We start from the raw sequence: 57671 nt of genomic DNA, 5'->3' as shown, positions 1-57671 counted from the left end.
GGCGTGTGGAAAATGCTGTTTTTGTGGAAAACTTGCCGCCGCCATCGCGGCCGCTGCTATTTTCTTTATCGTATATTTACCCGTGTTAAAGGTTAACTTCTTAAAGCTACGCAACGTGCTTTAGGATCGAATGATTTTTTAATTGTTAATTGCAAAAGCCGCCACAATCGATTGTGGCGGCTTTTGTATTTGTACCGACAACCCGCTATATTTAAGCCATGAAGACAAAACGAGTCGTATCTTTGATATTCCTGCATCTTTTCATTGCTTTCTTTGCACCCGCCCAAACGCAGCTACCTCAGCACCCGGGTCAGATTAAGCAGGCAATAAAGAAGCTTAACACATTAGGGTCGGCACTCTACTTCGCTGCACACCCCGACGATGAAAACACCCGCCTCATTGCTTGGCTAGCCAAAGAAAAACACTTCCGCACGGGCTACCTATCATTGACACGGGGCGATGGGGGGCAAAACCTCATCGGTACGGAACAAGCAGAAGAACTTGGACTCATCCGCACCAACGAGCTGCTCGCCGCGCGGCTAGTAGACGGCGGAGAGCAATTCTTTTCGTCTGCGATCGACTTCGGCTTCTCGAAAACAGCCGAAGAAACATTCCACATCTGGGGACGCGAAAATATCCTCGCTGATGCTGTGTGGGTAATCCGCAAGTTCAAGCCGGATGTTATCATCACCCGCTTCCCACCCGATCAGCGTGCCGGCCACGGGCATCACCAGGCATCGGCTCAGCTAGCCATCGAAGCATTTGAAGCTGCAGCAGACCCCTCTCGTTTTCCGGAACAACTCACCGCAGTATCCCCCTGGCAGCCAAAGCGCTTACTCTGGAATACTTCCAGCTTCTTCCAGGGATCCCAGCCGTCATCAAGCCACCTGCTCATCAATATTGGCGACTATAACCCGCTCATCGGCGAGTCGTATGGAGAAATTGCTGCCGAAAGCCGCACCAATCACAAGAGCCAAGGCTTTGGGGCTGCTCGCCAGCGGGGAAACATCGTGGAGCGTTTTGAAGTCTTAGCGGGAGATGCCCCCGAAAAGGCGCTCTTCGAAGGTATCGAAACTTCTTGGTCACGTATTGCGGGGGGCGAGGACATTGCCCGTTTAATCACCGAAATCGACCAGCAATTTGACATGGCACACCCCGAAAGATCAATCAGTAGCTTATTGCATTTATTAGAATTGGTTTCCAAAATTAAAGACGACTATTGGAAAGATTTCAAAGCTGCCGAAATAAAGGACCTGATCCTCGCCTGCGGGGGTATCTGGTTTGAGAGTTACGCCCCAGTGCCGTTGCTTGCTGTCGGCGAGCAGACCACAATAAACACCACCTATATTGTAAGGCGTCCCAATGTAGAAGTGGCTGTTGGCAGTCACCTCCTGCCATTCAACGAACCGTATGAGCAGTCCACACCATTTATGGCGGCCGCCATCACACAACCTTATTGGTTACAGCAGCCGCCAGCTCTTGGCCGCTTTGCGGTGGCTAATAGGGGGGATGTAGGAAGGCCGGGTAATAGTGACGCTCCGACAACCTCAATTACATTGACCATCAACGGGAAAGAATTGGCTTTCGAGCGCCCTATTGTTTATAAGTATACGCACCCTGTACGGGGCGAAGTATACGAGCCCCTCGCTACCGCGCCCCGTATAACAGCCAATATTGGCCAACGGGCACTTGTTTTCACCGGCATGGCTCCCAAGCATATCGAATTGCGCTTTACATCCCATACACCGGATGAGATTTCCGCCACCGCACAGTTAAAGCTGCCTCAAGGCTGGCGGGCAGAGCCCAGTCGTATACCCTTGCGGTTTTCTGCCAAGGCCACGGAAATTGCCGCATCCATTACCATCTATCCGGCAGAAAGCCCCTCGCTGACCGACTCACTGGCCATCGTACTGGAGTATTCCGATGGGGTAGAAGCGGCCCGGGGCCTCCGATCGATCAGCTACGACCATATCCCCAAAATCACCTGGTTTCCCGCAGCCAAGGCCCGCCTCAGCAAGGTAGAAACGAATGTATCGGCCAAACACATCGGTTATCTGCCTGGGGCTGGCGACCTGATCCCCGATGCTCTGCGGGAGATTGGCCTGCGAGTTACCGTCTTGAACGAACAGGATGTATTATCGGGCACCCTTTCGCAGTATGACGCTATCGTCACCGGTGTACGCCTCTACAACGTGAATAAACGGATACAACACATGCAACCCCACCTGCTGGACTACGTCAGTGCGGGCGGAACGCTCGTCGTACAGTATAACGTGAGTAACGGCTTACAGACGTCAACCATCGGCCCCTATCCATTCGAGCTGAGCCGGTTCCGCGTTACCGATGAGACTGCCCCCATCGAGATACACCGCCCCGACAGTCGAATATTGAATTACCCGAACACCATCACCCAGGCTGATTTCGAAGGCTGGGTGCAGGAACGCGGCCTCTACTTCGTAGGGAATGCCGCCGAAAAATACGATAGACCACTGCTGATGGCCGACCCGGGCGAGACACCTGGTGATGGCTCGCTGATCGCCACCACCTATGGCAAAGGTAACTTTGTTTATACATCGCTCGCTTTTTTCAGGCAATTGCCTGCCGGTGTGCCCGGAGCATACAGATTATTCGTAAATTTGCTAGCAAAACCCACTGATTAAACGGACATTGATATGGAAAAACACATCGAAGAACAACCTACTGGAAAAAACATCGGCGGATATTTTTATTTGCTTGGTGCCGTATTTGGCGGTTTGACCGGCGTGCTAGCCCAAGAGGGCTTCCTCGGCGCCATCATCGGTGCCGTGTTAGGGCTGCTGTTTGCCGGCTTTTTCGTCGGCGCGCTGCTCAATGGCCGTGAGCATGACCGATAACCGGTTACCCCCTTTCGTCCGCAGCTGGAAGCGTTTCTATTGGATCGTAGTCGGCTGGTTATTGGTGTTAATTCTTCTGTTTTACTTATTTACCCAATACTTTGGATGAGTACAACGGATTGGATTGTCCTGTTCTGCACCCTGCTTCTCATCGTCTCCTACGGTATCTATAAAAGCAAGGGCATCCGTAATATCGACGGGTATTTGTTGGGCAATAAATCACTGCCGTGGTACCATGTAGGCCTGTCGGTAATGGCCACCCAGGCCAGTGCCATCACATTCCTTTCTGCCCCGGGGCTTGCATACTCCTCCGGCATGAGCTTCGTCCAGTTCTATTTCGGCCTACCGATAGCCATGATTGTGCTGAGCATCTCTTTCGTGCCCATTTTCCATCGATTACGGGTATTTACCGCCTATGAGTTCTTGGAGAAACGCTTTGATGTCCGTACACGCGCATTCACCGCATTCCTTTTCCTCATCCAGCGGGGCCTGTCAACGGGTATTACCATCTATGCGCCTTCCATCATCCTATCCAGTATATTGCAGATCAACGTTGTATATACCACGCTATTCATCGGTACACTTGTTGTCCTTTATACGGTTTATGGCGGCACGAAAGCCGTATCATATACCCAACTGCTACAGATGGCCATTATTTTCGGTGGATTGGTCACTGCAGGGGTTCTCGTAGTTTACATGCTACCCCAAGACATCGGCTTGGTAAAAGCGTTGCATATTGCGGGCAAATCAGGTAAGGCCAACGCTATCGACCTCTCATTTGACTGGAACAACCAATATACCCTTTGGAGCGGACTCATTGGTGGGTTTTTCCTGCAGCTATCATATTTTGGTACCGATCAGAGCCAGGTTGGCCGCTACCTCACCGGTTCATCCATCCGCGACAGCCGGATAGGCCTGTTGATGAACGGCTTGTTGAAGGTACCTATGCAGTTTTCCATTCTACTCATCGGCATACTTGTATTTGCTTTCTACCAATACAACAATCCGCCTATCTTCTTCAATAAGTATGAGCTCCACAAAATCGAACAGAGCAGCTACGCAGCACAAGTGGAGGAACTGAAAGCCGAACACCAGCAAGTCTTCAACAAGAAACAGGAGCAGATCCATCGGCTTACAGCGGCGCTGGACCGCGAGGATGAAGCCGTAATATCCGATGTGCGGATACAACTAAAGGATGCTGATGCACGTGCCAAGGAAATCCGCGGCGACCTGGTGGCGCTGATGCAAAAAAACGACGCCCTTGCCGATACCAACGACAATAATTATATCTTCCTGACTTTCGTCACAGAGAATTTTCCGCGGGGGCTCATCGGCCTGCTTGTTGCCATCGTATTCATGGCTTCCATGGGTGCAACGGCAAGTGCAATTAATTCGTTGGCCTCCACCACGGTTATCGATATCTACAAACGATTCGTAAGCAAGACAGGCACCGAGCGGGGATACCTCTCAGCATCCCGGGCGTTTACGCTAGTGTGGGGGGTGTTCTGCGTAGCCATCGCCCTTTATGCAAGCAAGTTGGGTAATTTGTTGGAAGCTGTGAATATATTAGGCTCACTGTTCTATGGCACCATTCTCGGTATATTCATTGTGGCTTTCTACATCAAACGTGCTGGGGGCCGGGCCGTACTAGCGGCTGCCATTGTCACGGAAATCATGGTTGTCTCGCTATGGTGGTTTGATGTCATGGCTTTTCTTTGGCTCAATTTAGTTGGTTGCCTCGGTGTAGTATTATTCGCCCTGCTATTCCAAGGACGACGTAGTAACCGGGCCGTGCAGCCGGGCTAACCCTCACCGACCGAGAGCTGAAGGTCGGCCCACACGGGGTAGTGGTCAGAAAGCTTGGTCTTGATAATTTGGTAGTGGTGCACTTGAAAGGCTTTGCTCGATAAAATATAGTCGATCTGGAAATTGGGAAAATCTCCGTTATACGTAATACCCCAGCCGCGTCCTTGCTCCCGAAATGCATTCCGCAACCCGGTTGATACCTCATTCACCGCATACGAAAGCGGGGTATCATTGAAATCGCCGGCGATTACATACGGTTGGCCACAAGCCCGGCTATGTTCACGGAGCGCTGCGGCCTGCGCACTGCGGGCTCTGAACGCATGCTTCAGCCGCCCCCCGATGCGCTTCGTGGACGCCGCATCCTTTTCCAGCGTCCTTGAAGGGTTGTTAATAAAGTCGTAATCTTCCTTCTGGAAACCAAACGAGCGCAGATGGACATTATAAACCCGGAAGACCTGCCCCCCTTTATCAATATCTACATAGATGATGCGGTTCACCCCATACTCGTGCTCGGGCAACACACCCGAATCAATAATTGGGTACTTCGAAAATATAGCCAGCCCATACGCCTCATAATCGTTTTCGGCCGTAGGCGAAATATAGTGGAAAGGCATCCCCATGTCCCGCTCAAATTCACCGGCCATCTGATATTTTCCTTTTTGTCGGGTATAATACTCCTGGATACAAATCACATCCGGCGATACCTCTCCCATCACCTGCATGACTTGTTTTCGGATGGTTAGCTTGGTATCCTCCTGCTCGAAAGCCCTAAAAAAATGTACGTTATAAGTCAATAGCCGGATGTATCCCGTGTCTGGCGATGCTACCACCGTTTCCGGAATTTTGGTGCCGAAACCGTAATGGTTACGAAACGTGTTCCACCCTATTAGGATAACCAACAGGGATATTGCTGCAAAACGGGCGCTCCGTACCAACCAATAAACAACAAACAAGAAATTGATGAGCAACAAGGGGAGGTAAGCGATACCGAAAAATGCGATAGGCCAGCATACCTGTGGGTTAATAAGTGGTGCTAAGTAACTCAACAGTAATCCCAGAGCCGCGAAAAGGTTAGCCAACAACATGGATTTACTGAAAAAACCCAGCCGTTTCATACGCCTGCGCTTATTTGCCATCAGCTAATATTCGTTTTGGCCCTGTTTACTGGCTTTAAATAACGCTTCCTTTTCCACCTTTGTAAGGCTATCATAGCCCGATTGGGATATCTTGTCCAAAATCCGATCGATTACCTCTTGGTTGGGAACCAACGGTTCTTCGTTTACGGGCCGCTCATTCCGTACCACCTTAAGCTTACGCCGGTTCCGCTCATTCCTCCCTAAAACACGGCTCCAGTCCTGCCCCCCCTGTAACCGCTTGATATAGACAAAGCCGAACAGTGCCCCGCCGATATGCGCTATGCTTCCCCCTGCGTTGAAGCCCGCAATCGCTAGCACATCGATTACAATAAATGCCAGTGCCAGGTACTTCAGCCTAACATTGCCGAAAAAAAGCATACGGATGGTATAATCGGGCAGAAGAGTAGCGGTAGCGAATACAACGGCGCTCACACTGGCCGAAGACCCGATCATAACAGTCACGTAAGATTCTGCCCTAAATACGGGAATCATACTGTATGCGAGCAGGTACAGCAATCCGCCGACGATACCCCCCGCCAAATACACAAAAACAAATTGCCTTTTCTTAAGAAAATCAAGGAAAATGATACCCAGCCAAAACAGCCAAAGCATATTGAACAGGATGTGAAACAGCCCCTGTTGGGTAAACATATAGGTAGCCAAGGTCCAAGGCTTGTACAGCCAAGCTGAAATCGATGCGGGCAACTGAAGCCACGGCATCACATAGCCCGTTAACGAAACATCCGTAAAACCAAGTGCCGAAACCAATGAGAGTAGGCCGAGTACCACGAAAACCGCGACGTTTATCCCTATAAACAGGAACAATGGATTCCCTGAACGGAAAGCCTTATGCCATAAACCGCCAATCCATGATTTTTTCATCGCGTGTTCCCTGTATACTCACTTGATAATATGGGCTAATATATGAAAATTTTTTTTTAATAGCTTTCACTACAAGCGTACCTACCAATAATCAGGCCGCCGTATCCCCCACAGTTTAATCAATAAAAAACCAAACAATGCACCCCCTAGATGGGCAAAGTGGGCGACAGAAGAGCCTGTGCGCGATACCCCGAGAACCAATTCAATAAGAATCATTACCGGTATGAAATATTTCGCTTTAATCGGAACTGGCAAAAAAATCAGCATCAACGGCGTATTTGGGAACAGGTAGCCGAACGCAATCAGCAGACCATAAATGGCTCCCGATGCACCCACCATCGGCGTGGTATATATCGACAGCAACGTCTGGCGGCCTTCGGCTGGTATACTACTTAATATCCGGGCGCTCCTATTGGCTATGTCTATTTCGGATAGAAATGCCCTGGCCGAAAATGAATCCACGATCATATACACCTCCAGTGCTTGGACTGCAAACTGCAACACCAGTGCACCCAACCCCGTAATCAGGTAAAAATTCAGAAAGCGTTTTGAACCGAATACCTGTTCCAATATCGGCCCAAACATAAAAAGGGCAAACATATTGAAAAAAATATGTGCAAAGCCCCCATGCATAAACATATAGGTGATCACCTGCCAGATATGGAAGCCCGGCGAATCAGGATAATAAACGCCGAACAAATCATTTGCCCGCGGAAAAATCAGCGCTCCACCGATGAAACAGATGATGTTGATAATAATCAGATTCTTGACTACCGGCGGCATACCGGAAAAAGGGGATGTGGTGTTGTTAAACATAAACTTTCATTCTGTGATTAGCGCTCAAACCGTTCCATCAGCTCTTGCAGGGTAAAAGTAAGAATTATGGGTTTGCCATTCAATGACACATTGGGCATTTCGCATGCAAACAACCGATCGATGAGATCAGCCATATCCTCTGCCGTCAACTGCACGCCGGCTTTAATGGCTGCATGCCGCGCCAGGCTCTTTGCCAGCTGCTCCCGCTTCGGAAGTTTCAATTGCGCCTGGTTATGCTTATAGTCTTCAAGGAGCCGGTCCAGCACCTCGCGCTCGTCAAGTCCGGAGGTCAAGTCTGCTGGGATACCCTCAATCACAAATGTGTTCTTCCCAAACTCCCGTATCTGGAACCCCAGTGCACGGATATCGGGCAGAAGGTCTGTGATCAGTTGGAAGTCTGAACCGGTAAACGTTACCGTTTGCGGGAAAAGGCTCTGTTGGCTGGCCCCTTGGTGGTTTTCCCGTTGCTGTCGGAATTGCTCAAACAAGATGCGCTCGTGTGCCGCTTGCTGATCGATCAGAATAAAGCCTGAGTGGATCTGCGACATAATATAGCGGTTGTGCAATTGAAACGGTTGCTTCCGTGTGTAGGACGCCGGCTCTATCACGTGGCCGTGTTCCACACCGTGCAGCGGCAGCTGGGTGTCCGCCACCTTTTCCGTAATCTGGTAAAGCGTTTCCCACTGGTCGGGGATAGGGGACGGCCTTCGTCCCTCACTCGGTTTACCGCTGTCGAAAGGGTTATAGTCCGGATTGAAGGTAATCGAGGGCGGCGTGATCTCTTCCAGCGACTTAGGGCTGATCATTTGACTGAAGCCCGTCTCCTGGTTGAAATCAAGTGTCGGCGTGATATTATAGCGCCCCAGCGACCGTTTAACGGCAGATTGGAGGATAGCGTATATCGCCCGTTCGTCCTCATACTTGATCTCCGTCTTTGTGGGGTGCACGTTGATATCTATTTTCGCGGGATCGATCTCTATAAACAGCACATACAACGGAAAACTGTCGGCTGGCAGGATACCCTCATACGCCTTTACCACTGCATGGTTCAGGTAAGGGTCCTTTACAAATCGGCTGTTCACAAAAAAATACTGCTCTCCCCGGGTTTTCTTCGCATACTCGGGTTTACCGATGAACCCTTTGAGGTTGATGATTGTTGTCTCTTCCTCCACCGGCACCAGACGCTGGTTGTAGCTACCGCCGAACACATGCACAATGCGGTGTTTCAGGCTTTCAGGCGGAAGGTGAAAAAGCTCTTGGCCATCGCTATGGAGCGTAAAGTAGATAGTTGGATATGCTAGTGCCGTGCGCTGGAATTCCTCAACGATATGCCTCATTTCCACCGCATTGCTTTTCAAGAAGTTGCGCCTGGCCGGAATATTATAAAACAGGTTCTTTATGCTGATGTTCGTCCCCGCTGGCATTGCCTCCGGCTCTTGTCCCACGACGTCGGAGCCAGCAATCTCAATCCGTGTTCCCAGCTCATCTTCTACGCGGCGTGTCTTAAGCTCCACGTGGGCAATGGCAGCTATGGATGCCAGCGCCTCACCCCGGAACCCCATCGTGCGGATAGCAAACAAGTCATCAGCCTTGCGGATTTTCGAGGTGGCGTGGCGCTCAAAGCACAGCCTAGCGTCAGTTATGCTCATCCCGCAGCCGTTGTCTATCAACTGGATAAGCGATTTACCCCCGTCCTTTACAATCAGTTTAATCTTGTCGGCTCCCGCATCAATCGCATTTTCTATCAGCTCCTTCACTGCCGAGGCCGGCCGCTGCACCACTTCGCCCGCAGCAATCTGGTTGGCCACCGCATCCGGCAACAATTGGATAATATCTGACATAAGCCGCAAAGTTACAAAAAGGTGCCTACACCCTGCATTTCTGCTTCGAGAAAACGCGCCGTTTGGCTTTTTTCACACTTGATCAGGTCTTCCGGCGTGCCGCTAAACAGGATTTTTCCACCACCCGCACCACCCTCCGGGCCCAGGTCGACCACCCAATCGGCCACTTTTATCACGTCGAGGTTGTGTTCAATCACCAACACGGTGTTTCCGCGATCCACCAATCGGTTAAGCACATCAAGCAGCACACGCACGTCCTCGAAATGCAACCCCGTGGTTGGCTCATCTAGGATATAGAACGTTTTTCCCGTATCTCTCTTGGAGAGCTCTGTGGCCAGTTTCACACGTTGTGCCTCGCCTCCCGATAGTGTAACAGACGATTGCCCCAGTGTGAGGTACCCCAAACCAACATCACGCAGTGTTTTGATTTTTCTGTAGATAGCAGGTATGTTCTCGAAAAAAGTAACTGCCTCATCAATCCGCATATCAAGCACATCGCTTATCGACTTGCCTCTATAGCGAACTTCCAGCGTCTCCCGGTTATAGCGTTTGCCGTTGCAAGTTTCACAAGGCACCTGCACGTCGGGGAGGAAGTTCATTTCAATGACCTTCATCCCTGCTCCTTGGCAGGTCTCGCATCGCCCGCCTTTCACGTTAAAGGAAAACCTTCCCGGCTTATATCCGCGGATTTTGGACTCCGGCAGCTGGACAAAAAGCGAGCGGATATCCGAAAACACACCTGTATATGTCGATGGGTTGGAGCGGGGTGTCCGCCCAATGGGACTTTGGTTGATTTCGATGACCTTGTCGACGTGTTCCAACCCCTCTATTTTACGATAAGGAAGTGGGGTCTTCTTGGCTCTGAAAAAATGGTGGTTCAAGATTGGATAAAGGGTTTCCGTGACGAGGCTCGATTTTCCGCTGCCAGAAACACCGGTAACAAGGATCAGTTTGCCCAGTGGAAAAGTGGCCGTCACATTCCGCAGGTTGTTGCCCGAGGCCCCCGACAGACATAAGACGTGACCGTTCCCTTCTCGCCGTTTCGCCGGCACGGGTATTTCCTTGGTTCCGTTCAGGTATGCCGCTGTGAGCGTGTCGGCCTTACGGATATCATCAGGTTTCCCTTGGGCCACCACGAGGCCGCCATGTGCCCCCGCCGCCGGGCCCATATCAATCACATAGTCGGCATTGCGGATCATGTCTTTATCATGCTCTACCACCAATACCGAATTACCTATATCCCGAAGGTTCTTCAATGCGTTAATCAACCGTTCATTATCCCGTTGATGCAACCCGATACTCGGTTCATCGAGGATATACAGCACATTTACGAGCTGTGAGCCGATCTGCGTGGCCAGCCGGATGCGCTGTGCCTCACCGCCAGACAGCGTCTTAGCTGTACGGTCTAGGGTAAGATAGTTGAGTCCAACATCCAGAAGGAAACCCAACCGCGACCGGATTTCCTTCAATATCTCTTTGGCAATCACCTGCTGCCTTTCGTCCAGCCGCTGTTCTACGTCGGTGAACCACGCCGCTAGCGAACTGATATCCATCGACGCCAGCTCATGGATATTCTTGCCGCCGACTTTGAAGTGCAGGGATTCTCTTTTCAGGCGGGCCCCGTGGCAGGTAGGGCATACCCGCTGTGCGCGGAAGTCCTCCAATTGAAGCCCATTATGCCCCTGTCGGTCACTTTGTTCCTCAATCATTTTAAAAAGGCCCTCAAACGTAATCCGGTAATCTTTCTTATTCCAACTGCTGTAAGAGACCGGTACGACAATGTCTTCTTCCGCACCCTCCATAAGGATATCAAGCTGTTCTTCCGTCAGCTTTTCAATGGGGGTAGACAGCGAGAAATCATATTTCTTTGCTACGGCTTTCAAGACCTGGAAATTCCAGGTTTCGCGGTATTCGCCAAGTGGGGCCAGCCCCCCTTTCATGATACTCAGCTTCGGGTCGGGTACAACCGCGGCACGGTCTATTTCGTAGATATAGCCCAACCCGGCACAACGTTCGCAAGCACCATACGGCGAATTGAAAGAAAATGTATTGGGTTGCGGTTCATCGTATGAAATACCCGATTCGGCATCCATGAGGTACCGACTGTAAAAATAGTCGTTATTGGATTTATCACTGATTTTGATTATACCTTTAGCGACTTTCATCGCCTGCATCACCGATGTATAGAGCCTCTTACGGTCCTTTTCCGAAACCATAAGCCGGTCTACCACCACCTCGATATCATGTATTTTATACCGGTCCACCTGCATCTTTGGCACCAGGTCCAGCACCTCCCCATCTACCCGTACTTTCACATAACCCTGTTTGCGGATCTGCTCGAAGAGTTCGCGGTAATGGCCCTTGCGCCCTTTCACGATGGGTGCGAGTACATTGATTGGCTGGCCGTCGAACTGCGCGATAATGCGTTCAACCACCTGGTCTTCCGACATCCGCTCCATCCGTTTGCCCGTCACATAGGAAAACGCTTCTCCTGCCCGTGCGAAAAGCAGGCGCATAAAGTCATATACCTCGGTGATGGTTCCCACCGTAGACCGCGGGTTTTTGCTCGTGGTTTTCTGCTCAATAGATATGACCGGGCTCAATCCCGAAATCTTGTCCACATCGGGGCGCTCCATGCCACCCAGAAACTGGCGGCTATACGCACTGAAGGTTTCCATATAGCGCCGCTGGCCCTCCGCATAAATCGTGTCGAAGGCGAGCGACGACTTTCCGCTTCCGCTCAACCCCGTAACCACCACTAGCTCGTTCCGTGGGAAGCTCACATCAATATTCCTGAGGTTGTGCACCCTCGCACCAAAGACTTGTATTTCACTTTGTTCGCCCAGGTCGGGCGTTGTATGTTTAGTCATTTACCGTTATCAAATAATCACGTGTTAAGCAAACTTAGATAAACTCGTACTGACATGCAAGTTTATTCGCGAAGGCGGATTGTTGGCCGACACGCTGCCGCTAAAGATAATGGTTTATGGTTGAAAAATACTAAAAATATTCGACAAAAAACGCCCGGCATAGATTTGTCGGGCGATACTGTTTTGTTAATTAGCTTCTTTGCTAAGCAACCGAGGGAGCTGCTGTTTCTTCTGCCAGGGCCTCGTCTACAAGCACTCGGCCACAATGTTCGCACACGATAATTTTCTTGCGCTGCCGAATTTCCAATTGCTTCTGTGGCGGTATCTTATTGTGGCAACCCGAGCAGCTGTCACGATCGATTGAAACAACCGCCAATCCATTCTTAAAGGAAGGCCGCAACCGGCGATATACCCGGAGCAACCGCTCCTCAATAGCCTTTTCAGCTTTATCGGCCTGTTTTACCAGCTCATCCTCCTCCTTTTGGGTCTCGCCCGTGATCGTATCCAGCTCACCTTTCTTCACTTCGAGGTCCTTCTTCGCCGACTCCAGTGTTTCCTGTGTACTTTCGTAAACTTCCGTCTTATTACTGATTTCAAACTCAAACTCACGGATTTTTTTCTCACTAACCTGGATGTCCAACCCCTGGATTTCTATCTCCTTGGTAATCGCGTCGTACTCGCGGTTATTCTTCACCTCATTCAGTTGGCCTTCGTATTTCTTAATGGCCGCTTGTGCATCCTGAATCATATTGCGGCGGTTCACAATAGCATCTTCCAGCTCGTCAAGTTCTCCACGGATTTTTTCTATCCGGGTTTCCAATCCGGCTATATCGTCTTCGAGATCACTTACCTCCATTGGCAACTCACCTCGCACCTGCCGAATTTTGTCGACCTTGGTGTGGATGGTCTGCAACAACCAAAGTGCTCTAAGCTTCTGTTCTATAGTTTGTTCCATTTAACTATAATATTTTATTGGATTCGTGTCTATTCCCGTCAAACGGACTGCAAAGGTAGGAAATTTTTTCCGAATAATTTCCAACAATAATTGAGGCGTAAACTGTTCGCTTTCAAAATGTCCGATATCGGCAATCACGATTTTACCCTCGGCATCGAAAAACTCGTGGTACTTGTAATCTGCTGTCACAAATACGTCCGCTCCCGCCCGGATAGCCTGGCTGAGGAGGAAGCCGCCGGCACCTCCGCATACGGCGACCCGGCTCACCGGCTCACGGCGCAATGCTGTGTGCCGGATTACTTTGGCACCCATCCGTGTTTTAAGCCATTCTAGGAAATCAGTTTCATCCATCGGCTGCTCCAACCGGCCTACTAAACCGCTCCCCACCTCTTGGTGGCTATTCTGCAGCCGGTAGATGTCGTATGCTACCGCTTCATAGGGGTGTGCCTTGAAAAGCTCCCGCAACACCGTGCCCTCCCTTACAGCCGGAAAAATCACCTCTATCCGGACCTCCTCTTCACGATGGTGTTCCCCAGGGTTACCCACAAACGGATTGGTCCCTTCACCGGCCCGGAATGTCCCGTATCCGGGTGCGTTGAAGCTACACGAATCGTAAGGGCCGACATGGCCTGCGCCACCCCTGAAAAGGGCTGACCGCACCGCCTCTACATACCCTGACGGCACAAATACCGCAAGCTTGCGGAGCAGGTCACCTTTCGGACTAAGTATCCGCGAGTCTTGTAATCCCAACCGTTCGGCAATCCGGCTGTTCACTCCGCCCAACACATTATCCAAATTGGTGTGAATCGCATAAATTGCGATATCATGTTTAATGGCTTTCATCACAACACGCTCCACATACGTGCGCCCATTAAACCGCTTCAGTCCGCTGAAAACAATTGGATGGTGTGAGATGATCACGTCACACCCCAACTCGATGGCCTCATCCACCACAGCCTCCGTACAATCCAGGGAAAGGAGCGCGTGGCTCACGTCGTCATCGGGGCTACCCACCAATAGGCCTGCATTATCGTAAGGCTCTTGATAATCCAAAGGGGCCAATGATTCCAGGTAGTCCGTCAGCTCACGAAGCCTGATCCCCGGGTTGCTGTTTATCTCTGAGTTTTTCATGTTCCACCAATAGGTTTCTGAAATTATTCACTTTCACCCAGTAGGCAACGAAATAAACTATACTCAGTATGCCTACTGTCACCAGTATAAACGCGGGTAGTGGGATGTTGGATAATAAAAAAAGCCAGGCATACCATATTCCGGCGATCCGTCCGGGATTCTCCTCTTCCGCGATTTTTCGATCATAGAATTCGTTGGTGAGCGAGTCTGCCAACCGGGAGGCTACCGAAAAATTCCAATAAATGTTAAAAAAAGGGATTACCAGCAACCACGACTGGTTGGGTGCCATCAATCGGTTTTCGGGAGAAACACACACCAATGTCTTTCGTATCGAGTTGGCATAAAACGCCCACACAACCTGTCTGATTAAAAATACTGCTACAATCAGCTGGATCATTTCGGGCGAAAGGTTTTCGTAGTCGATGTTCATCGGTGCTAAATTACTGCGATTTCTTTACAAAACCCAACGGTTACTCGGTATACCTTATTGGCCTGCTACCTCTTCCAATAGCTGCGCCAGTTTATCCGGCATGCTCATCTGTGGGTTATGGTCCGCCTGCATGTGTACAATCTTCCATCCGTAACCCCGCGCCCTGTTGGCAAAAAAGGCAAACGCATCCTTCCCGGGGTCTTCACCCTCATAGGTAAGTATGTAAGTAGTCGGCAAAGCCAGCCGCTTTTCGTTTTTCAGCACCAGCGGTTGCGAAAATGTTTTTGCCGGTTGCGGCACATCTTTGGGGAAACCCTGTTCTTCCGTACTCCAAAACGGGTGTATCAAGCCGTCTTTCGTGGGCATCTCCCGGCCGGCCTGCGCCCCGCCATGTGCCGTGGCCACACTCTGGCCGTCTTCGGGAACAAAGGCATCAAGGTAGACCACCTGCTTAATCCGGTCGGGCAGGCTATCGGCTACCCCCGTGATCACCATGCCGCCGTAGCTATGCCCAACCAATATCACATCGTGCAGATTCTCGAAAAGGATGGTATTCACCACATCTTTGATATGGGTATCCAAACCAATGTCTGCCGATGCCAGATGTGTGCGTTCGCCAAGCCCCGAGAGGGTCAGCCGATATACCTCGCAGCCATCCGCTCGGAGCAGCGAATCTGTTTTTTTGAACGACCAGCCACCGCCCCAAGCACCATGGACAAGCACATACGTGTGCGGCTGGCTAAACACCGCCCCGGCCCAAAACAACACCACCACGAAAAGCACCCCTGTTAGTTTATTCATATCGTTATTCTTTTGCTATGCACAAATTAATGCTTTTCCGCTAAATGGCCAAAAAACTTCCACCCAAGTATTTCTTCCATGTACGTATCGATAAGCGATACATTGAGCATATCATTGATGTAGCCAATATACATATCCGGACGGATAAGGACAATTTTGGTGCCTGCCGGTTTTACTTCGAACGCCTCAAATACCCGCTGGTTACGGTCTGAGTAGGGGAGGTAGTAAAGGTGCATCTCGCGAGGGTATTTCTGTCGCATCCACTGGCTGATAATATTCAGCTGATGATGGGCTACCGTTCCTAACACCAATAAAACAAACCCGGGCTTTTCACACCAGCGATGCAGGTCCGTGTTTGTTTTCGCTTTCTCATCAAACACCGGACAGCTCGGTAGGCGGTCGCCCGCGCGTATACCATTCGCCAACGCGTGGTGTATGGCCAGCGGCGACGTCCGGTAATGGACATCGAGCCGCGCCAAGCGGTCGAACACCGCCGCCGTCTGCTGGGGCCGATCGCCAACGCGCTGTGCCCACCTGGTCCACAAGATATCCTTCAGCCTACGGGGCCAAAGCCTCCTTTCCCAAGCCCCTAGCATGCTGTCGCGCGCACGTACAGCAGAGGCACGCTCCTGCTGGTAGGTGTGCAGTACACCCACATCCATCCTACCTGTTATCACACCCGCCAACTTCCACGCCAGGTTCGCGGCATCGTGCAGTCCCTCATTCACTGCTTGGCCCATAATAGGCGATACCCCGTGAGCCGCATCACCTATCAGGAAGCCGCATTGCTTCCTTATTTGTTCTGCCGGCTGCCCCCGATGGTCGAATACACTGATCCAAAGGCACCTGTCTTCGGGTATCTCAGAGCCAAAGGCATCCTCAACCAGGGGTTTGATATCTGCATAACCAATAGCGGTATCGGGAATTTGCTCCATTTTTTTCGGCAACAGGCCGACAATCCGGTATCCGTTTGGTATACCTAGCGGAATGATTGCCTGTGGTCCGGCAGGAAGGGAGAAAAGGCTGATTTTCCGATGATCCGCGTGCCTAACCTCAACGTCGGCCACAAAAAACCTCCCCGTGCGGCGGTCGCCCTCAAGCGGTATATTCAACAGCTCCCTTACTTTGCTTTTCGAGCCGTCGGCACCAACTATCCACCGGCACCGCCAATCTTCGTGAGCTCCGTTACCTATCAACTTGGCCCTCACCCCGTTGTCGTCCTGGCGGAGTGATTCAAGGGTGGTTTCCCAATGCACGGGGCATATTTTTTCAGTAAGCCGGCCTAAAAGGAGCCGCTCCAAGCCATCATTACCCACCCGTTGGATAAACGGAAAAGGGGTGTTTTCCGACTCTATTTTCGAGAAGTCAAGCATCCCTACGCCGCCACGTTGCCCAAGTAGCTGCACCCCATAGTAAGACTGCCCCGTAGCAAGCAGCGGGTCACTCAATCCCATTTGCCTGAACAGTTCCAGCGATCGGGCATACACAAGCATGGCTTTCACGTGGTGGTCCGGACCCGGCTTGGCGTCGATGATCGTCGGCTGTACGCCATGCCGCAGCAGCTGGGCAGCCATCATCAGCCCCGATGGGCCTGCCCCCACAATTAGGACGTCGGTGTGTTTGGTTGTGTTCACTACTAAAAAAGTAAGAAAATCGCTGGCTTTTTATGGAAATCGTAACTGTCTTTCCGCCATTGATGTATCGGCTGGCTTATGACCTGCTCGTCGGAAGCGGTCAGGTTACTTGCGATGCAAAGGCGTGTCTGCGGTTTGCACACGCGCAGCAACTCGGCCAAAAGCTGCATGTTGCGGAACGGGGTCTCGATGAACACCTGTGTTTGCTTTTCGCGCGACGCCGTTTGTTCCAACAAGCTTATTTTCCGGCTTCGGTCACTTTTGTTAATCGGGAGGTACCCGTGGAATGCAAAGCTCTGGCCATTGAATCCCGATGCCATCAGCGCAAGTATAATCGAGCTTGGCCCCACAAGCGGCACTACCCTGACACCCCTGCGGTGGGCCTCCGCCACGATATCAGCCCCGGGGTCGGCCACACCCGGACAGCCAGCCTCACTCATCAATCCCACATCTTTGCCCGAGAGCAAACCCGTGAAAAAACCAGCCAACTCGGCCTTATCCCGGGCATGTTTCCCGTAGTTATGCAACACCAGTCTGTCTTGCGGGGTACGTAACCCTGCTTGTTTCAGGAACCTGCGGGCCGTTTTTTCATTTTCCACAATATATTCGTCAATTGCGTTGACCGTTTCACTAAGATAAGGTGTAAACGAGGCCATGGCCGCATCGTCTGCCAAAGGTACCGGAATAAGGTACAGCGTTCCGTAAAGCATGTACAAACGTAATAAAAAGGCGGAGAATAATCCGTGCCGGCGGCGATAATATGGCGCTGGTTTTCGTTTATTCAAACACATTTATTAATTTGGCAGAAATTATGCTGAACGCATGGCCACACAAATCACTGACGGCGTAAAGGTTTCGGTTGAAACGGTGTACCAGCCACAGTATTCCAACCCCGAAAACGAACATTTCATGTTTGCGTATAGGATTACTATTGAAAATTTGAGTGATTACAGTGTACAGCTCCTGCGCCGCCATTGGTACATTTTCGATTCCAATGGAACCCACCGTGAGGTGGAAGGCGAAGGGGTAGTGGGTCTGCAACCAGTCATTGAGCCCGGGGAAAGGCACGAATACGTATCGGGCTGCAACCTGAAGAGTGATATGGGTACGATGGGTGGTACTTACCTCATGTTAAGGGAGCTTGATGGCACTATTTTCGAAGTGGATATACCCAAATTCAACCTGATTGCCCCATATCGGTTGAATTAACCTCCGAGATAACCCAGGTAAATGCTTTTGCCGGACCTCGTCTTCTTAACATCGTGCAAGAACAGACAAGCATGAATCGGTCGATGCGCACCCCAAACTTTAATTTATCTTGCACCGGGCTCGGTCATGGCGAGAGTTAGGGTCGCCAACGTGCCGGGCCTAGTCAATCCGAGATGCAAAGCTGCCTTTCTTACTATTCATAGACAATATAGAGGTGGATAATCTGGCCAATTTACCAGATACCACCCTATTTCTTAATGGCCAAATTTTACACCTTTCGGTAAAAACAAAAAGTGCCATAGGGGCTCACAAACGGCATTTTTAAGCTATTTTTACAAAAACTCAGCTGTTCTGAGGCAAAACTCAGCTGTTCTGAGACAAAGCATAGCTGTTCTGAGGCAAAACTCATCGGTTATGGGCCACAGCATATCCGCGGGAAGCACCTGTTATAACCAAATATATTTCCGTATTTTTGCACCGGATTTATAGCAATGCTAAAAACAGCTATCGTATTCGGAGCCACTAGATTAGTCTGCTTGTTTGTCAGGCAGAAGCAGCCGGGCACCACGGTGCTGTTTGGAGACAGTCTATTGTTTAGCAAGCCGCAGGGCGGGGTTGCCGTGATAATTGCGATCCGTATGCGGTTCAAAATGGCAATTGGTTCAAAGTTTAAACACAACTGTTTGGTTATTAGCGCTTTATAAGCATTCCAAATTATGCTGGTAACGAGGTTGGTCCGGTAGGTATCGGATTATAACGATACTAAATCGGGCGAGGGGTCCACGATATATTGGACGAAGAATAACAACATAAATGAGCATTTTATCAACAGAGCAGCTTGGTCATTCTTACCACGATAAGTGGCTTTTCAAGGGGCTCCATTTCGCCCTGCAGCGGGGTGACCGAACGGCACTTGTCGGCTCAAACGGCACGGGAAAATCCACGTTGCTCGGCATCCTTTCGGCCACAATAGATCCGTCTGAAGGGCTGGTGGTCCGCGAAAAAGGGATTCGTTTGGGTTTTCTTCCCCAGGATCCCGGTTTTGGAACACTTACGACCATCTCCGACTTCGTATATAGTGCAGACCACCAACGGCAACAGCTTATCCGGAGGTATGACGAACTCGTGTCAAATCCGAATGCTGACGCCGGCGAGTTGGCCGCACTGAGTGACCAGCTCACTGCGGCGGATGCATGGGAATACGAACATACGATAAAAGGTATTCTTTCTCGCTTTCAGTTGACCGATCTCTCCCAACAAATCAATACACTTTCCGGTGGTCAGCGGAAGCGGCTGGCTTTAGCCAAGCTGATCATCGACGAGCCCGACGTCTATATCCTTGACGAGCCGACAAACCACCTTGATATCGAAACAATCGAATGGCTCGAAAAATGGCTGGTCTCCGGGCAGAAAACAGTCTTGCTGGTTACCCACGACCGCTATTTCCTCGACAATATATGCACGTCGATATGTGAACTGGATGGGGGAGTACTCCGGCGGTATGCGGGGAATTACAGCTACTTCCTGGAAAAACGGGCAGAGCGTATGGCTACTGAAGAAACGGCTTTGGTACGGAACCGAAACCTGCTTCGGCGTGAGTTGGAGTGGATGCGGCGGCAACCGCAGGCGCGCGGCACGAAATCGAAAGCCCGTATCGATGCTTTCCACGATCTGAAAGATAAAACCCAGGAGTCAGGTGTACAAGGTTCTGTACAGCTCAGCGTAAAAATAAATCGGCTCGGCGGCAAGATCGTAGAGTTGGACAGGGTCGCTAAATCATATAATGGTAACCCCATTATCCACTCTTTTTCCTACACATTCAAAAAGGGCGACCGAATCGGCTTAGCTGGCCGCAATGGCACCGGGAAGAGTACCTTCCTTGATTTGGTTACCGGGACTGTCACACCCGATACCGGAACGGTATCCGTAGGCGACACCGTCGTTTTCGGATACTACCGTCAAACCGGCCTATCGGTCCATGCCGGGGATAGGGTAATCGATGTTGTGAAAAACGTGGCGGAATACATCACCATGGCCAACGGGGATACATTGACCGCAACCCAGCTACTGACGTTATTTCTTTTTCCTCCCGAAAAACAATTCGGGTTAGTGAGTAAGCTCAGTGGCGGGGAACGGAAACGGCTGCTACTGATGCGTGCGCTGATGCAAAATCCGAATATCCTCATTTTGGACGAACCGGCAAATGACCTGGATATCGACACACTGAATGTGCTGGAAGACTTCCTGTCGAACTATCCCGGTATTCTTTTACTGGTGTCGCATGACCGTTATCTTTTGGATCGGCTTACCGATCAATTGTTTATTTTTAACGGAGCTGGGGACGTAACGATATATAATGGGAACTATGCTGCATTTAAAGAGGAGCAAAGGGAACGGGAACAGGTGGCCCCGAAGTCTATCCGGACAAAAGAACCGGAAAAACAGATAAACCCAGCCAAAACAAAATTGACGTTCAATGAACAAAGGGAATATGAATCACTCGACGACGAAATCCCAGCCATTGAACAGCAAATCAAAGAAAAAACAGCTCTTCTTAATAAAGAAACAGACTACCAGTCCATTGCTGATATTGCTGCAGCAATCACCGAGTTAACTCAACAGCTGGACGAGAAAACGGAGCGCTGGCTGGAATTAAGCGAGTATGTATAGCATGTTCCACGTGGAACATCATTTTTTCGAAACGTTCCACGTGGAACAAAACAAAGAAAATGTTCAATAAATACAATATTATCGTAGTAGGAGGGGGGCATGCGGGTTGCGAAGCAGCCGCGGCTGCGGCCAACATGGGCTCTTCCGTCATTCTGATTACCATGAACATGGCTACCATTGGCCAGATGAGCTGTAATCCGGCCATGGGCGGCGTAGCCAAAGGCCAGATTGTCCGTGAAATCGATGCCATGGGCGGCTATTCGGGTATCATTGCCGATAAAACCACCATCCAGTTCCGGATGCTTAACCAGTCGAAGGGACCCGCTATGTGGAGCCCCCGCACGCAAAACGACCGGATGCGGTTTGCCGAAGAATGGCGCCTGCAACTGGAAGCATTGCCCAATATCGACATCTGGCAAGATACCGTAAAAGCTATTCAAGTAACCAACGGCAGAGCCTGCGGAGTCGTCACTTCTTTAGGAATCAGTATCTCGGCCGATGCGGTAATCCTCACCAACGGCACGTTCTTAAACGGCATCATCCATGTCGGTGAAAAACGATTCGGTGGGGGAAGGACAGGGGAGAAAGCGGCAACTGGTCTGACCGAACAGTTGGTAAGCCTCGGCTTCGAATCGGGCCGGATGAAAACGGGTACACCGCCCCGAGTAGACGGAAGAAGTCTTAACTACTCCGTCATGGAGGAACAATGGGGCGACGAAAAACGCGGCAGTTTTTCATTTACAGAGGTAAGCCTGCCAATCGAGCAGCGTTGTTGCTGGATTACCTATACCAATCAACAAGTACACGAAAAACTGAAAGAGGGCTTTGATAAATCACCAATGTTCTCCGGACGTATCCAAGGGCTCGGTCCACGGTATTGCCCTTCTATAGAAGATAAAATCAATCGCTTTTCCGAACGCGACCGCCATCAGATATTTGTTGAGCCGGAAGGCTGGAGAACCGTTGAAATATATGTCAATGGCTTTTCGACATCGCTTCCCGAAGACGTCCAGCAACAAGCGCTCCAACTCATTCCGGGGTTTGAGAAAGCCAAAATGTACCGCCCGGGCTACGCTATCGAATACGATTATTTCCCGCCTTTACAGCTGGACCTTACCCTGGAAACCCATTTGGTAAAACACCTGTTTTTCGCTGGACAAATAAACGGCACCACTGGATACGAGGAAGCCGCAAGCCAGGGACTGGTCGCAGGCATAAATGCTCACCAACGGATAAACGACGGCCATGAGCTTATCTTAAAGCGATCGGAATCGTATATTGGCGTTCTTATTGACGACCTTGTTACCAAAGGCACTGAAGAACCTTACCGCATGTTTACGTCAAGAGCCGAACACCGCTTGCTGCTCCGCCAAGATAATGCTGACGTGCGGCTTACACCCTTAGCCCATAAGCTTGGACTGGTTGGCGATGACCGACTGGAAAAAGTAAAAAGCAAGGTAGCTGCAGCAACACAGTTGGTTGATTACCTTCGTAAGCATTCTGTAAGTGCCGATAAAATGAATCCGATACTGGACGAACTCGGGTCAAGCCCCATAACTCAAAAAACACGGTTGTTTAATATCCTTACCCGTCCGCATGTCCACATGAGCCACCTCAGTCGGGCCGATTCGGAACTTGTTGGACTCACGGCAAACCTAACTGATGAAATCATAGAACAGGCGGAAATACAAGTCAAATACGAGAGCTATTTTGATAAGGAAATGGAGATCATCGAGAAAATGAAACGGATGGAAAACCAGGAAATAAATCCGGACTTCGACTACAACACGCTTGTCTCGTTGTCTAAGGAGGCCCGCGAAAAGCTCATCCGCGTAAAACCTCGGACTTTAGGTCAAGCTTCCCGGATTTCCGGCGTTTCACCTTCGGATATTTCAGTTTTAATGGTACATTTGAATTAATTTATTGATTTTCAGCTGTTTAAATAACATTTTATCCGGGTGCATTAAATCAGCCACAGAGCACTTTCTCAATTTTTCCGATGCAAGACACGTTAAAAATAAAAAGCCGCTTAAATCGCCTCAAATTAGCCTCAAATTCAAAATGGCTCATTTTAATGTTTTTTAGTGCCCTGTTTTTACTAACTTGGCAATGCGCAAGCATCCAACAACCCAAAGGCGGTCCCAAAGACTCTATTCCGCCGACCGTATTGGAAGAGACACCACCGAACCTTACCCGGAATTTCGACGCAGAAAAAATTGTGATTGAATTCGATGAGTTCATCAAACTCTCAAACCCGTTCAAGGAAATCAGCGTATCTCCCGACCTCGACCAACCTATCAATCCACGGGTCCGGCGGAAAAATATCGAGATTACCCTCCCCGACTCCCTCGAAGAAAATACAACTTACACAATTAACTTCGGCAAAGCCATCGGTGACTTCAATGAAGGAAATCCACTATTGAATTATAGCTACGTGTTTTCCACTGGCGATATTATCGACTCCCTGTCAGTTTCGGGGAAAGTTATTAATGCACTTACAAAAGAAGCCGAAAAAGAAATCACCGTCATGCTGATTCCCAGCAGGCAAGATTCTATCTTTGGCAAGCGGAAAGCGAACATATTTACGCTTACAGACACAGCTGGCAACTTCAGGCTTCAGAATCTCCGTGAAGATGTTTACCGTATATATGCGCTGAGAGAAGAAAACAACGACCGCATATACAACGCGCCAACGGAACTCATCGGTTTCCTAGATGATTCGATCACACTCAGTAAAGACACAGCAGGGATACTACTGGAGATTTCAAAAGGGATACCAAAGGATTTCCGGCTACTAGACCGTAAAATAGAACCGAACGGTAAAATAACTTTTGTTTTTAACAAACCCCTAGAGAATGCCTCTCTCACAGTCATTCATCCACCTCAACTTGATACTGACAAGCAAGTAGAATATACACCCAACCGAGATTCCGCTACGATGTGGGTCAACGACCTGACCTTCGATTCGTTGAAAGTGACTATCAGTGACAACGGTGTGGTCCTGGATACCTTTTTGATGCGCCGGGGACGCAACGACAAGTATGACCGCGACTTCGTCATTACCGACAACCTATCCAGAAATAAAGTCAACCGTATTCAACATATCGAGCTAACATCTGGTTCACCGGTCCAATCTATAGACCGGAGCAAAATTGTCCTGCTGGTCGATTCTGTTCCCGTCACCAACTTCCAGCTAGCCAAAGATACGAGCAACCAACGGCGTTATATTCTCCGTTATAACTGGCGACCAAAGCGCGACTACCAGCTAACCATAGAAGAAGGCGCATTCAACGGCTTCTTTTCCGATAAAAACAAATCATTTAGCAAAAACTTTACAATGGATGAAACCGAAAATTTCGGAGATATCCTCCTTAAAATCAACGTTCCTGATTCAACTCAACAATACCTGGTCCAATTAATCGACGAGAAAAAAGATTTTATTTACCAAAGTATCCCCATAACTTCTTCGACCGACATTCCGTTCAGCCAGTTCCCAGGTGGGAAGTATACAATCAGGGTAGTCTACGACGATAATAGAAATGGTAAATGGGACACTGGGGATGTATATGAAAAACGACAACCGGAACGGGTATGGTATTTTGGCAAAACATTCATCATCCGTGCCAATTGGGAGCAGGAAGAGACCATCACTATACCCGAATAGATGTTACGAAAACCAGCTAGCATACATCACATATCTATCAGGTAATTCATCCAACATCTTCCGTTGCTCGGCTGTAAGCGGCTTTATTTTCCTTGCGGGGACGCCGGCATATAAATAGCCGCTCTCACATACTGTCTTTTCAAGGACCACGGCACCTGCGGCAATGATTACGTAATCTTCTACAACGGCATGATCCATCACAATAGCGCCCATACCCACCAATACCCTATCTTTCAATTCGCAACCATGTACCAACGCGTTGTGCCCAATATTTACGAAACTACCTATTATGGTCGGCGCTGTTAGGTAAGTACAATGTATAACAGCACCGTCCTGGATATTGGTATAAGTTCCTATGCGAATGCTATTTACGTCTCCCCGTATAACTGCATTGAACCAAACTGAGCAATGCTTCCCCAACCGCACATCTCCCACTATCGTTGCATTTTCAGCAATGAAACAATCCTGTTGAATCTCGGGACAAACTCCTTTTACTGGAAGGATCAATGACATATGAAAATAACTGTTAAAAAACGGTATCTACCAACTCGTTAGCACGGTCTGGATAATCTGTAGTATAATGCAGTCCTCGGCTCTCTTTCCGGCTCATGGCCGACTTTATCACCAGATACGCCACTTGGATTACATTCCTGAGTTCACACAGTTTAACCGATAACCGGGTATTTTTATAGAAGCTCTCCGTTTCATCGTATAAAAGACCCAAACGTCGCATCGCCCTTTCCAGCCGGAAATCCGATCGGACTATACCGACATAGTCGCTCATCACTTTCTGAGTTTCCCTTAAATTATGCGTCACCAGTATATCCTCATTAGATAACGCTGTATTGGATTCGTCCCAATCAGGCATTGACGTGGGCACCACATTGCTCCTCACGACGGATACCGCATCCGCATAAATCCGGTGAGCAAACACGGTAGCCTCCAACAATGAATTGGACGCCAGTCTATTAGCACCGTGAAGACCTGTTGATGCGCATTCTCCACAAGCGTAAAGATTTCGAATAGAGGATCGGCCGTGCTCGTCTACCAAAATACCACCGCACAGGTAGTGCGCGGCCGGCGTAACCGGCACGTAATCTCGAGCCAAATCAATACCTATTGACAAACACTTAGCGTAAATATTCGGGAAATGGGCCAATATTTCAGCTTTCTTCCGATGGGTGATATCCAGCATAACGAATTCGTCCCCTGACTTTTTCATTTCCGTATCAATCGCCCGCGCTACGATATCCCTGGGTGCAAGTCCCGCCCGTTCGTCGTATTCCTCCATAAACGCTTCGCCATTCTTCCTACGGAGAATACCTCCGAAGCCCCTCACCGCCTCAGAAATCAGAAAAGCCGGATATTCACCCGGATTATAGAGTGCCGTAGGATGGAACTGCATAAACTCCATGTTACGAACTTTTCCTTTGGCCCTATATACCATCGCAATACCATCGCCTGTAGCTATTACCGGATTCGTAGTAGTGGCATAAACGTGTCCAGCCCCACCAGACGCCATAACCGTCACTTTACTTAAAATACGTTCTATGTTATGGTTCACCGTATTCAGTGCATAAACTCCATAGCACGTAATATCCGGCGTGTTTCGATCAACAAACACTCCCAAATGATGCTGGGTAATCAAATCCACCGCAAAATAGTGGGTAAGCAATTCTATATTCGGATTTTCATGGACACGCTTTAGCAAAACCCGCTCTATCTCAAACCCGGTAATATCTTTGTAATGTAAAACCCGGTGTTCGGAATGCCCCCCTTCTCGCGCCAAGTCATATACCCCATCTGTTCGCTTATCGAAATGGGTACCATAGTTGATAATCTCCTGTATCCGGTCCGGTCCTTCCCTAACAACGTTTTCCACAACCTTTTTGTCGCACAATCCATCACCAGCTATCAGAGTATCAGTTATATGCTTCTCAAACGAGTCAGACTTATTCACAACCACAGCTACCCCGCCCTGTGCATATTTCGTATTGGATTCGTCCTCATTCGACTTGGTAATGATCATCACCTTGCCGTGTGAAGCGGCCTTCAGGGCAAAACTCAACCCAGCTATCCCCGATCCGATAACTAAAAAATCTACCTGCTGCATAAATTAACAAAACGGTTAAAACTGACTGTTTGGTTTTACGTGTGATACTGTGAATAACCTGTCGAATAGTGGTTGAATAAAAATGATAAATTCATGAATTGCCAAATTCTCATTTTTTATGCACAACCCTTCATTAGAAATACCTAGAAATACCATACAATATTAACAAATCCTATCGAATAAATACTATACAAAATCATGTGAGTTACAAATTCCACCTAAAATGAAAAGCACTGGTAACCAATGAAAACACCTTTATTTAATGTTAGTAATATGTTAAAAAATAATGAATATTATAAAATCAAAATAAAAAGTAGGCTTCTTCTTCACAAAACTAACATACTAACAAACAATAATAAATCTTTTATATAAATCTCTTATTACTTATTGAGGGTGTTGGAAATCAAAAATCAAATCGATTTGTTTACCTACCTTTGTATTATCATGAACGGATATCTAACTGAACTAGACTACAAGGGGTATATAGATGAACCTATCGATCCTTCATTGGATTTGGTGGAAGAGATCACCCGGCTTAAGAAGGAGAAGAACGCTATTCTTCTCGCCCATTATTACCAGGAGCCTGAAATACAGGATATAGCTGATTATATCGGTGATAGCTTGGGTCTGTCGCAGCAGGCTGCCAAGACTGAAGCTGACGTAATCGTCTTTGCCGGTGTGCATTTCATGGCGGAGACGGCTAAAATTTTGTCGCCGGAGAAGAAAGTACTTCTACCCGACCTAAAGGCCGGTTGTTCGTTGTCTGATAGCTGTCCGCCTCATTTGTTTGCCAAGTTCAAAGAGCAATACCCGGACCACATAGCGATTACGTATGTAAACTGCACGGCAGAGCTGAAAGCACTCACCGATATCGTATGTACCTCTAGCAACGCCGTCCAGATTGTTGATAGTTTGCCGCTCGACCAGAAGATAATATTTGGGCCTGATAGAAATCTAGGTGATTATGTGCGGAAGAAAACGGGCCGTGACTTGGTACTTTGGAATGGTGCATGTATGGTTCATGAAATATTCTCACAGGAGCGCATCGACCAGCTGCGATCGGATTATCCGGAAGCTAAATTTATAGCACACCCTGAGTGTGAGGAACATATTTTGGATGCGGCAGATTATATCGGATCCACTTCGGGCCTGCTGAAATATACCAAAGAGCAACAAGCTGACGTTTTTATTGTTGCTACAGAGAGCGGCATCATCCATCAGATGCAGAAGGCCAGCCCAAACAAGCTATTTATACCGGCACCTCCGAATAACGCCTGTGCTTGTAATGACTGTCCATACATGAAGCTCAATACATTGGAAAAATTATACAACTGCATGAAGTTTGAACTGCCGGAAATCACACTATCCGAGGATGTAATCTCCCGAGCGAGGAAACCTATAGAACGGATGTTGGAAATCTCTGCAAAATTTGGGCTCTAAGATGTTTGATAATAAAGAACACACCAGTATCGACCAATTAGGGGAGTTTGGATTGATAGCGCATCTTACCGATGCTATTGAACTGGTTGGGAAAACGACTACGAAAGGTATCGGCGACGATGCGGCGGTCATGGATTTTTCCGGCGCCAGGACCTTGGTATCTACCGACCTGCTGTTGGAAGGTATACATTTTGATTTGCGCTATGTGCCACTTAAGCATTTGGGATATAAGGCCGTGCAGGTGAACCTAAGCGATATCTATGCAATGAATGGGTGTGCTTCCCAGATTACCTTTTCCATAGGCCTTTCCAGTAAATTTCCGTTGGAAGCCGTTGAGGAAATTTATGCTGGTGCATTGTTGGCATGTAAAAACTATCAGGTAGATTTGGTTGGTGGCGATACCTCGGCATCGGCCCAAGGACTGGTTATCAGCGTTACCAGTATAGGCCACGCCAAAGCAGAAGATATTGTTTACCGCGATGGTGCGCAGGATGGCGATTTGATTTGTGTGTCCGGCGATTTGGGCGGGGCCTATGTAGGATTGCAGCTGTTGGAACGGGAGAAACGGATTTTCTTAGAGAATCCGGCTATCCAGCCCGATCTGGAAGGAAAGGATTATATCGTGGAGCGTCAACTCAAACCCGAAGCCCGTAAAGACATCGTCGAATTGCTAGCTTCCTTAAAAGTTAAGCCTACGGCAATGATTGATGTGTCTGATGGGCTGGCCTCCGAAATTCTCCACATCTGCCGTGCATCGGCCAAGGGGTGCCGGCTGTATGAAGAAAAGATACCGATTGATCCGATGACGTATGATACTGCACGCGAATTTTCATTAGACCCTACCGTATGTGCATTGAATGGCGGTGAGGACTACGAACTGCTCTTTACCGTTCGGCAGGAGGATTACGACAAAATATCAGGCCAACCTGATATAAGTATCATTGGCCATATTACCGACCAGGCTTCGGGCAGCGAACTGATTTCCAAATCGGGCAAAGTGCATCCCATCACCGCACAGGGATGGAATGCATTCTACCATTGAGTCGGCCTGTTATTTTAGAAACCCACGGAGCACGTATTGCAGTATCCCGCCGTGGCGATAGTATTCCACTTCGATAGCTGAATCGAAGCGCGCATGGGCTTGGAAAGTGACTACTTCACCGTTGTTTTTCGTGGCGGTCACTTCCATTATTTTGTGTGGCTTCAAATCTGTAGAAACCCCGGTAATGGAATAGGTTTCTGTGCCATCAAGGCCTAGCGATTCGGCGTTTTCTCCTACCGGGTATTCCAGCGGTAATACTCCCATTCCTACTAAATTGCTCCGGTGGATACGTTCGAAACTCTCAGCAATGACAGCCTTTACACCAAGCAGGTTAGCACCTTTGGCAGCCCAGTCTCTAGATGATCCGCTGCCGTATTCTTTTCCAGCTAACACGACCAATGGTGTTCCCGATTCGATGTATTTCATAGCTGCATCGTATACGGATAATGTTTCACCCGTAGGGAAATATGTGGTATAACCGCCTTCTTTGGTCGTGATTTTATTCCGTATCCGAACATTCGCAAAGGTACCCCTCATCATCACCTCATGATTGCCGCGTCGCGAACCGTAAGAGTTGAAATCTTTAGGATCAACACCTTTGGAAACGAGGTATTGGCCTGCTGCGGAGTCGGGCCTGAAGGAGCCAGCGGGCGATATATGATCCGTTGTAACAGAATCGCCCAATGCTAACAATACCCGGCCATTTATGATGTCTTGCGTCGGTTGCGGTTCATCGCTGATATTCTTGAAGAAAGGTACCTCCTGTATATAGGTAGATTCATCTTTCCAAATAAAGTCTTTGCCCACTGGCGCAACAAGCTGTTTCCAGTCATCGCCGCCATCGAAGATGACATCGTAAACGGCTTTAAAGTCTTCTACGCGCATGCAACTGTTTATCGTATCCACAATCTCCTGCTGTGTAGGCCAAATGTCACGAAGGTAAACCGGGTTGCCATTGGGGTCGTAATCCAATGGGTCATTGATCAGATCGATATCAACCCTGCCAACGAGCGCATAAGCGACGACCAGCATGGGCGACATGAGGAAGTTCATCTTTACTTGGGGATGAACACGGGCTTCGAAATTCCGGTTTCCCGATAACACGGATGCAACGACGAGGTCACCTTTGTCTACCGCCTCAGCGATATGCGGCGGCAACGGGCCACTGTTGCCAATGCACGATGTACAGCCGTAACCTACGGTGTGGAACCGCAGTGCTTCCAGGTCTTCCAGAAGATTTGCGCGCTGGAGGTATTCCGTTACCACCTTCGACCCGGGAGCCAAACTGGTTTTCACCCATGTTTTGGTGCGGAGGCCACGTGCTACGGCTTTCCGGGCAACCAAGCCTGCACCCACCATCACGGCCGGATTGGAAGTGTTGGTACAGCTTGTTATGGCAGCGATGACGATGCTGCCGTCACTAAGTACGTATTCTTTGTTTTTTATTTTTATCCGGACAGACCTTAGCTTATCGGGTTCCACCTCGATTTCTTTGGGTTTTTCCCTATTTTCATAGGTGAAGGCACTGCCCGACCCACCTTCAGATAACCATGCCTGCTCCTGTCTGGCACCTACGGGCAAGTAATTACGTTGGTATTCCAGTTCCAGCAAATGTGAGAATTGGGTATTCAGATTTTTTACTAAAATCTTATCCTGTGGCCGTTTTGGACCCGAAACGGTCGGCTCAAGTGTGTTTAAATCGAGTTCGAGTACGTGGGAATATTGTATTTCCTCGTTGCCCGTACGCCATAGCAGGTTTTCCTTGCAGTAATTTTCCACTAAGTCGATCTGTTCTTCTGACCGATTAGTACGCCTCATGTATTCCAATGTCTGGTTGTCTATCGGGAAGTAAGTGACTGTACAGCCGAATTCGGGCGACATGTTTGAAATCGTCGCGCGGTCGGTTACACTGAGGTGGTCCAGTGCTTCCCCGAAAACCTCAACGAACTTTCCTACCACACCGTAATCTCGGAGCAACTTGGTAATGGTGAGCACCATATCGGTGGCGGTACAGCCCGGAGGTATTTTTCCGGTTAATTTAAGCCCCACTACCTGCGGACAAGTGAAATAGATGGGCTGGCCTAGCATGGCAGCCTCGGCTTCGATGCCACCTACGCCCCAAGCTATTACACCGATGCCGTTGACCATGGGCGTGTGTGAGTCTGTTCCTACCAGGGTGTCGGGGAAAGCCCACCCATCGCGGATGGTGACCCCCTTGGCGAGGTACTCGAGATTGACCTGATGGCAGATACCCATCCCCGGTGGCACCACAGTGAAGTTGTCTAGGGCCTGTTGTCCCCATTTCAACAATTCGTAACGCTCAGCGTTGCGTTCATATTCAAGTGCCACATTACTTTGGTAGGAATAGTTTGTGCCGAAAAAGTCTACTTGGACGGAGTGGTCAATGACTAAATCGACCGGAATGGCCGGATTTATTTTGCTTCCGTCGCCACCTTTCCGAATCACCTCTGCCCGTATGGAGGCGATATCCACAATGGCTGGAACTCCTGTGAAATCCTGCATCAGTACACGGGCAGGTTTAAATGGCACCTCTTTATCTGTGCCTGAGGGATCCCAATTCATAAGGGTATCCAAATGCTCGTCGGTAACCGCGAAGTTATCGTGGTTCCGTAGCACGTTTTCGAGTAAGATTCGGATGGAAAAAGGGAGCTTGGTTACCCCACTGTTTTTCTCAGCCAGTTTTTTCAGCGATGCAATTTGATAATCCATATCGTTTAGTTAGTGTTTTATTGTCGTACGAGGAAAGCAATGAGTATACTATCTTTTTCTGATAACAATGAAAAATGGGTTATGTGCTAAAGTAATGAAAAAAATCCATTTACAAATGGACGAAACAAAGAAGGGTTATCAAAAGGTAATATTTTTGGTTTATTTACAAATAAATATGTATACCTTTGATTTTTAATATTTTTTAATTTTTCAATACAATGGCAGAAGGAGTAGTAAAATTCTTCAATGAAACCAAGGGTTTTGGTTTTATCGTTCCTAACTCAGGTGAGAGCGACATCTTCGTTCATTCGTCTGGCCTTATCGACAAAATTCGTGAGAACGACAACGTCTCTTATGAAGTTGAACAAGGTAGAAAAGGACTAAATGCGGTAAATGTTAAGGTAATCTAAGGGTTACCTATCACTATATTTATTGTATTTTGCCGTCCCGCTTCAAGTGGGGCGGCTTTTTTTTGTCGGTGTTTCCCGGTTGCCTATCAGATTACCATAGGGCTTCAACGATTCGACATGGTCAAACACTACTTTTGCTGCCCCCAGAAACGGTACGAACAGAATCATCCCGGCAACGCCCCAAACCAAACTGCCAAGCAATAGAGCCATAATGGTAAACAGCGCATTCAACTGTATTTTGCTTCCCGTTATTTTGGGTGTGATGACGTAACTGTCTATCTGCTGCAGCACGATGAAAAATATGGCGACGATCGCAGGGGTAACCAAGGAGTCGTGTGTAATCAACGTATAGAGTACTACGATTGCACTGCCGGCCACAGAGCCGATGTAGGGGATGATATTGATGACGGCTACCATCACTCCGAAAAAAAGAGCGTTTTCAATACCGATGATGGTTAGGCCGATGGTATTGACAATCGAAAAGATGGAGGCGACAATGCATACACCAGCTAAATAGGAGCTGGCTACATTGGTTGTTTTATCAACGACATCGCGGGCTTCAGCCAGGTTTGTCCGGCCGCCATAATGTACTACGAGGGCCAATATAAAGCTTTTGAACCGACGGCGATAAATAAGCAGCAGAATGGTATAGGCCGTTATGATTAGCAGGCGGACCAGAAAAGATAAAATGGAACGGAAAATATCCCCAACAAACTTACCCGCAAGATTTGAGATACCGTCGATCTGGTTTTGCAGATACGCTTTTTGGGTGTCTATGGGCAATTGGAAATGCTCGGATATGAAGTCATGTGCCGAATTTAGGGTATCGTTCAGCTTCCTCCCGATCAAAGGCATATCTTTGCCCAGTACGGCGATTTGGTTAATCAATAGGTAGCCGATGCCCAAAAGTATCACCAAGGCGAAAAGTGCACAACATACCGCTGCTAATGGCCGGGGAACGCGCCATTGCTCAAGCCGATGGCATAGTGGAACCAGCAACATAGCCAGCATAGCTCCGATAGCTAATGGGATAAGAAAAGGTTTTGCGAAGTAAAGGATACCAAAAAAGAGGACGATAAAGAGCAGAACCTGATTAAAGCGTTGTATGGGGTTAGTTCCTCCTTGCATTACCTCAAATTATCGATGGCCGTCGCTAAATTCCGGTCCTTATCGGTTACGATGTCACCAGCATCGTGTGTAAATAACCATATTTCCACTTTATTCCATGTATTGGTCCATGTGGGATGGTGGTTTTGCTTTTCGGCAAGTAATGCTACCTGTACCATAAAAGCGAAAGCTTCCGAAAAATCACGAAATGTAAATGAGCGATAGAGTTTGTTGTTTTGTTCTTGCCACATTAGTAAGTCGATTGACAGTTAAAAATTATGCAGTATTGAAACAAACGATACGGCTTTTTGTTTGAACGTAGTTTAACCGAGAACGGCCTCCAATACCTCGTGTGATTTAATTTCCCCCATGTTGTCCACATGGAACTGATAAAACTCCAGGATATTGCCAAGCAGAAAACGGCGGTTCTCTACAGGGAGCTGTAGTGTATCGAGTCGGTCAAACGAAACGGCCAATAAATCTGCAAACTGCGAGGTGTAAGGCTGGCTTAAGACTAACGGGTGTCCAGGCAGGTGGCTGCAGAAAATGCCATCTTTCAGATCGAAATATGTTTGGCCTGGTTTGGGCAGAGCCGGGCGGAACCCTAAGTAACGCGATAGTTTGAGCAGGAAAAGGAGGTGGAAGTTGGGCGACATCTTAGCCGTGCTGTCCAACCATGATACTGCGTTGAATATGAAATCGAATAGGGGCTCGTCTGCCGATTGCTGCCGGAGGCACTTATACAGTACCTCGTTCAGGAAAAGTGCCACAGCACTTTTGGAGATATCATAGGGTATACTTTGAAAAACAGGTTTCTGTCGTGCCTCCAAAATCCGTTGCAGCGATGCGTTCACACGGTGATATACCACCATCTCGAGTAGGTGCAAAGGCTGTAGTAGCGTGGTGCCTATTTTGGCTTTTGGTTTTCGTGCTCCGTTGACCATATAGGATTGTAGGCCGAACTTCTCGGTAAATACCTGGACCACCACACTACTTTCGGAATAGTTGGTAGACTTCAATACTATACCACGGGTTTTATGCAACATCCTATCTGACAAGTAAAATCCAAAGTCTCGGGAAGAAAATAATTCCGCCGACAATCACTGCGAATAGCACAGCGACCAATACGGCACCGGCGGCAACATCTTTTGCTTTTTTCGCTAGCGGGTGTTCGTTGGGCGACACGAGGTCTATCCCAGTCTCTATCGCTGTATTAATCAGCTCGACCACTACAACCAGCGCGATACATAACATTATCCAGCACCATTCCCAACCAGCAAGGTCTAACCCAAAACCCAGTGTAACAGCGGCCAGCGCAACAGCTGTGTGGATCCGTAAATTCCGTTCGCTACGGTAAGCGGCGGAAATTCCTTGGAATGCGCAGAGGAATGGATTCTGTTTTTGTTTATTCATCGCTATCCTTCGGGTGTTTTTTGCGCTCATCCAGTAGGCTGCGGCGTTCAATTTTCCGGATGAGGCTGTAAAGCATGGTCAAAAAACCAAACCCGAAAAAAATCACACCTATTACCAATATCCACTTGTAGAAGGAAAGATCATCGGCCATAAGGTACAGACCCAGCATACACAATCCCAAACCCACGATGGTACTAATGATTCCCCGGCGCAAATATTTGTTCATAACCCAGATGCTTGACCTCAGCAAAGATAACGTTTTCGGCTTATGGTACTATTATATAAGGAATACTTATCTTTGGGTTTATTAGTTGTATTATGCCCAATATAACATTACGTGATATTGCCAAGGCGTTGGGCCTCTCCGTATCTACGGTATCCAAGGCATTGCGCGACAGCTATGAAATCAGCGACGCCACTAAAAAGCGCGTAGCCGATTTCGCGCGGGCGAACCACTATTTACCAAACCGGATGGCCCAAAGCCTCAAGGATGGCAAGAGCGGCTCCATCGGTGTAGTTGTTTGTTCTATTGACAACAGTTTCGTATCACGGATGCTTGACGGCATAGATGGTATCTGTACAGCCGCGGGATACGATATCATTATTATGCAGAGTAAGGAGTCGTTGCTCCAAGAGCGGGCCTGCCTTAAACAGCTTGAGGCCCGTGGCGTGGATGGCATCTTGATTTCGCCTTCTGCGGAGACGGTGGATATGGGACATATCGACGAATTGGCTGGCGGGATGCCCGTGGTACTTTTCGATCGAATCAATGACCGGCCCGATATTTTCCAGGTGGGTATAGACAACCGCGACGGTGCATTTCTGGCTACCCAACACCTAATTGATAGTGGCTTTCGCCGTATAGCCATGCTCAACATCGGCCCGGGTGTTTATTTCGCAGACCAACGGGGCAGCGGTTACCGCGATGCACTGGTGGCTAACGGTATAGGCGTTCGGGAAGAATATGTACGGATATGTACTCCGTCGGATCGGGAGATGTTGAAAAAGAGTGTAAACGAAAACATTAAGGCCCTTTTCAGTTTTCACGATAAGCCAGAGGCCCTGTTTACCACTACAGACCAGTTATCTACCTTAAGCCTTAGCGCTATTCATGAATTGGGCCTCCAGATCCCGGCGGACATTGCCCTTATTGGTTTCAGCAATACGGAGTTTGCGGATATGCTCACACCGCCGCTTTCCACGGTTTACCAACCTGCTTTCGAAATCGGCAGTAAAGCTGCGGAAATGCTTGTTCGCTTACTTGGAGGGAAGGAGCCGGACGATTATGAGACTATTATGCTCCCAGTACGGTTGGATGTTCGGGAGTCGAGTCGGTTTAGCGACTAATCAGTGAAATGATACGTGTACAGATGTCGGCAGCTACCTCAGACTTAGGTTTCAGGTCGAACTCCTCGGCAACATGATTCCGGTCGATAATGGTGATTTTGTTGCTGTCGCCGGCGAAACCTGCGCCTTCGTCCTGCATGGAGTTTAACACGATGAAATCGAGATTCTTCCGACGGAGTTTTTCTTTAGCACTGGCGAGACCGTCGTCCGTTTCCAATGCAAAGCCTATGAGTATCTGTCGTTTGCTCTTCCGTTCCCCCAATACGGCTAATATATCGGTGGTTTTTACCAGCTCGATGGCAAATTGATGCTCCTCGTTACCTTTTTTGATTTTCCGGTCAGCTACGGATTTGGACGTGAAATCAGCGACGGCCGCACTCATTACGGTGATGTCTGCCTTGTCGAATTCAGTCAAACACGCATTGAGCATTTCGGCAGCGGTGGTAACAGGAACTATTTTTGTACCGTCAGGTACCGGCAAATTGGTGGGCCCACTCACCAGGACGACATCGGCACCCAACGAAGCCAGCTCAGTGGCGATGGCATAACCCATTTTGCCACTTGAGTGATTGCTGATGTACCGCACCGGGTCGATCGCTTCGTGGGTCGGCCCAGCGGTGACCAGCGCTCTCTTGCCAGCCAGGGGCTTTGGATCGGAGAAATGTACCACTAGGGCACCGACGATCTGCTCGGGCTCAGCAAGGCGCCCGGTTCCGGACAATCCACTGGCCAGGGGGCCGTCATTCGGAGGGATGATATGGTTGCCGAAAGACTTGAGACGGGCCATATTGGCCTGGGTGGCGCCATGCTGCCACATATCAAGGTCCATCGCAGGGGCAACGAAAACGGGTGATTTGGCCGACAGATATATAGCGCAAAGCAAGTTGTCGCATAGGCCCTGGGCAAACTTGGCGAGGGTATTGGCGCTTGCTGGCGCCACCACTACCGCGTCTGCAGCCAAAGCGAGATGGACATGGTTATTCCATTCCCCGGAGGCCGGGTCGAAATAATCGACCAAGACCGGCTTGCCAGAAAGGGTAGCCAACGTGAGTGGCGCGATAAAATTTGTCGCATCGGGGGTCATCACCACCTGTACTTCGGCTCCTGCTTTGACCAATAGGCGCGTCAGGTGGGCAGATTTGTATGCGGCGATACTACCGCATACACCAAGCAGGACTTGCTTTCCCCGGATAGCCACAGCTTACTCGTTCTCGTCTTCGTTCGCGGGGTTTCTGAAGTATATCTTATCGTTCAGGAACTCATCGATAGCAACCAAGGTTGGCTTGGGCATGCGTTCGTAGTGTTTGGAAATCTCGATTTGTTCCCTGTTTTCAAACACCTCTTCCAAATTGTCGTTGGTTGTTGCGAACTCGGCCAGCTTACCGTTCAGTTCTTCCTTCACATCGACAGCGATCTGGTTGGCGCGTTTGCCGATGATGACGATAGACTCGTAGATGTTGTCTGTCTTTTTGTCGAGTTCCCTCAGGTCACGAGTTACTGTTGTGTTTGGGATGGGGGTACTAATTTGAGTGCTCATATCTTTTGAAATTAATTCATTCAGTTCGTAGTGGATTCGGCCGCTGCTTGTTCTTCCGGAGCGGCTATTGCTGCGGCAATCTGCGCAGTATATTTCTGGGCCTGTGCCACTCCTTTTTCAGCGTCTTCTTTGAGTTGGTCGGCTTCTTTGCGGAACCTGCTGTCCGGATAGTCTGCAACGAAGTTGGCGTATAGATCCAGTGCTTTTCCGTAACGTTCTTCCTGCCGCGAGGGGTGGCTCTGCCCAGCGTACAGATATTGGGCTTTGATGCTAAGAAACTCCATCTCTTCAGCATATTTGGTGTCCGGAAACTCGATCAGGACATTATCGAAGGCAATCACTGCTGCGCGGTAGTCGTCTTGCAGGCCCATATCGAGGTAAAGCTTTGCATTATTGAAAGCCTTGGTTTCCAGTTTGTCGCGTAAGTCATCAATGAGGCCGGCGGCTTCCTGTGCCCGTTCGCCATCCGGGTAGAGGTTGATAAACAGCTGGAGGGCTTCAATGGCCCGATAGGTGTACTCCTGGTCGAGCCCGACCTTAGGCGATTCCAAGTAATAACAGTAAGCCCCCATATAACGGCATTCCTCGGCACGGGCGCTATTTGGATATGTATCTGTGAATTGCTTGAAATGGAAACGTGCTGACGTATAATCGCGCAGGTAATAATTCGTATACGCGGCGTAATAATACAAATCCTCCGCTTCGGCTTGGCCGCGGTACTTTTGTGCTAAGTCGTCGAAAAGAATAAGTGCTTTACTGTATTTTTTATTATGGTAATATTTCAGCGCCTCTTGGTATTTCTGGGCGATGTTGTTGCTAGCACGTAGTTTCTCGAATTTACTCTTACACCCCGCTGCCGTTATCACCAAAAACCCCACGGCAATCCATACCGTTATTCGCCTGTTTATAAACATCCTGCAAAGATACGTGAATTTAAAACACCTGTCAATTAAATTTTTAGGCCAAAATAAGGTGAAACCAGTGTACTGCCAAACAGTTTAACAGAGTTTAACAGATGGATCCGATATACATTATTGGGAAAATATCCGTATCTTTACAACCTTGTAATAATCACAGAGGTTATGGAAATACGGGAAAGAGTAGAACAGGCTTTGGATTCCCTCCGGCCGTATCTCGAAACGGATGGGGGCAATGTGAGCATCGATGAGATCACGGAACAGAATGTGGTGAAACTAAAGCTCCTGGGATCCTGTGCTTCATGTGCTATGAGCATCATGACATTCAAGGCGGGCTTGGAACAGGCTATCAAGAAGGCTGTTCCGGAGGTTACCGCTGTGGAAGCCATCAACATTACCGACATGGACGATCCGAACGCCACGATGCCTATCCCTCGGATGGGCGGTTAGCCTTTTTGGGGATTTAACATTATTTAACGGAGCGCGAGCTTACGAATACGTAGCTTTGTGGCGTAGTTATGGGAATAATCCGCAATATACTGGTTGTTTTGTTTACCCTGAGTACAGTGTGGGTGTCGTTTGCCCAGCAGAAGAAGCTGGTGCAGTTCAGCGGGGTTATCCACAATGCCGATACGAATATTGTTGTGCCCTACGTGTCGGTTATTAACCTATCCTATCAAAACTATACGGTTAACGCTAACCACCAGGGCTATTTTTCATTTGTGGCGCATGAGGGCGATACCATCCTATTCACTTCAGTGGGCTACCTTTCCGAACGTGTTATCATCCCCAAGGTGCCCGGAGATAAATACACGGCAATGGTGAATATGACGGCCGAGATTAAGGAGTTGCCCATGGTGACTCCATATCCATGGGCTAGTATCGACGAATTCAATATGGCGTTTATGTCGCTCGAAATCGCCGATGACGACATTGTCGTAGCGAAAAAGAACCTTTCACCCGAGTCGCTTGCGGCTTTGGCTGCAGTTACGCCCCGCAGCGCCGAGGAGATCCAAAGTTTCAGCGCCACGCAGAACCACATCGGCCTGACCAACAGAGCAGTGAACCAGCGGATGGCCAACCCGTTGCTGAGCCCCTTTGCCTGGGGTAATCTCATTAGACAGATTACGGAAGGGAATAAGAGCAGGGAACGGAATAGGTAGCTCAGGTAGGTATCGAAGAAGGAATAAGCCTCTTTGATAGCAGTTAAAACCTTTTATGCTTCACGACAATCGCACCGTCTGCTTTACGCTGAGGCGTGATGAAACCACCGAGATCAATGCCGATATGGCAAACACCGTAAGGAAAACCAGCAGGAAGTCGCTAAACCTGATATCCACGGGATAGACATCGGTAACCAGATTCTCCCCTTCGCCAAACCGGATCCAGCCGAGAGCCTGCTGCGACACACAGAAAAGAAAGCCCAGCACCAACCCGGCTAGGCAGCCGATAAGCGAGATGAGCAGGCCCTCGTAGAAAAAGATGCGCCGGATGAGCGAATCGTTTGCACCTAAACCCATCAATACCGAGATGTCTTTCTTTTTATCGATAACCAGCATCGTCAACGAGCCCACGATGTTGAAGAGCGCGATGATGCCCGTAAAAGCGATGATGATGAAAACGGCCCATTTTTCGGTGCGGACGATCTTGTATAATGTGGGGTTCTGCTGTTCGCGGTTTTTTACGACGTAATTATCGCCCAGCGCCGCAGAAAGCTCCCGCTGCACGGCAGGGATATCGCGGCCGGGCACGACGTTGATTTCCATGGCGGATATCTGTGAATACTCGCCCACGACCTCCCGCGCGAAGGCCATGGGTACGATGAGGAGGTCGTCGAACTCAGGGTTGTACTGAAGCACCCCCCCGGGCCGGATGGTCCGCATGTTGAATTCATCGGCCGGATTGATGCCGACCCGTGCCCCCTTGCGTGGAGAAAACACTTCGATGTGGCGCGACTCGTCGCCCAGTGCAACCCCTAGCATGCCCTGTACCCGCGCGCCCATCACAGCATAGTCCTCGTCGCCATGGTGCAACGTGAAATGCCCGCCCTGCAGCAGCGTATCCATGTGTTGTGGCGCCGTGCCCTCCGTCGTTATCCCCTTGACGGTAGCAATGTATTGTGCGTCGCCATAGCGTAACAGTACGCGCTCCTGCAGCACCTCGCGGTAGCTGCTCACATCGGTAAGGGTTTTCAACCGCTGGATGAGTGCCGAATCGGCCACAAATCCCTTACCCATGACGGGCTCGATCCGGAGCTCCGGCGTGAATGCACTGTACATGGAGAAAATCAACTTTTCCAACCCGTTGTAAAACGACAGGATGATGATGAGTGAAGCACTGCTTACCAATACGCCCACTACACTGATGCCTGAGATGATGTTGACGGCATTGACGGTTTTTTTGGAGAACAGGTAACGCTTGGCGAAGTACAGTGCGGTGTTCATAGGCTAGCCCCTAATAAACGGATTGGTTTTCTTTTCGTGGCCGATTGTGGTCTCGGGTCCGTGACCCGGGTACACGACGGTGTCTTCCGGCAGCACGTAGAGCTGCTGTGCGATGCTATCCAGCAACTGCTGGTGGTTGCCTCCCGGCAGGTCGGTGCGGCCGATGCTGTTCCGGAAAAGCACATCGCCCCCGATAAGGAACCCTTCAGCTTTGCTATAGAAACACAGGTGTGCTGGCGAATGGCCGGGCGCGAAGATGAGCGTTAGCTCCTGCTTACCGAAGGTGACGGAGCCAGTGGCCGGCAGGAATGTTTCGGCGATGGGCGATACATCATAACGTATGCCCATCTGCGGGGCATAATTCTGTACCTCCACCAGCAAGGGCAACTCACCCGCGTGGAATTGGGGTAGGAGGCCGTAGGTGTCGTATACGTAGCGGTTGCCCAGCACGTGGTCAATGTGGCAGTGTGTGTTGAGCAGCAGCGTGGGGGCCAGGCCCTCCGCATGTATGAAATCAACAAACGCCTTTTCCTCCTGCGGGCCATACATGCCAGGGTCGACGATGGCCGCGGCCCCCGTGTCGTCATATAATACGTAGGTATTCTCCTGGTAGGGGTTACAAACGAATGATTTGATGCGGATCATACAGCAAAGGTAGGTTTTTTGCGTTCTATTTCCACCGGAGGGAGCTGATCAGCGTATCGATATCGGCTTTGAGGAACTCCAATACCGGCTGTATCGAGTCCAGTCGGGGCTTTTCGTGGAAATACAATGCTCCCCGCAGGTAATGCCGCGTGCTGTCGGTAACGAAAAACTGGATATTCGAGGCGGTATTGCCGCTGATTTCGTATTTCAGCCCGTAAACCCGGGCTTCCGGACGGATGATCCGCTGTTGATCGATAGCTGTTGCTTTGACCGTATGGTTGAACGCGAACGTTCGGGCATCTTCCACCAGCTCATTGAAGTTTGCCTGCCCGGATATGGGCATGTAGCTGAGGTGGATGCGGGCATTGAATTGCGAAAAGTGTACATCCACCCAACAGGGCTGTGCATCTGCAGAGCGGTCGGGCTCCATTTCGGCGTATTGGGGGATGTTAAAGGCATAGGGGCAGTCGGTGGAAAGGGGCATATATCCCTTTTCGGGAAACTCGATGCGGAAATATCCGCGCGGTTTGGGAGAATAACGCTGTTGGCAGCTCCAAGAAAGGGCTGCAACGAAAAGGCCCAGGGCTATGGTGGCCAGGGTTTTCATCCAGTGGTGTTCCATATCTCCCAGTTGCGCTCAGCTTGCAGTTCGAGCATTTCCAGTCCGTTCTTGGTATCCGCACCCACGGCTTTTCCCCGTTTGAGGAATTCGGTTTCCGGTGGGTTGTATACCAGGTCGTAAAGCAAATGGCGGTCCCCCAACAGACCATAAGGGATACCGGGGTGGCTTGTCACATCCGGATAGGTGCCCAATGGGGTCGTATTGATGATGAGTGGGTGGATACCGATTACCGCGGCGTTTAGTTGCGAATAGTTGAGCTGCCCTTTCTGGGGCGACCTTGAGACAATAGTGTGGGCGATACCGAGTTGGCCTAGCGCGAAGGAGACCGCTTTTGCGGCACCGCCGTTGCCGAGTATGAGTGCAGCATCATGGTGGGGCTTAAGCAAGGGCTTCAGTGATTCCCGGAAGCCGTAGACATCGGTATTGTAGCCAATGAGCATGGACTTACTGCCTTTGCGCTCAATCCGGATACAATTCACGGCAGCGACAGCTTCGGCTTCCGGCGATAGCCCGTCTAAGTAATCCATCACTGCGATTTTGTAGGGGATGGTCACATTGACGCCCATCAACTCGTGGTCGTTTTCGATTAAACCGACAAAATCGGTTATTACGGGAATCGGGTATAACTTGTAATCGATGTCTGTGATTTGCTCCCGTTCGATCTTTGCGTCGTAGTATTTCTTGGAAAAGGAGTGTCCAAGCGGGAAACCGATCAGCCCAAATCTTTTCATCGTCAGATAAAATTATGGAATGTATCGCCCCGGAGCCCCATGCGGGTGGTTTCGAGGGCAATTATTTCGTTTGTACTGATATTGCCCAAGTTTACATTGGGTCCTACGAGATTGATGAAATATACCTGCTGTGCTTTGAGGGGGGCCTCCCAGATGATTTTTTCATTGGGAATTTCGTTAAGGATTTCGTCAACAAGGCCTTGCCTCACTTCGCCCGATTCGCGGTATAGGCCAACGTTACCGCTCTCGCGCGATTCGGCGATAAGGCGCCACGTACCGGCTTCCAGCTCGGCTTTCATCAGCGAAATCCATTTGTATGGGGCCATGATCTTGGTATTGTCTTTCGACCCGACTTCTGAAATAACCGTGGCATGCTTGGCGACAGTAGCAATGTATTCGCACTTTTCTTCATGGGGCAACGAGATTGACCCATCCGACACCTCAGCGTGTTCCATCCCATATTTTTCCAGTACACGGAGGAAGTCGTCGAACTGGTTCCGGACGACGAACGCCTCGAACAGGGTGCCGCCAAAATAAGGGTGGACACCCGCTTCACGATAGACGGCCAGCTTCTCCTCCAGTTGCGGGATGATATAGGCGGTGGTCCACCCCAGCTTCACGAAATCGATATATGCAGCACCTACAGCCATGAGATCTTCCGCTTGGCGTACGCTGAGCCCTTTATCCATGACCATGGTTAACCCGTTATTTCTAGGCTTTTGCGTTCGTGAAGGAACATTATTCAGCTGAAAATTCATCTGTTTTTTTAATTGTTGTTAATGGCGAAAATGGAATATTACGGGCAAATAACCAGAAAAAATCTGAAAATTTTCTGAAATACACACCTGTGGGTGACTGTTATATCGGCTGACCATGCCTTGGAAACTGTGCTACGGCATGTACTTCCTAATCACTTCCGTTATGGCTCTGTTGTCGCGAAGCTGTGGTAGATATTCGAACAATACAGCATGCTTGATGGGGTCTGCCCCAAGCCCCAGTTCGAGGTAGTTCAAGGCTTCGTTATACCTGCCGGCAGCAATGAGGTAAGCAACCATACGATAGTATAGCTCCGCACCGTCCGGGTTGTTTTTGATAGCTTCGGCGATGGTCTCGATAGCACGTTCCAGTTTGTTGCGCTCGTAGAGGACCGAGGAATAATCCAGCCAAGCTTCCAGATCGATGGGGTTGAGCTCCACGACTTTCTCATAAGCCGCTTCGGCTTCATCGAATTGTTTCAGCTTGTACCGAGCATCCGCAATTGCAAACCAGTAATCCGGATTGTCCTGTTCAAGGTCAAGCGCTTTCTTATAGAAGTGGAGCGATTCGAAATACCGCTCCTCATAGTCCAGCGTGACGCCAATCCCAAACCACGCATCGGCTAGCGTAGCGTCTATTTTGACGGCTTTCTTGTAGTACGACCGGGCTTCATCCATCTGTTCCAGCTTCTCATAGCATTCGCCGATGGCGCAATAGGTCTCCGCACCAGGCGGTTCGTACTCGAACGTTTGCCGGTATACTTCGATGGCTTCGCTGTATTTCTCGAGATTTACCAGCGCATTTCCCTTGTTGAAATAAGCCGAGGCAAAATTGTCTTTGATGAGTATGGCATAATCGTACGCATCGATGGCTTCTTCGTAGCGGTTTAGCTTATGATACGCGTTGCCGAGGTTATACCACCCCGCATATGAGTACGGGTCATTGTCGATGTATTGTTTGTAGAAAGCGATGCTCTCTTCCTGTCTGTCCAGCACATCGTAACAGAAAGCTAGCTCATACAGGGCATCCTGGTTTTCCATATTTTGCTCAAGGCTGTGCTTGAGGTATTCGATGGCTTTTTCGTAGTTGCCCTTATTTTGGTACAACAAAGCAATCTGCAAATAGACGTCTTCGGGATTCTCAGCGAGGTCCAAAGCCTTATTGAGGTTTTGAAACGCTTCGTCATAACGCTCCACGGAGCCCAATATACCGCCCTTGATCAGGTAGATATCGCCTTCTGACGGTTCGAGTGTCTCGGCTTTGTCCAAGGCGTTGAGCGCGTGCGCAAACTGGTTGGTCGCGGCAAACAGCTGGGCTTGCTTGAGGTAAAACACAACGGCAAACGGGTGTTGGCTCACCGCGTAATCAACAACCTGCAGTGCTTTGATCGGATCATTCTTGTCCATATAGTAGTCAATGATCCCCTCAAACGCCTGCGTGTCAAAAAAATATTGATCCTTATTGCGGATCATTTCTTCGTAACGTTCCACCGAGAGCTTAGGATCTTCGGCGGGCCCATATTCGAAATCGTCTTCCATCTATACTCCTTGTCTAAGAACTAACACTAGGCGCATCACTTTACCGAAGCTGCACTTTTGATGACAACAAAATAGGGCTTACCACCCAATATTGTTGACATAAGTTTTCAACAAAACATATGTCCTTGTCAAAACCCTTAGATAATCAATCAATTAAAACAGCTTCGCTTGTCAATAAACCAGTGCCACTCATGATGCCCTGGATGTGTTCTCTTGCTCTTTATCCACTATGTGGAATCCAAATAACACTGCAAAGATACGGAATCCAATTCGAAAAGTGTATCTTTGGGTTATTCGGACGTCGTCAGATAAAACCAAGTAAACATGAAAAACCACACCGACCTTTCGGAGATATTTAAGCGTTTATCAATAGCGACTGTTAATCCGGCTTGGAGTACGGGAAAGGTATCAGGTATGGCGGACGGCGGTATCATCGAGAGCAACTCGCCGGTGGATGGGCGGCGAATCGCATCGGTGGGGCAAACCACTCCAGAAGCATTCGATAGCGTCGTAGATCGGGCCGCCACCGCTTTTTCAGCATGGCGCGATATCCCGTCACCACGCCGTGGGGAGATCGTGAGGCAGTTTGGTGACGAGCTGCGTAAGCATAAGCACGACCTGGGCACGCTGGTTTCTTATGAAATGGGCAAGAGCCTCCAGGAGGGGCTAGGTGAAGTACAGGAAATGATCGATATCTGCGATTTCGCTACCGGATTGAGCCGGCAGCTGTATGGGGTAACGATGCAGTCGGAGCGCCCAGGCCACCGGATGTACGAGCAGTGGCATCCGGTGGGGGTGGTTGGTATTATTTCAGCATTCAACTTTCCTGTGGCGGTATGGAGCTGGAATGCAGCCATCGCCTGGGTATGTGGCAATGTATGTGTCTGGAAACCATCAGAAAAAACCCCGGTTACTGCGGCGGTATGCCAACAACTCATCGGGGCAGTACTAGCGCGGAATGGTGCTCCCGAAGGGGTTTCCTGTTTGGTACAGGGTGACCGTACGCTTGGCGAGCGGCTGGCTGGAGACCGCCGGATAGCACTGGTCTCTGCTACTGGTTCAACCCGGATGGGTCGATCGGTTGCGGCAGCGGTAGCTTCACGGCTGGGAAAAAGTATCTTGGAGCTCGGAGGCAATAACGCCATTATCGTCACTGAACATGCCGACCTCAACATCGCACTCCCGGCGGCTGTATTCGGCGCGGTGGGTACGGCAGGCCAGCGGTGTACGACCACACGGCGGTTGATCATCCACGAGGAAGTATATGACACGTTCAAAACCAAGCTAATGCGTGCATACGAACAGCTGCGCGTGGGCAATCCCTTGGATGAGAAAAATCACGTAGGGCCGTTGATTGATCGTGAGGCGGTGGCGAATTATGAGGCGGCGTTAGCCGCATGCAAGGACCAAGGAGGGCATTTTATTGTGGCAGGAGGGGTGCTGCAAGGAGATGGGTATGAATCGGGATGCTATGTCAGACCGTGCATTGCGGAAGTTTCGCCAGACATGGCGATCCTGCAAACGGAAACGTTTGCCCCCATTCTTTACATGATGAAATACACAACGATAGATGAAGCGATCAGGATACATAACGAAGTGCCCCAAGGGCTCTCTTCTGCCATCATGACGCTTGATCTGCGTGAAGCCGAAAGGTTCCTTTCGGTGGCAGGCTCAGACTGTGGTATTGCCAATGTGAATATCGGCACGTCGGGCGCGGAAATCGGTGGAGCTTTTGGAGGCGAAAAGGAAACCGGAGGGGGCCGTGAATCGGGGTCGGATGCTTGGAGGGCCTATATGAGGAGGCAAACAAGTACGATAAATTATTCAGATGCACTTCCTTTGGCACAGGGGATCAAGTTTGATTTGTGAATGGGGGCAACCAAGACGGTCGGGATTAAGTTTTTCCGCTAGTCGTGTAAACGTTTGCATTCTTTGTGGAATGTCCTTATCTTAGCCGTTTCTGTAATGTCAGTATAAAGCAAGAGATATAAATTTATAAATTAAGGCAGCTATGAGCGTACATTATGAATCCCGTTATGCACTGGGACCTATTGAAACAAAACAAATGGATACCGACGAATTGCGGAGCAATTTCTTGATTGAAAAAGTCTTTGCCGCCGATGAAATCCAATTAGTATATACCCATTACGACCGTTACATTGCGGGAGGAGCGAAACCGGTGAGCAAGTCGATTAAATTGGAAACCATTGACGCACTGAAAGCCCCGTATTTTCTCGAACGGCGCGAGCTGGGCATCATCAATGTTGGGGGAAGCGGGTCGGTAACTGTTGACGGAACTGTTTATACGCTTGCATTCAAGGAAGCATTGTATGTGGGCAAGGGCAACGAGGAGGTGGTGTTTGCGAGTGACGATCCAGCCAATCCGGCCAAGTTTTACCTGAACTCGGCTCCAGCACACCATGCCTACCCTACCAAGAAGATAACCAAGGCAGAGGCACAAGTGGTAGAGCTCGGCAGTTTGGAAACCGCTAACCACCGTGTTATCAACAAATTATTGGTGGCCGATGTGGTTGAGACCTGCCAATTGCAGATGGGTATGACAGAACTAAAAACCGGTAGTGTTTGGAACACGATGCCGGCCCATACCCACGACCGCCGCATGGAGGTTTATTTTTATTTGGAGGTACCCGAAGGGCAGTCTGTAAGCCACTTCATGGGCCAGCCCCAGGAAACACGCCATATCTGGATGCAAAACGAACAAGCGGTAATTTCGCCCCCTTGGTCTGTTCATGCGGGGGCGGGAACCAGCAATTATACATTCATCTGGGGCATGGCGGGCGAAAACATGGATTACGGTGACATGGACGGGTGCGCGATTACGGATTTGAAATAGTCTATAAAGCAATGGCTATGAATTGGTTAAATTTTTTCAGCGCGTTGCCCCTGGCTGCCTTGTCGATGGCCTGTGGAGGCAGAGAGCAATCAAAATCTATCGTCGTAAACAACCCCTTAGCAATTGAGCGGCATGAGGTTGTTGCTGTTCCTTATGCGGAGTTTGTAAACGCTTTTGGGCAGGATAGCATATTCCGGGTGTTAGACGTGGCGAGTGGCGAGGAAATTCCCCACCAACTGGAGAGCGGTGGAGCCGGGACCCCACAAAATGTGCTGCTTTATGTTGCGGTGCCCGCTTCGGGTGAAATAAAGCTGGCAGTGGAGAAATCGGCACCGAAGGCAGTGGCAGCGAAAACATTTGCGCGCTATGTGCCCGAGCGTTACGATGATTTTGCATGGGAGAATGATGTGGTTGCTTTCCGGATGTATGGGAAAGCACTCGAAGGGCGGCCCGACGACGCACAAGGTATCGACCTGTGGTCAAAGCGGACCACCGATTTGGTTGTGGATAAATGGTATGCCCATGGCGATTACCATACCGACCATGGCGAGGGCATGGACTACTATTCAGTGGGTATGACGCTGGGAGCGGGCGACATTGCTCCTCTGGAGGGCGACGAGGTTATTTATTCTAAGCACTACCGAGGTTACGAAGTGCTGGATAACGGCCCCCTGCGCACTACGTTCCAGCTGGATTACGAGCCTTGGCAGGTTGGCGGAAAGTCGGTGTCGGTAAGTAAACGGTATACCTTGGATGTGGGGTCACAGGTGAACCGCGTGGAAGTGGTTTATAAGGTCGACGGTGGCGGGACGATTCCGGTTGCTATTGGTGTCGCCCGGCGGGAAGATGAAGGTAAGATATCGAACGAACAGGGTTCCGGGATATTTGGTTATTGGGAGCCCGAGAGCGAAAAGCACGGTACAACCGGGGTCGGGGTCGTGCTTGCGGACGGCCAGTTTGAGCGGCTCGTGGAGACGCCCGAACAGTACCTGATGGTGGTTACGGCGACAGCCGGTGAGCCCCTTGTGTATTACAATGGGGGTGCGTGGGACCGGGCGGGTAAAATCACCGATGCTGCCGGTTGGTTTGCATACCTGCGCGCGGCAAAAGAAAAAGAAACTTCGCCGCTGAGCGTTGAAATAAAGTGATTGTATCATCTAACTAGATTCATAAGAATGACAATGAATAGATTCGATTTGACAGGGAAGGTGGCGTTGGTGACCGGCTGCAAGAGAGGTATCGGTAAAGCGATTGCAGAGGCACTGGCAGAAGCTGGAGCGGATGTAGTCGGGGTATCGGCTTCGCTGGAGTTACAAGGAAGCGACGTAGCCACCGCCGTGGAAGCTACTGGCCGCCGCTTTTATGCATACCAAGCTGATTTCAACAACAGGAAATCCCTTTACGCATTTATTGAGCAGGTGAAGGCCGACCATACCCAGATAGATATTTTATTTAACAATGCGGGCACTATCTTGCGTAAGCCCGCCGCCGACCACCCCGATGAGTATTGGGACCAGGTTATTGAGATCAACCAGAATGCACAGTTTATCCTTACCCGCGAAATCGGTAAAGACATGATAGCCCGTGGCAGCGGAAAAATCATATTCACGGCATCATTGCTTACCTTTCAAGGCGGTATCAATGTACCGGGCTATGCCGCATCCAAAGGAGCCATTGGGCAGCTTACCAAAGCCTTTGCAAACGAATGGGCCTCAAAAGGCGTAAATGTAAATGCGATAGCTCCGGGTTATATCGCTACGGACAATACGGAAGCACTGCGGAACGATCCGGACCGGAGCCGCGCGATTTTGGAGCGTATTCCTGCCGGTCGCTGGGGCCAGCCCGACGACTTTAAAGGCCCTGCGGTGTTCCTGGCATCTGAGGCAGCTAACTATGTACACGGAACGGTGTTGACTGTGGATGGTGGCTGGATGGCGAGGTAGTTACCTATACAACCCCTTGCTTTCAATGAATGCCTTTACACTATCAGGCACGAAGTAGCGTATGTCTTTGCCTTGCTTCACAGCATTGCGAATGAAGGTGGACGAAAACTCCATTAAAGGCGTGTCCGTGACTGTGATAGAGGGGTGCTCCGACAACTCGGTGGGTCCTTGGTAATCCGGCCGCGGATACACCAGGATATGGTAGTCCCGAAGGATGAGCTCATAATTTTTCCACTTAGGGAGCGAGATTAGGTTATCTGATCCCATAATGAGAACAAACGTGTCGTTGGGGTATTTTTCGCGTAAGTAAGTGAGCGTATCGATGGTGTAGGAAGGTTGTGGCAGGGAAAACTCGATGGTGCTGCTGCGGATGTTGGGAGCCTGTTCAATGGCGAGGTTTACCATTTCCAACCGGTCGTATTGATTGATCAGCGAGTCTTTTTTTTTCAGTGGGTTATGCGGTGTTACCACCAGCCATACTTCGTCCAGCTCCGTGTAGTTGGCCATGTAGTTGGCGATGATGAGGTGGCCGGTGTGGATGGGATTGAATGATCCGAAAAACAAACCGATGTGTCGCATACACGTCTTATTTATGATTCGTTGAGAAAATCAAGCAATAGCTTTTCGGCATCTAAGCACGCTTTTTCTAGGTCGTCGTTTTGTAGGATGACGTCAAACCGTTCGGCATAAGCCAGCTCCTTCTCCGCCTTCACAATGCGCTCATGCAGTTTTTCCTCGCTGTCGGTTCCGCGGCCGCGCAGGCGCTGTGCAAGCACGTCTAACGAGGGTGGCTGAACGAATATGGCCAGCGCCCGTTCGTTGAACTTCCGCTTCAGATGAAGACCGCCCTCTACGTCGATGTCGAAGATAACCTGTTTACCCATAGCCCATATCCGGTGTACCTCTGACCGCAATGTGCCGTAAAAAGTGCCTGAGTAGACTTCCTCAAATTCGATGAATTCTTTTTTGGCAATCCGGTGTAGGAAATCCTCTTTGGAGATGAAGTAATAGTCCTTACCATCCACTTCACCTTCGCGGGCTTGCCGTGTGCTTGCCGAAATGGAAAAAGAGATTTTATCGGGATGCTTACCCAGCAGGTATTTTACGATGGTGGTTTTACCAGCACCGGAGGGGGCAGAAAAAATTATGAGTTTACCTTCCATGCGGGTTACAGTACGTTTAGCAGTTGTTCCTTGATTTTTTCGAGCTCCTCCTTCATCCGTACCACTACCTGTTGGATACCGGCATGGTTGGCCTTAGAGCCAAGCGTATTGATTTCGCGTCCCATTTCCTGCGAGATGAAACCCAGTTTCTTTCCGTTTGCATTTTCATCTTCGAGTGCCTGTAGGAAATAGTTGCAGTGGCTACGGAGGCGCACTTTCTCTTCCGTGATATCTAATTTGTCGATGTAGAAAATCAGTTCCTGTTCGAAGCGGTTTTTGTCTACCTGTTCCTTTCCCACCACTTCTTCGAGGTACTGGCCTATCCGATCGCGGATGAGTGGGATACGGTCAGTCTCGGTTGCCTCCACTTCGGCAAGCAGTTGCTGGATGCTTCTGGTGCGCTTAGCGAGATCGAGTTGAAGCACGGAACCCTCATCAACCCGGAATTGGTTGAGTTGAACCACGGCATCTTGGAAAGCGCCCATGAGTAGGGCGGCCTCCTCTTCGTCGGCCTCATCCTCGTTATGACTTACTACCTCCGGCATGTTGAGCGCCAGTTCAAAAAGATTGTTTGTTTCGGTACCAAGTTCGTTGGCGATGGTTTCCAGTTGCTCGTAGTAGTTCTTAAGCAAGGATGCATTGATGGTTGCGGCCCCCGCGGCTTGGTCGATGTACTCTACGCTTACAGTAAGGCTTACCTTGCCCCTTTCGATCAGGCGTGAGCATTCGCCCCGTAACGATAGTTCTTTGTCTGAAAAGGCCTTTGGAAGCCGTAGGTTCAGCTCCAGGAACTTCGAGTTGAGTGATTTGAGTTCGACGGTGTACTTTACCTTCTGGTTGTCTCTGGTGCCGATGCCATAACCAGTCATGGATTTAATCATGTGCAAAAGTAATAATTTTCCTACCAAATAGTTTTTGGTAGCAATAAAAGCGTGTTGGACTTCTTGGGTATCGGCTGGTCTTATGCCTCTTTTTTGAGTTTTTCTTTTATCACTTCAAAAATGATGGGCATAATGGATACCACAATGATTATCAATACCACCTTGGAAAAGTTATCCCTGATGAGGGGGATATTCCCTAGGAAATAGCCGGCTAGCGTAATACCCACCACCCACAGTAATGCGCCGACCACGTTGTAGGTTAAAAAAGTTCCATATTTCATCCTTCCGATCCCGCCAACGAATGGTGCCAGTGTCCGGACAATGGGCACGAAGCGGGCAATCACGATGGTCTTGCTACCGTACTTTTCGTAAAATGAATGCGTCTTTGCGATTTGCTCATCTTTAATGATCTGTTTGCCAAAAAGCTTGAACTTGGTTACCTGCATTCCGAACCGCTTTCCTATGGAATAGTTTAGGGAGTCGCCTGCAATTGCTGCCACGAGCAAAAGAAGGATTACGACCCATACGTTTAGCTCATTCGGCTGGGCCGCTAGCATCCCGGCAGCAAATAGCAGGGAGTCGCCGGGCAGGAAAGGCATCACCACGATACCGGTCTCGATAAAAATGATAAGGAACAGGATCAGGTAGGTCCACGTCCGGTACTCGTTGACAATTTCGACCAAGTGCTGGTCGATATGTAAAACGAAATCAATCAGAGAATAGAGGAGGTCCAACGCCGTTATCCCATATTATTCAACATGACGGGCATGACCAGCATCAGGATATCCTCGTCTTCTTCCGATATGGCGGGTATCAATAACCCAGCCCGGTTCGGGGTGCTCATTTCGATAATCACTTCCTCGCTATCGAGGTTTGTTAGCATCTCCACCAAAAACTTCGCATTGAAGCCGATTTCCATGTCTTCACCTTCAAACTGGCAGCTCAGCCGCTCATGTGCTTCGTTGGAGAAATCGAGGTCTTCCGCCGATATATGGAGTTCGCTACCCGAAATCTTCAGCCGTACCTGATGTGTGGTCTTGTTGGCAAAAATAACAACGCGGCGTAAGGAGTTGAGGAATATGTGCCGATCGAGTGTCAGTTTATTGGGGTTGACCTGCGGAATAACAGCCTCATAATCGGGGTAGCGTTCATCGATGAGCCGGCAAATCAGGTGTATGTTGCCAAACTTGAAAAAGGCATTGGTGCTGTTATATTCCATAGAGACGGCAGAGTCATCTATGGGCAAAGATGATTTCAACAACGATAGTGCCTTCTTAGGTAAAATCAACGATGTAGGGCTGTCGGTGCCGATATCTTTGCGGCGGTAGCGTACGAGCTTGTGGGCATCGGTTGCGACGAAGGTGGCGGATTGTTCCGCCAACTGTACCAACACACCCGACATGGCTGGACGTAGCTCGTCATTGCTCACTGCAAATATCGTTTTGTTAATGGCTTCAGCCAGTACCGAGGCGGTTAGGGTTACCGCAGATGCATTGTCAACAACGGGGATCTTCGGAAAATCGTCGGCATTCTCGCCGCTTAGCTTGTATTTACCGTCACCAGCACTGATTTCGATAGCCAGGGTAGCCGTATCGACAGAAAAAGCTACTGGCTGGTCGGGGAGCGTCTTAAGCGTCTCGATCAATATTTTGGAAGGCATGGCCACGCGTCCTTCTTCCTTGGCCTCGATAGTCAGGGAGGTAACCATGCTGGTTTGCAAATCGGTAGCCGAGATGGTCAATATATTGTCCTTGATTTCAAACAAGAAATTTTCCAAGATCGGCAGTACGGTACTACTGCTTGAGGCTCCGCTGATGGCTTGTAGTTGTTTTAATAAAATGGAAGTAGATACAATGAATCTCATGTCCGAATATTATAATGTGCAATGATAAGGAAAAGATTTGGCATTCGACAAATGAGATTGTGATTTGCACGGTAGAAACGGCGCGTAAAGAAGTGTCAGCAAACAATCGTTTCGGCGGGTTGTTATACTACTGGAATCAAAGGGTTACGTTATGGAAACGCACAATCACCGAACGGACAAGGATGGCAGGCCGGAAGCAGAAGAGAACTATGCGGTACATAAGGAAAACCCGGCACCATCACCGGAAGCGATCAATGAGCCTAATGATCGCCCCGCCAGCAATACGATTTGGGCCGCGGTTATCGTGGCAATCATTATCATGGCCCTTATCTATTTTATTTTTATTTACTAGGAAAGTAGATTCCATTTTACTGCCCGTGAGGGTCGAAAGAGCCGAGCAAATCGGGTATTTTATTTTAGTTGTTAAAACACTAACATTGTAATTCATATTTTTCATAGTTTCGTAAAGTCATTAATTACGTCTACCACGCTATGAAATCGTTAGTATTTACCTGTGCGATTTTTTTGTTTTGGGTCGCTGTCGCTTTACCGCAGGAACTCGTCAGGCAGGTTGTTGCCAATGCGGGTCACAGCGCTGCGGTTGGCTATACCATTTTCCAATACTCCATCGGCGAGCCCGTAGTCGCCACAGCTACTGTTGGCGGACTTTTGCTCACGCAGGGATTCCAGCAACCTGAGGTGGCAGGGCCGACCAAAGCCCCGGAGGCTCCGTTTGTTTCGGATTTAATCGTTTATCCCAACCCAGCTGCTGAATTTACGAAGCTGGAGTTTGATCTACTCCAGGATGGCCGGGTGGTATTTATGCTCGTGAATAATGTTGGCCAGGTCGTGCGGACCGAAACGAGCCAAATGCTGGCGGGGCGTGTTACCTATACGTTACCCCTCAGAGACTACGCTTCCGGATTGTATTATTTGGTAATCCGGACCGGCTACCGGACCTATACGGAAAAATTAGTTATCCAATAATCCCAAGCGAGACGACCATGAGTATCCTTCTCCTCAAATCAGCATGTGTGCTGATGCTCGTTGTGTTGCTTCCTGTTTTTTCAATGGCCCAGACAGGGCGCGGCACCATCACCACGGGAGCCTCTTTTCTTTTGTTGAGCCCGGATGCCCGGACCACGGGGGTGGCCGAGGCAGGCACGGGGCTCCTAGCGGACGCCAATTCGGTATTCGTCAATGCGGCCAAGTTGAATTTTGCCGGCGAGAAGGGATTAAGCTTCTCCTATACACCATGGATGCGGCAGCTGGTGAAGGACGAGCATTTGGGTTACCTCACCGCTTTCCACCGGCTCAGTCGGCGCGAGGTGCTCGGGGTTTCGGTGAAATACCTCGATATGGGCGAGATCAATTTCAGGGATGATACAGGAAACCTGTCGCAGCGCTATAATGCGGGCGAGATTTCCATCGACGCGAGCTATTCGCGCTTACTGGGCGAGCATTTCGCTATGGCGCTCACGGCGCGCTATATACACAGCAACCTCGGCTCGGGCACCTACAACGGGCTGGACATGGACCAAGCTAGGGCGTTTGCGGTCGACCTAGGCGTATACTCAGAGAAGAGCTACGTCAATTCAAGGCATTTCAGCAAGCGTTTTGCGTGGGGTGTCAACCTGACCAATATGGGTACAAAACTCAACTACACCAATGCGAAGGAGAGCTTTCTGCCGATGAATCTGCGGATGGGCGTTGGTTACGGTTTAAATAACGACCCAAATAACCGGCTAACGCTCTTGCTGGATGTCACCAAGCTGCTGGTTCCCTCGCGGCCGCAATACCGCATAAACGAGCAGGGTAATATGACAACCGAGATTGAAAAAGGCCGGGACCCCGACCGGAGCGTGTCTTCGGCATTATTCACGTCTTTTTTTGATGCGCCGGGGGGCTTTCGCGAGGAGCTGTCGGAGTTCGCCGTATCCGGTGGGCTGGAGTTCTGTTATTACCGGCAGTTTTTCCTGCGCACGGGGTATTTTTACGAGGACCCTGAAAAAGGCAATCGGCAGCATTTAGCCGCGGGCGTGGGTTTCCGTGTGCGATCTTTACAAATAGACATCGGCTACCTCGCCCCGATGGCACAGCGATTTACGGCCCGCAATGAATTGAAATTCACCTTGAGTTTCCATCCGGGGAATATATTGGATATGGACTAAAAAACAGCAATAAACATATGAAAAAGCAACTAATTTACACCATGTTGACCGCAGTATTGGCGGCGGTTTCGGCAATGCAGGTGCATGCACAGACCGGTGAAAGCAATGTTTCAGAAGCACGTATCAGGCAACTCTTATCGGCAGACGGCACGAAAAACACGGAAATCAAGTTCAATGCAGGGGCCGTAAATCGGGTGCAAACGCTGTCAATTAATCGCAAGCACGAAGTTTCTCCGAATTCGCCACAGGAGTTGCGGGCGCTGATTTTTGAAAACTACACCCCGGCAGTGCCAAAAAGTGAAACCCTGAGAACGATGAAAACCACACTGGTTTCACGAGGCTCGGGTGCCGAGACGTTGCCGTCGGAATCATCGGCAGATGAGACCGCTGAAACGATGAAGGCAGAGGCGTCTCCGGCACAAACGCCGCCCACACAGGGCGATGTGAAAGAAGAGCAGTAAACCGAATGACTAACCAGAAAGAAACAACATGTATATGAAGCGGTATTTTCCCTACTACGCGGCTGTAATCCTGCTATTTGTAACCTTGGGGGTTTACGGGCAGTCGGGCCTGACGGGCATTAACTACCAAGCGGTTGCGCGCAACTTGGATGGGACGGTGATGGCCGACAAGGATGTCGGCGTTCGAATATCCATTATCGGCGGTTCGGCCAACGGTGTTGTGCAATACCGGGAGGAGCACCGGGTGAAGACGAACACCATGGGGCTTTTCACCTTGCAGATCGGCAGAGGCTCTGCCTCCCATGGAGCTTTTGCGGAAGTTCCATGGCAGGATGCTAACCAGTTTGTGAAGGTGGAAGTGGCTGTCGACAACGGCGGTTACACCGACTTGGGCACCATGCAACTGATGAGTGTACCTTTTGCCCTATATGCCGCCGATGGTGGAAAGGGCGGTCCGGCTGGCCCTCAAGGCGCGAAGNCCATGGCAGGATGCTAACCAGTTTGTGAAGGTGGAAGTGGCTGTCGACAACGGCGGTTACACCGACTTGGGCACCATGCAACTGATGAGTGTACCTTTTGCCCTATATGCCGCCGATGGTGGAAAGGGCGGTCCGGCTGGCCCTCAAGGCGCGAAGGGTGATCCGGGTGATGTTGGCCCTGCTGGCCCAGTCGGTCCGGAAGGCCCTGTAGGTCCCATTGGTCCTGCCGGTCCCCAGGGTTTGAATGGTGATCCAGGTGATGCTGGCCCTGCTGGCCCAGTCGGTCCCATTGGCCCTGCTGGTCCCCAGGGTTTGAAAGGTGATCCGGGTGATGTTGGCCCTGCT

The 57671-nt window shown here is 49.6% G+C and carries 54 protein-coding genes; 21 read left to right on the top strand and 33 right to left on the bottom strand.

Annotation, left to right across the window (positions count from 1 at the left end):
- Positions 1-218: 218 nt before the first annotated feature.
- From NGM62_RS11740 to NGM62_RS11730, 3 genes are all read left to right on the top strand, one after another.
- A complete protein-coding gene (locus tag NGM62_RS11740) occupies positions 219-2660 on the top strand; it encodes a PIG-L family deacetylase (RefSeq protein ID WP_262248173.1) in 2442 nt (813 codons plus the stop codon).
- A gap of 12 nt (positions 2661-2672) precedes the next feature.
- Positions 2673-2873, top strand: coding sequence for a hypothetical protein (locus tag NGM62_RS11735; RefSeq protein ID WP_262248172.1), 201 nt, complete (start codon positions 2673-2675; stop codon positions 2871-2873).
- A gap of 105 nt (positions 2874-2978) precedes the next feature.
- Complete coding sequence (locus tag NGM62_RS11730) at positions 2979-4679, top strand: sodium:solute symporter (protein ID WP_262248170.1); 1701 nt, start codon at positions 2979-2981, stop codon at positions 4677-4679.
- Here NGM62_RS11730 and NGM62_RS11725 read toward each other — a convergent pair.
- The 11 genes from NGM62_RS11725 to NGM62_RS11675 all read right to left on the bottom strand — a co-directional run bounded on the left by NGM62_RS11725 (position 4676) and on the right by NGM62_RS11675 (position 17885).
- Positions 4676-5815 (bottom strand): endonuclease/exonuclease/phosphatase family protein, encoded by a 1140-nt coding sequence (locus tag NGM62_RS11725; protein WP_262248169.1) that lies wholly within the window; start codon positions 5813-5815, stop codon positions 4676-4678. The two genes, NGM62_RS11730 and NGM62_RS11725, sit on opposite strands and share 4 nt — an antisense overlap.
- Before the next feature lie 3 nt (positions 5816-5818).
- Positions 5819-6697: a rhomboid family intramembrane serine protease gene (locus NGM62_RS11720; RefSeq protein WP_262248167.1), complete on the bottom strand. Its 879-nt coding sequence runs from the start codon at positions 6695-6697 to the stop codon at positions 5819-5821.
- 81 nt (positions 6698-6778) lie between these two features.
- On the bottom strand, positions 6779-7513 hold the full coding sequence (locus tag NGM62_RS11715; protein WP_262248166.1) for a rhomboid family intramembrane serine protease: 735 nt from the start codon (positions 7511-7513) through the stop codon (positions 6779-6781).
- Between the two features lie 17 nt (positions 7514-7530).
- Positions 7531-9354 (bottom strand): DNA mismatch repair endonuclease MutL, encoded by a 1824-nt coding sequence (gene mutL, locus NGM62_RS11710; RefSeq protein ID WP_262248165.1) that lies wholly within the window; start codon positions 9352-9354, stop codon positions 7531-7533.
- 11 nt (positions 9355-9365) lie between these two features.
- Positions 9366-12224: an excinuclease ABC subunit UvrA gene (gene uvrA, locus NGM62_RS11705; protein ID WP_262248163.1), complete on the bottom strand. Its 2859-nt coding sequence runs from the start codon at positions 12222-12224 to the stop codon at positions 9366-9368.
- A 202-nt stretch (positions 12225-12426) separates the two neighbouring features.
- Positions 12427-13179, bottom strand: coding sequence for a zinc ribbon domain-containing protein (locus tag NGM62_RS11700; protein WP_262248162.1), 753 nt, complete (start codon positions 13177-13179; stop codon positions 12427-12429).
- Positions 13180-14277 carry a Nif3-like dinuclear metal center hexameric protein gene (locus NGM62_RS11695; RefSeq protein ID WP_262248195.1) on the bottom strand — a complete coding sequence of 366 codons (1098 nt, stop codon included), beginning with the start codon at positions 14275-14277 and terminating at the stop codon, positions 13180-13182.
- Positions 14264-14740, bottom strand: coding sequence for a hypothetical protein (locus NGM62_RS11690; RefSeq protein WP_262248160.1), 477 nt, complete (start codon positions 14738-14740; stop codon positions 14264-14266). Before NGM62_RS11690 ends, NGM62_RS11695 begins: the two co-directional genes overlap by 14 nt.
- A 54-nt stretch (positions 14741-14794) precedes the next feature.
- Positions 14795-15541, bottom strand: coding sequence for an alpha/beta fold hydrolase (locus NGM62_RS11685; protein ID WP_262248158.1), 747 nt, complete (start codon positions 15539-15541; stop codon positions 14795-14797).
- A gap of 26 nt (positions 15542-15567) precedes the next feature.
- Positions 15568-17175 carry an FAD-dependent monooxygenase gene (locus NGM62_RS11680; RefSeq protein ID WP_262248157.1) on the bottom strand — a complete coding sequence of 536 codons (1608 nt, stop codon included), beginning with the start codon at positions 17173-17175 and terminating at the stop codon, positions 15568-15570.
- A 2-nt stretch (positions 17176-17177) separates the two neighbouring features.
- Positions 17178-17885: an SAM-dependent methyltransferase gene (locus NGM62_RS11675; RefSeq protein ID WP_262248155.1), complete on the bottom strand. Its 708-nt coding sequence runs from the start codon at positions 17883-17885 to the stop codon at positions 17178-17180.
- Between the two features lie 112 nt (positions 17886-17997).
- On the opposite strand from NGM62_RS11675, the gene apaG reads away from it, so the two are divergent.
- The 4 genes from apaG to NGM62_RS11655 all read left to right on the top strand — a co-directional run bounded on the left by apaG (position 17998) and on the right by NGM62_RS11655 (position 24718).
- Positions 17998-18384: a Co2+/Mg2+ efflux protein ApaG gene (apaG, locus tag NGM62_RS11670; RefSeq protein WP_262248153.1), complete on the top strand. Its 387-nt coding sequence runs from the start codon at positions 17998-18000 to the stop codon at positions 18382-18384.
- Between the two features lie 813 nt (positions 18385-19197).
- Complete coding sequence (locus NGM62_RS11665; protein WP_262248152.1) at positions 19198-21054, top strand: ABC-F family ATP-binding cassette domain-containing protein; 1857 nt, start codon at positions 19198-19200, stop codon at positions 21052-21054.
- 59 nt (positions 21055-21113) lie between these two features.
- The gene (mnmG, locus tag NGM62_RS11660) at positions 21114-22973 is read left to right on the top strand and encodes a tRNA uridine-5-carboxymethylaminomethyl(34) synthesis enzyme MnmG (protein ID WP_262248150.1); all 1860 of its coding nucleotides are present in this window, start codon (positions 21114-21116) and stop codon (positions 22971-22973) included.
- A gap of 155 nt (positions 22974-23128) precedes the next feature.
- A complete protein-coding gene (locus NGM62_RS11655; RefSeq protein ID WP_262248148.1) occupies positions 23129-24718 on the top strand; it encodes an Ig-like domain-containing protein in 1590 nt (529 codons plus the stop codon).
- Positions 24719-24721: 3 nt separating this feature from the next.
- Here NGM62_RS11655 and NGM62_RS11650 read toward each other — a convergent pair whose 3' ends face one another.
- Positions 24722-25231: a gamma carbonic anhydrase family protein gene (locus tag NGM62_RS11650; RefSeq protein ID WP_262248147.1), complete on the bottom strand. Its 510-nt coding sequence runs from the start codon at positions 25229-25231 to the stop codon at positions 24722-24724.
- A 13-nt stretch (positions 25232-25244) separates the two neighbouring features.
- The gene (gene nadB / locus NGM62_RS11645) at positions 25245-26831 is read right to left on the bottom strand and encodes an L-aspartate oxidase (protein WP_262248146.1); all 1587 of its coding nucleotides are present in this window, start codon (positions 26829-26831) and stop codon (positions 25245-25247) included.
- Positions 26832-27275: 444 nt separating this feature from the next.
- Between nadB and nadA the strand changes: the two genes are divergently transcribed.
- Complete coding sequence (gene nadA, locus NGM62_RS11640) at positions 27276-28271, top strand: quinolinate synthase NadA (RefSeq protein WP_262248144.1); 996 nt, start codon at positions 27276-27278, stop codon at positions 28269-28271.
- Between the two features lies 1 nt (position 28272).
- Positions 28273-29313 (top strand): thiamine-phosphate kinase, encoded by a 1041-nt coding sequence (gene thiL, locus NGM62_RS11635; RefSeq protein WP_262248142.1) that lies wholly within the window; start codon positions 28273-28275, stop codon positions 29311-29313.
- Positions 29314-29322: 9 nt separating this feature from the next.
- Here thiL and acnA read toward each other — a convergent pair whose 3' ends face one another.
- Positions 29323-32043 carry an aconitate hydratase AcnA gene (acnA, locus tag NGM62_RS11630; RefSeq protein WP_262248140.1) on the bottom strand — a complete coding sequence of 907 codons (2721 nt, stop codon included), beginning with the start codon at positions 32041-32043 and terminating at the stop codon, positions 29323-29325.
- A gap of 218 nt (positions 32044-32261) precedes the next feature.
- Here acnA and NGM62_RS11625 point away from each other — a divergent pair, with 218 nt between their 5' ends.
- Complete coding sequence (locus NGM62_RS11625; RefSeq protein ID WP_257658616.1) at positions 32262-32453, top strand: cold-shock protein; 192 nt, start codon at positions 32262-32264, stop codon at positions 32451-32453.
- A 42-nt stretch (positions 32454-32495) separates the two neighbouring features.
- Here the strand turns inward: NGM62_RS11625 and NGM62_RS11620 are convergent, their stop codons facing one another.
- From NGM62_RS11620 to NGM62_RS11600, 5 genes are all read right to left on the bottom strand, one after another.
- Positions 32496-33581: an AI-2E family transporter gene (locus tag NGM62_RS11620; protein WP_262248138.1), complete on the bottom strand. Its 1086-nt coding sequence runs from the start codon at positions 33579-33581 to the stop codon at positions 32496-32498.
- Entirely contained in the window at positions 33581-33811 is a 231-nt protein-coding gene (locus tag NGM62_RS11615; protein WP_262248136.1) for a 4a-hydroxytetrahydrobiopterin dehydratase, read from the bottom strand. The genes NGM62_RS11620 and NGM62_RS11615 overlap by 1 nt, the downstream gene beginning before the upstream one ends.
- A gap of 72 nt (positions 33812-33883) precedes the next feature.
- Entirely contained in the window at positions 33884-34606 is a 723-nt protein-coding gene (gene recO / locus NGM62_RS11610) for a DNA repair protein RecO (protein WP_262248134.1), read from the bottom strand.
- A 1-nt stretch (position 34607) separates the two neighbouring features.
- A complete protein-coding gene (locus NGM62_RS11605) occupies positions 34608-34973 on the bottom strand; it encodes a diacylglycerol kinase family protein (protein ID WP_262248133.1) in 366 nt (121 codons plus the stop codon).
- Complete coding sequence (locus NGM62_RS11600) at positions 34966-35199, bottom strand: signal peptidase (protein WP_262248131.1); 234 nt, start codon at positions 35197-35199, stop codon at positions 34966-34968. The genes NGM62_RS11605 and NGM62_RS11600 overlap by 8 nt, the downstream gene beginning before the upstream one ends.
- A 92-nt stretch (positions 35200-35291) precedes the next feature.
- Here NGM62_RS11600 and NGM62_RS11595 point away from each other — a divergent pair, with 92 nt between their 5' ends.
- Complete coding sequence (locus tag NGM62_RS11595; RefSeq protein WP_262248129.1) at positions 35292-36320, top strand: LacI family DNA-binding transcriptional regulator; 1029 nt, start codon at positions 35292-35294, stop codon at positions 36318-36320.
- Here NGM62_RS11595 and coaBC read toward each other — a convergent pair.
- The 3 genes from coaBC to NGM62_RS11580 are packed head-to-tail and all read right to left on the bottom strand — an operon-like array spanning position 36310 to position 38771.
- Positions 36310-37518: a bifunctional phosphopantothenoylcysteine decarboxylase/phosphopantothenate--cysteine ligase CoaBC gene (gene coaBC / locus NGM62_RS11590; protein ID WP_262248127.1), complete on the bottom strand. Its 1209-nt coding sequence runs from the start codon at positions 37516-37518 to the stop codon at positions 36310-36312. The two genes, NGM62_RS11595 and coaBC, sit on opposite strands and share 11 nt — an antisense overlap.
- A gap of 3 nt (positions 37519-37521) precedes the next feature.
- Positions 37522-37857: a DNA-directed RNA polymerase subunit omega gene (locus tag NGM62_RS11585; RefSeq protein ID WP_262248126.1), complete on the bottom strand. Its 336-nt coding sequence runs from the start codon at positions 37855-37857 to the stop codon at positions 37522-37524.
- 20 nt (positions 37858-37877) lie between these two features.
- Positions 37878-38771 (bottom strand): outer membrane protein assembly factor BamD, encoded by an 894-nt coding sequence (locus NGM62_RS11580; protein WP_262248124.1) that lies wholly within the window; start codon positions 38769-38771, stop codon positions 37878-37880.
- 168 nt (positions 38772-38939) lie between these two features.
- On the opposite strand from NGM62_RS11580, the gene NGM62_RS11575 reads away from it, so the two are divergent.
- Both NGM62_RS11575 and NGM62_RS11570 read left to right on the top strand, forming a co-directional pair.
- Positions 38940-39224: a NifU family protein gene (locus NGM62_RS11575; protein ID WP_262248122.1), complete on the top strand. Its 285-nt coding sequence runs from the start codon at positions 38940-38942 to the stop codon at positions 39222-39224.
- A gap of 68 nt (positions 39225-39292) precedes the next feature.
- Positions 39293-39937, top strand: coding sequence for a hypothetical protein (locus NGM62_RS11570; protein ID WP_262248120.1), 645 nt, complete (start codon positions 39293-39295; stop codon positions 39935-39937).
- Positions 39938-39997: 60 nt separating this feature from the next.
- On the opposite strand, the gene NGM62_RS11565 is transcribed toward NGM62_RS11570, so the two are convergent.
- The 6 genes from NGM62_RS11565 to NGM62_RS11540 all read right to left on the bottom strand — a co-directional run bounded on the left by NGM62_RS11565 (position 39998) and on the right by NGM62_RS11540 (position 45510).
- Positions 39998-41218, bottom strand: a complete 1221-nt coding sequence (locus tag NGM62_RS11565; RefSeq protein WP_262248118.1) for an FtsX-like permease family protein — start codon at positions 41216-41218, stop codon at positions 39998-40000.
- 3 nt (positions 41219-41221) lie between these two features.
- The gene (locus NGM62_RS11560) at positions 41222-41863 is read right to left on the bottom strand and encodes an MBL fold metallo-hydrolase (protein ID WP_262248116.1); all 642 of its coding nucleotides are present in this window, start codon (positions 41861-41863) and stop codon (positions 41222-41224) included.
- Positions 41864-41888: 25 nt separating this feature from the next.
- Complete coding sequence (gene gldD / locus NGM62_RS11555; RefSeq protein WP_449301313.1) at positions 41889-42470, bottom strand: gliding motility lipoprotein GldD; 582 nt, start codon at positions 42468-42470, stop codon at positions 41889-41891.
- Entirely contained in the window at positions 42467-43216 is a 750-nt protein-coding gene (locus NGM62_RS11550) for a shikimate dehydrogenase family protein (RefSeq protein ID WP_262248113.1), read from the bottom strand. The genes gldD and NGM62_RS11550 overlap by 4 nt, the downstream gene beginning before the upstream one ends.
- A gap of 2 nt (positions 43217-43218) precedes the next feature.
- On the bottom strand, positions 43219-43974 hold the full coding sequence (locus tag NGM62_RS11545) for a phosphosulfolactate synthase (protein WP_262248111.1): 756 nt from the start codon (positions 43972-43974) through the stop codon (positions 43219-43221).
- Positions 43975-44106: 132 nt separating this feature from the next.
- The gene (locus NGM62_RS11540; protein ID WP_262248110.1) at positions 44107-45510 is read right to left on the bottom strand and encodes a tetratricopeptide repeat protein; all 1404 of its coding nucleotides are present in this window, start codon (positions 45508-45510) and stop codon (positions 44107-44109) included.
- Positions 45511-45834: 324 nt separating this feature from the next.
- On the opposite strand from NGM62_RS11540, the gene amaB reads away from it, so the two are divergent.
- From amaB to NGM62_RS11520, 4 genes are all read left to right on the top strand, one after another.
- The gene (gene amaB, locus NGM62_RS11535; protein WP_262248108.1) at positions 45835-47379 is read left to right on the top strand and encodes an L-piperidine-6-carboxylate dehydrogenase; all 1545 of its coding nucleotides are present in this window, start codon (positions 45835-45837) and stop codon (positions 47377-47379) included.
- A 142-nt stretch (positions 47380-47521) separates the two neighbouring features.
- Positions 47522-48364 carry a 5-dehydro-4-deoxy-D-glucuronate isomerase gene (kduI, locus tag NGM62_RS11530; RefSeq protein WP_262248107.1) on the top strand — a complete coding sequence of 281 codons (843 nt, stop codon included), beginning with the start codon at positions 47522-47524 and terminating at the stop codon, positions 48362-48364.
- Between the two features lie 17 nt (positions 48365-48381).
- The gene (locus NGM62_RS11525) at positions 48382-49512 is read left to right on the top strand and encodes a DUF4861 domain-containing protein (protein ID WP_262248106.1); all 1131 of its coding nucleotides are present in this window, start codon (positions 48382-48384) and stop codon (positions 49510-49512) included.
- Positions 49513-49545: 33 nt separating this feature from the next.
- Positions 49546-50307, top strand: coding sequence for an SDR family oxidoreductase (locus NGM62_RS11520; RefSeq protein ID WP_390937141.1), 762 nt, complete (start codon positions 49546-49548; stop codon positions 50305-50307).
- Here NGM62_RS11520 and nadD read toward each other — a convergent pair whose 3' ends face one another.
- From nadD to dnaN, 5 genes are all read right to left on the bottom strand, one after another.
- Positions 50308-50886: a nicotinate (nicotinamide) nucleotide adenylyltransferase gene (nadD, locus tag NGM62_RS11515; protein ID WP_262248104.1), complete on the bottom strand. Its 579-nt coding sequence runs from the start codon at positions 50884-50886 to the stop codon at positions 50308-50310.
- Positions 50887-50897: 11 nt separating this feature from the next.
- Positions 50898-51470 (bottom strand): guanylate kinase, encoded by a 573-nt coding sequence (gmk, locus tag NGM62_RS11510; RefSeq protein WP_262248103.1) that lies wholly within the window; start codon positions 51468-51470, stop codon positions 50898-50900.
- 5 nt (positions 51471-51475) lie between these two features.
- On the bottom strand, positions 51476-52351 hold the full coding sequence (locus NGM62_RS11505) for a YicC/YloC family endoribonuclease (RefSeq protein WP_262248102.1): 876 nt from the start codon (positions 52349-52351) through the stop codon (positions 51476-51478).
- 80 nt (positions 52352-52431) lie between these two features.
- Positions 52432-53085: a DedA family protein gene (locus NGM62_RS11500; protein WP_262248101.1), complete on the bottom strand. Its 654-nt coding sequence runs from the start codon at positions 53083-53085 to the stop codon at positions 52432-52434.
- Between the two features lie 5 nt (positions 53086-53090).
- A complete protein-coding gene (gene dnaN, locus NGM62_RS11495) occupies positions 53091-54215 on the bottom strand; it encodes a DNA polymerase III subunit beta (protein ID WP_262248099.1) in 1125 nt (374 codons plus the stop codon).
- Between the two features lie 151 nt (positions 54216-54366).
- Between dnaN and NGM62_RS11490 the strand changes: the two genes are divergently transcribed.
- The 4 genes from NGM62_RS11490 to NGM62_RS11475 all read left to right on the top strand — a co-directional run bounded on the left by NGM62_RS11490 (position 54367) and on the right by NGM62_RS11475 (position 56847).
- Entirely contained in the window at positions 54367-54567 is a 201-nt protein-coding gene (locus tag NGM62_RS11490; protein WP_262248098.1) for a hypothetical protein, read from the top strand.
- A 140-nt stretch (positions 54568-54707) separates the two neighbouring features.
- Positions 54708-55202 (top strand): T9SS type A sorting domain-containing protein, encoded by a 495-nt coding sequence (locus NGM62_RS11485; RefSeq protein ID WP_262248096.1) that lies wholly within the window; start codon positions 54708-54710, stop codon positions 55200-55202.
- Positions 55203-55219: 17 nt separating this feature from the next.
- Positions 55220-56386, top strand: a complete 1167-nt coding sequence (gene porV, locus NGM62_RS11480) for a type IX secretion system outer membrane channel protein PorV (RefSeq protein WP_262248094.1) — start codon at positions 55220-55222, stop codon at positions 56384-56386.
- Between the two features lie 17 nt (positions 56387-56403).
- Positions 56404-56847: a hypothetical protein gene (locus tag NGM62_RS11475; protein WP_262248093.1), complete on the top strand. Its 444-nt coding sequence runs from the start codon at positions 56404-56406 to the stop codon at positions 56845-56847.
- Positions 56848-57671 lie beyond the last annotated feature (824 nt).

This window comes from Parapedobacter soli (assembly GCF_025460835.1).
In the GTDB taxonomy this organism is placed as follows: domain Bacteria; phylum Bacteroidota; class Bacteroidia; order Sphingobacteriales; family Sphingobacteriaceae; genus Parapedobacter; species Parapedobacter soli.
Note: the sequence above shows the minus strand (reverse complement) of the source record. Positions and strands in the feature narration are given on the sequence as shown.

Coding starts and splice junctions, on each gene's coding strand:
- NGM62_RS11615 (WP_262248136.1), bottom strand. CDS start 33,811: ATGTGGCAAGAACAAAACAACAAACTCTATCGCTCATTTACATTTCGT.
- nadB (WP_262248146.1), bottom strand. CDS start 26,831: ATGCAGCAGGTAGATTTTTTAGTTATCGGATCGGGGATAGCTGGGTTG.
- NGM62_RS11520 (WP_390937141.1), top strand. CDS start 49,546: ATGAATAGATTCGATTTGACAGGGAAGGTGGCGTTGGTGACCGGCTGC.
- NGM62_RS11560 (WP_262248116.1), bottom strand. CDS start 41,863: ATGATCCGCATCAAATCATTCGTTTGTAACCCCTACCAGGAGAATACC.
- NGM62_RS11740 (WP_262248173.1), top strand. CDS start 219: ATGAAGACAAAACGAGTCGTATCTTTGATATTCCTGCATCTTTTCATT.
- NGM62_RS11675 (WP_262248155.1), bottom strand. CDS start 17,885: ATGCTTTACGGAACGCTGTACCTTATTCCGGTACCTTTGGCAGACGAT.
- NGM62_RS11625 (WP_257658616.1), top strand. CDS start 32,262: ATGGCAGAAGGAGTAGTAAAATTCTTCAATGAAACCAAGGGTTTTGGT.
- NGM62_RS11595 (WP_262248129.1), top strand. CDS start 35,292: ATGCCCAATATAACATTACGTGATATTGCCAAGGCGTTGGGCCTCTCC.
- NGM62_RS11570 (WP_262248120.1), top strand. CDS start 39,293: ATGGGAATAATCCGCAATATACTGGTTGTTTTGTTTACCCTGAGTACA.
- NGM62_RS11540 (WP_262248110.1), bottom strand. CDS start 45,510: ATGGAAGACGATTTCGAATATGGGCCCGCCGAAGATCCTAAGCTCTCG.
- NGM62_RS11600 (WP_262248131.1), bottom strand. CDS start 35,199: ATGAACAAATATTTGCGCCGGGGAATCATTAGTACCATCGTGGGTTTG.
- NGM62_RS11605 (WP_262248133.1), bottom strand. CDS start 34,973: ATGAATAAACAAAAACAGAATCCATTCCTCTGCGCATTCCAAGGAATT.
- NGM62_RS11485 (WP_262248096.1), top strand. CDS start 54,708: ATGAAATCGTTAGTATTTACCTGTGCGATTTTTTTGTTTTGGGTCGCT.
- NGM62_RS11665 (WP_262248152.1), top strand. CDS start 19,198: ATGAGCATTTTATCAACAGAGCAGCTTGGTCATTCTTACCACGATAAG.
- NGM62_RS11585 (WP_262248126.1), bottom strand. CDS start 37,857: ATGAGCACTCAAATTAGTACCCCCATCCCAAACACAACAGTAACTCGT.
- NGM62_RS11715 (WP_262248166.1), bottom strand. CDS start 7,513: ATGTTTAACAACACCACATCCCCTTTTTCCGGTATGCCGCCGGTAGTC.
- mnmG (WP_262248150.1), top strand. CDS start 21,114: ATGTTCAATAAATACAATATTATCGTAGTAGGAGGGGGGCATGCGGGT.
- NGM62_RS11655 (WP_262248148.1), top strand. CDS start 23,129: ATGTTTTTTAGTGCCCTGTTTTTACTAACTTGGCAATGCGCAAGCATC.
- NGM62_RS11545 (WP_262248111.1), bottom strand. CDS start 43,974: ATGAATTTTCAGCTGAATAATGTTCCTTCACGAACGCAAAAGCCTAGA.
- NGM62_RS11475 (WP_262248093.1), top strand. CDS start 56,404: ATGAAAAAGCAACTAATTTACACCATGTTGACCGCAGTATTGGCGGCG.
- NGM62_RS11650 (WP_262248147.1), bottom strand. CDS start 25,231: ATGTCATTGATCCTTCCAGTAAAAGGAGTTTGTCCCGAGATTCAACAG.
- uvrA (WP_262248163.1), bottom strand. CDS start 12,224: ATGACTAAACATACAACGCCCGACCTGGGCGAACAAAGTGAAATACAA.
- apaG (WP_262248153.1), top strand. CDS start 17,998: ATGGCCACACAAATCACTGACGGCGTAAAGGTTTCGGTTGAAACGGTG.
- NGM62_RS11575 (WP_262248122.1), top strand. CDS start 38,940: ATGGAAATACGGGAAAGAGTAGAACAGGCTTTGGATTCCCTCCGGCCG.
- nadD (WP_262248104.1), bottom strand. CDS start 50,886: ATGCGACACATCGGTTTGTTTTTCGGATCATTCAATCCCATCCACACC.
- recO (WP_262248134.1), bottom strand. CDS start 34,606: ATGTTGCATAAAACCCGTGGTATAGTATTGAAGTCTACCAACTATTCC.
- NGM62_RS11685 (WP_262248158.1), bottom strand. CDS start 15,541: ATGAATAAACTAACAGGGGTGCTTTTCGTGGTGGTGTTGTTTTGGGCC.
- NGM62_RS11730 (WP_262248170.1), top strand. CDS start 2,979: ATGAGTACAACGGATTGGATTGTCCTGTTCTGCACCCTGCTTCTCATC.
- dnaN (WP_262248099.1), bottom strand. CDS start 54,215: ATGAGATTCATTGTATCTACTTCCATTTTATTAAAACAACTACAAGCC.
- NGM62_RS11505 (WP_262248102.1), bottom strand. CDS start 52,351: ATGATTAAATCCATGACTGGTTATGGCATCGGCACCAGAGACAACCAG.
- NGM62_RS11720 (WP_262248167.1), bottom strand. CDS start 6,697: ATGAAAAAATCATGGATTGGCGGTTTATGGCATAAGGCTTTCCGTTCA.
- amaB (WP_262248108.1), top strand. CDS start 45,835: ATGAAAAACCACACCGACCTTTCGGAGATATTTAAGCGTTTATCAATA.
- thiL (WP_262248142.1), top strand. CDS start 28,273: ATGTTTGATAATAAAGAACACACCAGTATCGACCAATTAGGGGAGTTT.
- mutL (WP_262248165.1), bottom strand. CDS start 9,354: ATGTCAGATATTATCCAATTGTTGCCGGATGCGGTGGCCAACCAGATT.
- acnA (WP_262248140.1), bottom strand. CDS start 32,043: ATGGATTATCAAATTGCATCGCTGAAAAAACTGGCTGAGAAAAACAGT.
- NGM62_RS11550 (WP_262248113.1), bottom strand. CDS start 43,216: ATGAAAAGATTTGGGCTGATCGGTTTCCCGCTTGGACACTCCTTTTCC.
- NGM62_RS11735 (WP_262248172.1), top strand. CDS start 2,673: ATGGAAAAACACATCGAAGAACAACCTACTGGAAAAAACATCGGCGGA.
- kduI (WP_262248107.1), top strand. CDS start 47,522: ATGAGCGTACATTATGAATCCCGTTATGCACTGGGACCTATTGAAACA.
- gldD (WP_449301313.1), bottom strand. CDS start 42,470: ATGAAAACCCTGGCCACCATAGCCCTGGGCCTTTTCGTTGCAGCCCTT.
- NGM62_RS11565 (WP_262248118.1), bottom strand. CDS start 41,218: ATGAACACCGCACTGTACTTCGCCAAGCGTTACCTGTTCTCCAAAAAA.
- NGM62_RS11490 (WP_262248098.1), top strand. CDS start 54,367: ATGGAAACGCACAATCACCGAACGGACAAGGATGGCAGGCCGGAAGCA.
- gmk (WP_262248103.1), bottom strand. CDS start 51,470: ATGGAAGGTAAACTCATAATTTTTTCTGCCCCCTCCGGTGCTGGTAAA.
- NGM62_RS11525 (WP_262248106.1), top strand. CDS start 48,382: ATGAATTGGTTAAATTTTTTCAGCGCGTTGCCCCTGGCTGCCTTGTCG.
- porV (WP_262248094.1), top strand. CDS start 55,220: ATGAGTATCCTTCTCCTCAAATCAGCATGTGTGCTGATGCTCGTTGTG.
- NGM62_RS11580 (WP_262248124.1), bottom strand. CDS start 38,771: ATGTTTATAAACAGGCGAATAACGGTATGGATTGCCGTGGGGTTTTTG.
- NGM62_RS11700 (WP_262248162.1), bottom strand. CDS start 13,179: ATGGAACAAACTATAGAACAGAAGCTTAGAGCACTTTGGTTGTTGCAG.
- NGM62_RS11620 (WP_262248138.1), bottom strand. CDS start 33,581: ATGCAAGGAGGAACTAACCCCATACAACGCTTTAATCAGGTTCTGCTC.
- nadA (WP_262248144.1), top strand. CDS start 27,276: ATGAACGGATATCTAACTGAACTAGACTACAAGGGGTATATAGATGAA.
- NGM62_RS11690 (WP_262248160.1), bottom strand. CDS start 14,740: ATGAACATCGACTACGAAAACCTTTCGCCCGAAATGATCCAGCTGATT.
- NGM62_RS11725 (WP_262248169.1), bottom strand. CDS start 5,815: ATGGCAAATAAGCGCAGGCGTATGAAACGGCTGGGTTTTTTCAGTAAA.